Genomic DNA, 57,671 nt, shown 5'->3' on the forward strand with positions numbered 1-57,671 from the left:
CTAAAAACATAGTATCCATCATCAATTAATACACTCTTATAACCAGATTTTAATAATTAATTAATTCGAAAAGACCGCACAGTGACATCTCTGTCTACCTCGACTAGAAATTCACTCAATCCTAAATAATCAACTATTAATAGTTGATGAAAATTTTACTTAACATTTCTATAAAAATCTCATATGAGATTTTTATAGAAATTTAATAAACTAAGACTTCTCCTTTGATAGTTTTAATGATATCACAGACTAAACGATCTAAATTTTTTTTTGAAGATTCTTTTTAATCTATACATTGGAGCTGTCAAAAGTTTCACCTTTATTATCAGTCCTCTTTATTTATCTTCCAAATAACCGAATCTTTAATTAAATCTCTAAAAAATTAAAAAATTTAATAGATTACTTAAATAAACCCAACCTACTAATTTCTTAGTTTCTCTTAGCATCTTTTTTAAGAAAATACTTAGTTTGAATTAACTTGTCTAATTATAGCATATCATATTTTTATTAAGTGAGAGTAAAGCGTTTTAAGATCCACATTACTTTTATTTAATTCCAGTAAACAATGTTAAGATACATGTATCACCTGATCTGTTTTGAATTATAAGAAAAGATTTTAATCTTCCCATTGATTATAAAAATCTATTGATTAAAGACATTATCTCAGGCATATTGATCGTTTCATTTAGCTTAGAAGAATGAAATATTATGCCAAAAGAAGAATCTATTGAGATGAAAGGGGTAGTAATTGATTCACTTCCTAACACAACTTTCCGAGTTAGACTTGAAAATAATCATATCGTTATAGCTCATATTTCAGGACGTATGCGCAAACATTATATCCGTATTTTAACAGGTGATGAGGTGATTGTAGAATTGACTCCTTACGATTTAAGTCGAGGTCGGATTGTCTATCGTGAAGCAGGAAAGAAATCTACCCCTCTAGAAGAATAATATCCTTTTCAACTAGTTATATATAAGTGTTGAGTAACTTCGTTGTGTCTAATGCGATTTCGTGTTCTTCATCGAGTTCTTAAAGTAAGAGTAGGGTCATAACAGAAATACTCAATTTTATCTAAATCATCTAAAAAACAGCATATTGCAATCCTTTATCTCCCTTCACTTTAATAAGTGTATGATAGTCGTATGGCTTCTTCGCTAAATATAAACCAAATTAAAGACTCTTTCATACCAATTTTTGAAAACAGCTCAATAAAGATATAATTTCTTGAAAAGAAATTATCAAATTCTCAATAAATAGAAGATAGATAACACTTTAAGCAATATGTATTTATACTGTCTTCTAACTTAAGAACTAAACTGTATAAGCTTTTTAATTTCTGTCACTATCTCTTAGTTAAGACAATATAACATTAGATATTATAAAATGATGTTCGAGGATAATAATTCATGAAGCTTATCTCATAACCTTGGAAAAGCGTGATTTAGAATACAGATAAGCATATTCAATTCTATGTCAAAAGCTTTGACTATCCGTGGTAATTAATCTATTTTGTCACGAATCTATAATTCCTTGTTCTCATTTCTTAATTAAGTAATCCTATTTTAACTCATTCTTTAAGTTTTTCTTTCTAGAAAATTTGGTGAAAAAGCTCCATACTACTTACATACTATTACATACAATTAATAATGGATTTTCCAAATTTTGAGGTACTTACCTCTTTAGCATCATCCATGAAACGGGCAAAATCATAGGTCACTGTTTTGCTTTCAATAGCTCCTTTAATTCCTTTAATGACTAAATCTGCTGCTTCTTTCCAACCAAAGTAACGTAACATCATTTCAGCTGACAAAATTAAAGAACCAGGATTAACTTTGTCTTGTCCTGCATATTTAGGAGCCGTTCCATGAGTCGCCTCAAACAAACCAATTCTATCGCTTAAGTTTGCGCCTGGGGCGATACCAATTCCACCCACTTCTGCTGCTAAGGCATCTGAAATATAATCACCGTTTAAATTCAATGTAGCAATAACACTATATTCGCCTGGTCGCAGAAGAGTCTGATGTAAAAAAGCATCAGAAATTACATCCTTCACGATTACAGTTTGACTCGATTTTGGGTTTTTGAATGAATACCAGGGGCTACCGTCTAACGGTTTTGCACCAAATTCTTTAATAGCCACCTCATAGCCCCAATCTTTAAAAGCCCCTTCTGTAAACTTCATAATATTTCCTTTATGAACAAGCGTTATAGAATCTCGATCATTATCGATGGCATATTGAATCGCCCGACGAACGAGCCGGCTCGTTCCTTCTTGAGAAACAGGCTTAATGCCAATACCTGAAGTTTTTGGAAAACGGATTTTCTTTACGCCCATTTCTTTTTGTAAGAAATCGATAAGTTTAATAGCTTCTGGACTTTTTGCTTTCCATTCGATGCCTGTATAAATATCTTCTGAGTTTTCTCTAAAAATAACCATATCTACTTTTTCAGGCTCCTTGACCGGACTTGGAACACCTTTGAAATAACGAATAGGACGAAGACAAACATAGAGATCCAAATTTTGACGGAGTGCTACATTTATTGAGCGAATCCCGCCACTGACAGGCGTAGTAAGAGGACCTTTAATAGCTACTTGATACGTTTTAATCGCTTCAAAAGTTTCATCGGGCAACCAAATTTCTTTTCCATATATTTTTCTAGCTTTATCACCCGCATAAATTTCCATCCATGCTAACTTGCGCTCTCCTTTATAAGCTTTCTTTATCGCTGCATCGATAACCTTTTTCATGACCGGAGTAATATCTACACCAATACCGTCTCCTTCTATATAGGGAACAATTGGTTGGTTTGGTATATGCAAGCTACCTTTATTATTAAAGGTAATCTTTTCACCTTGATCAGGAACTTGAATATGTTGATACGTCATGAAATGATCTCCTGTCAATTATTACGGCCCATACTATTAAGCTTAGCTATGAGCTTCTATAAAATCAACATCACATTCCTGTAACTAAATTGATATTGTCTTTTAACTTATTCTCTTATTGAATTAACCAACGATATTTCTTAAACCTCCAACTTACGTTCAGTCCTCTAAGCTTATCTTTAAAAAGAAGACTATACGAGGCGAGAATATCCTTGGAGGTTTAAGAAATTTGTCTGTGTACACAATATACCTTCACAAACTGTGGACCTATATCTATTCTTTTGAAGAATAAAGAATTCTGTATACAAGCGAGAGCTAAAAAAATAGGTATTCAAAAACGTATAGATATAAAAACCTCAATTATAATAGAGTTATATTATAAAATTAAATTATAAAAAGACTAATACTACAATTATTTTATGAAAATCTTTTTCATAAAATAGGTTACTTGTTTAAACATAATCACAATTTTGACAAAATAATCGATATGGTTACTCTTAATGCTCAATTCTTAAAGCTCTGGAAGATTCCGCTAAATGCAGATCGCTAATTTTTGTAACTAATTACCATAATCATTGGATAATTCGAAGTATTATACCGTCAATGTGAAACTTTATACTATTTGTCTTGGACTTAGAATAGTGATTATTCTACTTATCGATTGATTACTTATTTAACGATATTTATACTTTAGCAATAATTAAGATCATTTTAATGATATCTAGCTTATGTTAGAAGAGAATTATTTTACACGCTTTAATCACGATAAAAATCCTTATGTATACAAAGAAAATGAGCACTTTTTTAAGTTTTCACTTATTAAGCTAATAAAAACTGTTATTAATTGATTTTATTAATTCTAAAATTATAACAAAATAATTAGGTTACCTTTTTTCTCTTAGCTAATCATAGCAAGGTTGTTCATCAATTAGTTTTATTAATTAAATCGTAATTTCTCTTATCCCGATCTCTTATACATGAACACATCTAACTATTGGCAGTTAAAAATTAAATAGTTTTTATAGTTAGTAAACGATGCTTTTTTGAAGTTAAAAGATCCATATAAAATCGGTAGATTATAGGAACCCAAATACTCGTTAATCTTTACTCAGAATTAATTTAGTTGGAAATAAAGCGGATCAGCTGTAGCAACCTTTATCTATAATTTTATTGGCGGCCCACACGGGGCCCCTGAACCCTCTTCCATTCGGGAGTTCTACAGAGTTAAACCCTCTTATCATTAGTCCATTCCCTGGTTTAACTATTGGATTACTATCATGAGAAACTCAACGCTAAATTAAGTGATTTTTGAGAACAATGAAAAATCTATATCGGAGAGAGCGGGATTCGAACCCGCGTAGGCCAGTAAAGGCCTCAGCCGATTTCGAGTCGGTGCCGGTATGACCACTTCGGTACCTCTCCAAAAATAGTCATTTTATAAAAATAGAAACTAATCAGCAATCCAGACTTTGCTGTGAGATCTCTCAAAAATCCCACATCATCAGAAACAAAGATTAGTCAGGGACCAGTGATCGACAATCCACTTATTCTTAAGAATTTAGCATTTAATTTAAGTTCTTACGGAATCGAAGAGTTCTTTGATTTTTGCATCCTAAATATAGTGAGCATGACTAATTGTATCAAATTTACAGCATGATTCTCACTAAATTAATTATATAAGGCACCATTCTTCAAAAGAATTTATACAGGGGTTGAGTTTAACAGCAGCTATTTTCAATATCCAAACAGCAAGATAAACTGCCGGTGACAATACTCTGCATGATATATTCCAGAAATTATTTTAAAATGGCGAATCAAAGATTCATTAGATGAAAAGAATTTCAAAATGAATAGGATTTGCATCTTTATTTAATAATGCTTATATAACATGAGTACATTTTATTATTCATTTTCCCATTTTCAGCTAATTTTTCCATTTTTTTCTATCAAATAACACCGCCGTATTACCCTGAAATTCTGAAATCAAGAATTTTGAGTTATCTACAATAAATTCTTTATACCTATTTGATGCATCACCTTCCGCATTTTTTTATGGTATTTTTCACTAAGAGAGGTTAATGGCAAACGAATACCATTTGGAATCATCCCCATTTGAGTTAATGCCCATTTAATTGGGATAGGATTTGCTTCAATGGAAAGTAATCTATGTAAGGATAATAGCTCATCATTATATTTTTTTGCAGCCTCAACCTTACCAGAAATGGCTGCCATGCACAAAGTATGCCATTGCTTCGGCAAAATATTCGCAATCACAGAAATCACACCCTTACCACCTGATAATATAAAATCCATTGCCGTATTATCATTTCCACTGAATAAATCTAATTGATTAGTCTCTTGTAATAATTGTTTAACTCGTCCAATATCTCCTGTCGCTTCCTTAATGCCAACTATATTGTGGCAATATTTGGCTAATCGCTGTATTGTTTTAGGCAATAAATCACAAGCGGTTCGAGAAGGCACATTATAAAGTATTTGAGGAACAGGTACAGCCTCCGATATTGTTCTAAAATGTTGGAAAAGCCCCTCTTGAGTAGGTTTATTATAATAAGGAGTAACTATTAATGCTGCGTCAGCGCCGGATTTCATTGCATGTTGAGTAAGCTTGATAGTATGAGAGGTCGAATTAGAGCCAGTACCCACAAGAACTGGTATTTCCTTATTAACCTGATTAACTACTTGCTGGATGATTTTTGTTCGTTCTGTAAAAGTGATTGTCGGAGCTTCACCCGTTGAACCTAGAATAACCAATCCATCAGTATTGCTTGCCAGATGCCAATCAACTAACCGCTTCAAACTCTTGTAATCAATTTCTCCGCTTGATTTCATAGGAGTAACAATAGCAACCAAACTCCCACTGAACATTAATTACTTACTTCTCACTGATTCTATAGCTAATTTGCCGTTCAATTATAAACGGCAAACAGCAAGGCTTTGAAAAAGCCTATTGCCTTTATAATTTGGATTTATTAGGGCTATTATATCAGAAATAGGCTACAGGGAACAGTTCAATTTCGAACTGCAGGCTGTCCCGACATTTTTCAATAGGATTGATTCAAAATTAGTACTCACGTATAGAATCCTTTTATAGAGAGAAGATATTTCTTACCCGTATTAAAAACTTACTTTTACAATTCACTTTCCAGCACAAAACCTCTAAGGTATCTGTTTTGACCACGCTTTACTAGCATGCTCAACCCACATTTGTACTGAAGTCTTTTAGAATATTTTTATAACCCTATTAGCCTCGGAATAAAGGCTCATACTCCATACCGGGCATACAATCTTCTAAAATTTGGATATTATATCAAAGATGAATTTGCAGTCAATGTTGTTTATTGGAACCTCTACTATCATTCTGATAGGAATGGGAATTTTGATTTATCAGGCAATAAGACAACAATCTCATCTTCATCAAGAAATCGATCAAAAATTAATCATTATTCAAGATCGTTTAAAGCAAGTGGATGAACAGAGAAATTTTATCCAATTTCTTATTAACCAGCAGCAAAAAGAACAAAACGGACAACGACAGCAATTTGATGAATATCAAATAAAGAGTCTAAAACTGATTCAAGATAGTTTAATGCAAAATATGCAAAGTGTTCGTGAACAAGTAGATGCCACCCTTACCATGCACGTAGAAAATTTAGGAAACCGTGTGGATAAACTTACTTACGAAACTCAAGAGCGTCTGAAAGAAATTAGCGGACAGGTAGATCGTAAATTAGCAGAGGGATTTGAAAAAACTACTGAAACGTTCACAGATGTTATCAAACGACTTACAATTATTGATGAAGCTCAGAAAAAAATTACCGAACTATCAAGTAATGTTGTAAGTTTGCAGGAAATATTATCCGATAAACGTTCTCGTGGTGCTTTTGGGGAAGTACAACTCACTCATCTAATTCACAATATGCTTCCTAAGTCTAATTATGAATTACAATACACTTTAACGAATGGTAAACGTTGTGATTGCATTTTATTTTTACCAGAACCAACAGGAACTATTGTAATTGATGCAAAATTTCCTCTTGAAAACTATCAACAAATTCACAACACTCAATTAACTGAAAGTGATCATATTAATGCTGAAAAACGATTTCGTGCCGATATAAAAAAACACATTCGAGATATCGCTGATAAATATATCATTCCTGAAGAAACAGCTGATGGGGCTGTTATGTTTATTCCTGCAGAGGCAGTGTTTTCCGAAATACACTCTAACTACCCTGATTTAGTGGAAACTGCTTATAAATTCCGAGTATGGATAGTATCACCGACAACCATGATGGCCATATTAACCACGGCTCGTGCTGTTCTCAAAGATGCAGCTACTCGTAAACAAGTTCATATTATTCAGGAGCACTTAATTGCTCTTAGTAAAGATTTTGATCGTTTCCAAAAACGGATGGATAATGTATCACGATATATCGATATGGCTTATGAAGGTGTTACAGAAGTACATAAATCTTCTAAAAAAATTACTGGCCGATTTCATAAAATTGAAAAAGTGGAAATACCAACCGACCTAGAGACCATTGCTTTTAAAGACGAAAGAGAATCAATTACATAAAAAGCCACAACAATCTACTTTTCAATAAAAAAACTTAAAAGATTTATACTCACTTTTAGCTCCCACTCTCACCCTATTTTAAAGACAAAGGCGAGAGGGGATATTGGGTTACTGTTTGTGATTGCAATGAATACAATGATGATGAATAGGATTTAATTTCGTGTTTGGACCTGTTTGATAAGCAGAATGGGTCATCGGAACGGGCTCATGTGAAGTACAACCGTTCAAAAGAACGACCGCAGCAATAGCTGAAGCAATAAAAATACTTTTTTTACTCATAATTTTGATCCTTTCAAGTTGATGAATTAACGCCACTTAAAAATCTTAGGGGTATTTTTATAGAAATGCAAGGATTGAATCACTATTTAAGGTTATTTATTACTACCATTTTTGTGTCTTTCACGCAACGATGTTAGGAGTAAATTCTTGTATAAAATGTAATACATCTTAAAATTCAACGTTTTTTAAATTAGCTAGACTATTTTCACTTACCTGGCGATTTTATTTGTCGGGAGTTTTTCAGCCAACACGACGGTTCCAGCTAAGCATACTGTCATCATGGTTTCGAGTTTTTTGTTAAAAGAGGAGCAATAAAGTAACTAATTTTTAACCAGTAACGACAATATTTTCAAGCTGTTGTAAAGTGAATTGAGATTTAAAGAATACTAAATTTCTTAACATTTGCATTATCTCCAGTATATGTCCAGTGTAATCGAACCTGATTACCAAGCTCTATCCATAGACAACTTATATTTTTAGAAGGTTTCAATAAAGTAATTAATATAAAACGTGATCAAAACTGTATAACTGACTAACATTAGGTTTTCAATTCTCACACTTTAATGAGGTAGAGAGATATGAGGTAGAGAGATATGAGGTAGAGAGATATGATGCGCGCGCGATATCCAGGATAAAACAGAAAAAACATTACACCATAAAAAAGATGGATTTTATGATTCCATAAACAAAAACCGGCTTCCAATAACCAGCTTCTAAACAATACATCTTTACTCCGTTAATTATAAGTCTAGTGTATAAAGTATCCTTATGATTCTTTTGTTGCGCTTGCTGCTAAATCAAACAGCTCACGAATAGCTACGAAGAGTATAGCAAAGTCTTTTTTATCTGTATTACGCATGGCTGCTAAAATTGCTTGCCAACGCCGGATTATGGTTTCATGTCGGGTAAACCATTCTTTAACTTTTCCTGGTATACTGCGCGCCTTTGTATCCAGTAAGACTCGGACAGTTAGTTCTCTCTGAATCCAATCTAAATCACCTTTATATCCAGCTCTCGCTAAAACTGACCATCGATCATCGACAGGATAAGCATTCATTCTTTTACGGAGCCATAATAAATCTAATCGGTCCACCAGCATAAAATAAATTTTTGCTACACGAAAGACTTCTTCGTGATGAGTAGTTGCTGCCTCCACAATATTTAACGCGTGAAAAAGCGGAGCTGTACCTGCTATACGCAATGCTAATTCTAATGGAACATTTTGACTTACCAGAGCTCTTTTTTGTTCATCCATTGCCATTTTGTCAGCTCCTAACAATAACTTAGGTAAACGAATATATATCGCTGTAACGTGATCTCGAAAATGTGTGATAGTAGAAGCAATATCAAGATCGCTTATTCGACGATTACGCAATAGCCAACGTGTTGCTCGACGGATTAGACGAATAGCGTCTACATTAATTTGATATTGGACGGTAGGATTCACCCTATAATCCAAAATATCAATTTCTTTCAGTAAATCTTCCATTCTAAATATTTTTAAAGCTGCTACAAAGGCACGTGTAATTAAAGAAACTGAAACACCCATTTCATCTTGCATTTGATAAATGAAAGTAATACCCATCATTGAAACAAGTTGATTACTAAGCTGTGTAGCGATAATTTCTTTAGCAAGATAATGATTCTTCATTTGATTAGCAAATCGCTGTTGTAGTGGTTTAGGAAATGCATAGCTTACATATTGAGACAAATATGGGTCTTTTGCTAATGCAGATTTTTTAATTTTCGCTTTTAAAATATTTTTACTATAGGCAAAAAGAATACTTAATTCAGGTCGAGTCAATCCTACTCCAGCTGCTCGACGCTCAAGCAACTCATTATCATCCGGCAGAAACTCCAAGGCTCTATTAATTTTTCCCTCTTGTTCAAGGGCGTTAAGAAATCGTATATTCAAATTTAAATCCTGTACTGTCAAATAGGACGCTAGGCTGATAGCTTTATTTTGGAAGTAATTATTTTGTAAAACTAATCGAGCTACCTCATCTGTCATGCTAGCCAATAGCTGATTACGTTGATTTTCTGTCATATTTCCGCTATCTACTATCTGATTCAATAAAATTTTAATATTTACTTCGTGATCGGAACAGTCTACGCCCGCGGAATTATCGATGAAATCAGTGTTAATTTTCCCTCCTTTTAATTCAAACTCAATTCGACCTAATTGAGTAACTCCTAAATTCCCTCCTTCACATATAACTCGTGCGCGAACATTCTTTGCATCTACACGCAAATTATCGTTACTGCGATCACCAACATCATTATTTTTTTCATAGCTTGATTTAATATAAGTACCAATCCCACCATTCCAGATCATATCCACTGGTGCCTTTAAAATAGCGCGAATTAATTCATTAGGTACTATTATTTCTTTTTCAATATTCAAGAGGATTCTTACTTCTGATGATAACTGAATCGCTTTAGCTGCCCGAGAATAAACTCCTCCGCCTTTGAATAATAAGGCCCGATTATAATCATCCCAACTGGAACGCGGTAAATTAAATAATCGTAACCTTTCTTGATAACTGAGCTCCGGTTGAGGATCCGGATCTAAAAAAATATGTCGATGATCAAAAGCTGCTACTAATTTAATACGTTTTGACAATAACATTCCATTGCCAAACACATCTCCACTCATATCTCCAATTCCAACTATAGTTATTTCTGATTCATCTAAATTAATTTCTAAATCTTGGAGATGGCGCTTTGCTGCAACCCACACACCACTTGCCGTAATGCCCATTTTTTTATGATCGTAACCAGTTGATCCTCCTGAAGCAAAAGCATCCCCCATCCAATAACCCTTTTCAATTGCTACACTGTTAGCAGTATCGGAAAATGTCGCTGTACCTTTGTCAGCGGCAACTACGAGATAAGGATCTGGTCCATCGTAAGAAACTGTATTATAGGGTGGAATAATTGCATTGTCTTTTAAGTTATCCGTCAAATCTAAGAGGCCACGAATAAAATTCTGATAGCAGAAAATTGCTTCTTGCATAATTTCTTCGCGAATTCCTTCTAAGGGCAAACATTTTGGATAAAACCCCCCTTTCGCCCCTGCCGGCACAATAATAGAGTTTTTAACTTGCTGGGCTTTCATTAAACCCAGTATTTCTGTTCGATAATCCTCTCGCCGATCCGACCAACGAATTCCTCCCCGCGCCACTTTAGCAGCGCGTAAATGCACACCTTCAAACCGAGGTGAATAAACAAATATTTCATATTTAGGAAGAGGTAAAGGCATATCCGGAATCTTTGCAGAGTCCAGTTTAAAAGCAAGATAAGATTTTAAATTTCCTTCTTCATTCAGTTGGAAATAATTTGTACGTAAGGTGGCATGAATTAAATCAAGATAACGTCTTAAAATTCGATCTTCATCGAGGACAGCTACGGCGTCCAATTCTTTTTGAATATTTTGTTCGATGTTTTCTATCTGTTCTTTAGGTTCGGATATTTTTTTAGGGTCAAAATAACATTTGAATAATTCAATGAGGAGCCGTGCAACTTGAGGATTATCAACCAACGCATCTGCTATATACCCTTCACTGAAAGTAAAAGCCACTTGCCGAAAATATTTCATATAAGCACGAAAAACTGAAATCTCTCGCCAAGTCAATTGAGCTTCTAAGACTAATCGATTTAAACTGTCGTTTTCAGCCACTCCAAACCAAATTTTTTCATAAGCCTCTTGAAAAATTGTTTTAACAGTTTCAATTTCAAACTTGGGTTCTTTAGCATAAGTCATAAGAAAATCATTAATCCAAACTTTATGCCCATCTGGAAATGTTAATTCGTACGGTTGTTCTCCTACAACACGTAAACCCATGTTTTCTAGCATGGGTAATGCATCTGATAAAGGCACAGTAAAATCGGGGCGAAACAGTTTAAAGCGAATAACATCCTTAGCTACTCCTCCTGGTCGGTAGGTACTCATTTCTAATTGATGAGTTTTTGATAATTTTTCAATGTGGGCTACATCAAATACTGATTGTTGAGCTTTAAATTGTTCTCGATAACTGAACGGAAAAGCACGACGATATCGAGAAAAAATATCATTCCCCTTCTCTTCGTCAAAAAACTCCAGTGCATATTTATAAAATTCATCTTCCCAAGAAACACCGATAGCAACCAATTTTTCTTCCAGTTCCTTCACGTCATATTTGAGCAAACGTCTCGGATTAATACGAATGACAAAATGAATACGAGCTAATATTGATTCAGAAAAATAAGTGGTAAATGTAACATCTAGACCTTGAAACGCTGTAATTAAAATGTCTCGCATGTGCATCACTAAATCTGTGGTAAAATTATCACGCGGTACGTAAACTAAACAAGACATAAAACGATCGTAAGTATCTTTTCGCATAAATAAACGGATTCGACGGCGTTCTTGTAAATGCAGGATCCCCATTGCCCATTCAAATAATTCATCGGTGGTCGCATGAAACAAGTCATCCCTTGGTAGTGTGACCAATATATGCAACAAATCCTTTCCACCATGACTTCTAACGGGTAATCGCGAGCGTTTCAAAACGGATTCTACCTTGAGACGAATAATAGGTATTGCTCGGGGATCTGATCGATAAACATCCGATGTATAAAGACCAATAAAACAACGTTCACCGATTAATTCTCCTTTTTCATTAAAGCGTTTAACTCCAATATAATCTGTATAGGTAGGTCGATGGACAGTCGACATAGTATTTGTTTTTGACATAATTAATATATGATCAGTCGCTAATACTATTTTTTGTGTAGTTTTTGGTAAATCAGAATATTGTCGTAGCATTTTACTGCGCTCGCGATAACGTAGAACACCTAAGCCTGAACCAAGAATTAACCGCAAAGCTTGTGCTTTTTCTTCGTCAACCATTTCATAGTCACAAAAACCTAAAAAGGTAAAATGATTGTCAAGCAACCAATGTAAAAATTCTTTAGTTTCCTTAATTTCTTTCGGATGTTGAACCATTTTTTTTGGATCTAAATCTTCAATGGCTTCTTGAATCCGTTGTTGCATTAGTCCCCAATCTTTGACAGCTACACGTACATTTCTTAGAACTCGACAAATATTATGTTGAATGTCTGCTAATACCTTAGGATCTGTTTGTCGATCTATTTCCATATAAATCGGTGCTTCTAAGAAACTCTCTTGATGATGTTCCACATGGTAAGCAAGTACATCATTAATTTGATGCTTTTTGTTTCGGAAAACTTTAATACCCCCTATATGGATCATCAAATGAGTGGTAAGACTTAATCGATTGATTTCCATACGAATAGAATCGACTAAAAAAGGCATATCATCAGTTATAACCTGAATAATCGTATGAGTAGATTGCCAACCATCATACTTATAATTAGGATTAAATAAATGAATTTTTGTTTCTTTAAGTCGGCGACGAAACATTAACTCCCATTGGGAGTTAACCATCCCATACAAATCCGCAATAGAACGCTGCTGAATATCTTCCATTGAAACATTGATATAAAAAAGTCGAATAAATTTAACAAGTAAGCTAATTTCGTTTCTCGGTGAATGCTCATTAGCGTAACCAATTATTTTTTCAATTATTTCTTTAGTAGAGGGCATATAATAATGTACCACAATGAGAACCCCTATTTTTCAGCAGAAAATAATTCTGGATTAAGAAAAGTGATTGCATGTAAAGCAAAACAAAAATATCATACACCTGATTTAAAGTGTTTTTAATTAATCTTAATTTTATCATTTAAGACCATGAACGTAATTAGTTAATTCGCGTTTTTACGCATAACTCACTGAATTAATTTATTAAAATTAATTCTCTAAAACTGTCAAGGATGTTCATGATAGTAAAGTGAAATACATGAGGATCACTTTGGTTTTATTTTTTGATGTACTAAATATTTTGGAACAATCTCATATCAAGCAATTTGAGAAAGTTTGGCAGATTTTTTATTATCCATGAATCTGTTAGTAATTTAACAGCTTTTTAATAAACTTCAATGAAAATTGACCCAATGTATCGTGAGTTATTACCTAATTGAATAAAGATGTTATTGTGTTAATTGCCAATTGCCGTTTAAGCTATCACTTGCAAGAGCAATATACTCACATCAAATTAAGGCTAGGATAAAAACCTGATTAAGACAAGACCAACGGTTTTACCTTTAAATACTCAGATTTCTCATTTCTAGCGGCATTGTGAGCTTACTCAAGGTTTTTTGCTTAGCGATTTCCAAGAAAAAGTTCTTTGACAAAAAATCCTAAGAATTTCTCGTCAGATAGCTAATCTTAAAAAGAAAACATGGTAATTAATAAAGCTTAGAATTTATCTTCAAAGGATTTTAAGCCGAAGTAAATAGTGAATTCTGGCGTTTTATTCAATGGGCCTTCCAATTTGAAGCTGAACTCAAAAAACAAAAATTAATTAGTACAGTTGAACTACCCAAACAGTTAGAAGCACTAGTTTCCAATTTAAATTTACCTCAAAAAATTATTCTCATAGGATTTAATGAACTTGTGCCAAGATATAACAGTTTTTGATGCACTTGCAAAGAAAACTACTGTTTTATATTATTTAAATCGCCAACGACAATAAAACTATATTAAACGATTTAGTTTCAAAGAACGCGAAGCAGAAATTGAAGCAATGGCCTAATGTGCCTACGAAGAACGGCAAATAAATCTTTCAAAAAAGATTGGTTGCATTATACCTATCCTGACCGAATACCATTTAAAAATCTACCGCATTTTCCAAAATATATTTGGATCAGATAAATATTTTAATATCTCTGCTAGTGAATCATTGACTCACTTTCCTGTGGTTAAAACGATGCTTAAAAATCCTCACACTAAACCCATTTCATATCAATGTCACAGAATTAAGTACACTTTTTTTCTCACCACATATTAACAGCGTGGGTGATGATGCCTATCTTGCTGCCATGCTGGATGTAAAATTGCGAGAAATAAAACAATGGCAACTGAACGACGTTTATTTTATATCATTTGGATAAGCTGTAAAAAAAGTTTCCCACTTCTACATTTAAAATTCGTTATCAACAATGGATGTCTCTCGAACGACCTATCAGGACCCTCCCTCTAAAAGATCGGACAAAACATTTTATAAAAGAACTTTCTACATTAAGGTGGCCTGACAACTTTTAATGAACAATAAAGAATACCAACAGTTAGAATGTTGGAACGAAATGTTACAAGAGTTTGCTAAACTCGATTTTGTCATTTCTCCTCAAGTGTGAAAATATGCTTTGCAATTATTATGGAAACTAGGCAGAAAAACTATTTTCCAAATCAAATACCTCATTCTTCTTTCAAACATGAAACGAATTTTGCCCTAAAAATTTAAAACGTTTAATAAATAGTGCCTCAAATATTACTTTAAGCGCGTCTTGTAAGATCGAGACGTCCAATCATCTCCAAGCTATCTCATTCTTAATTTTCCACAGAAGACTGTTAAGAAATTATATCTGCCTTTTTTAGAAAAATTGAATAAATAATTATCTAAAGGCAAACACATTGAAAAAATATAGGATAATCAATTACCTTCTCTCTAAGAAGGAGAGTTTATAAAAGGTGGAAGTAGAATATTACAAAGCCAATCCAATTCAAGATTTTACCAAAATACGGTTATAAAGTAAAACCATTGGAACAATCTCGAATTGGTTTAAATAGCACAGTTAGATAAAACTGTATAAATTATCTATTTTTTCCGAATCGGATTCATTCTTCTTCTATGTGGAGAAAAAAACGAATTAAATATTTAATCAACCATGGCTCTACTGCTTGAAAAAAATCGTCCTTCTTTCAATGTAAGTCAACACGAAATGACCCGATTTAAAAACCGGGTCATTTAATTTTCATATACGGATTGATCGGATTGATACACTCAACAGTAGAGCCCCCTTTGGTCGCAAAATCGTTCTCTTTTGAACCCCGCGGGGATCAATTTCAGATAATGGTGGCACAGCTATGCATCAACTTATGGAAAAAATTTCGATTGAAGGGATTGATTCTAGAGTGAAAAACGAATTTTAAGAAGCAAAACCTTTATCAAACGTCGACTACTTCAGGTAGAAATTTCGTCTCCTTTAATTAAATGCCTCAGTAACCTTAATTGAAAAAGTTATTCGTTTGACCTTATCTGATCCAAAAGGGCGATGGGTTTTACCACCTCATTCCAATCTTTTCAATTGATAGAAGGTCAACCTGTTAAATTAGGCCTCTATTTTCCTCTTTATCAGAGCTGGGGTGGGAACTGAATCTATGCGATAATATCCTATAAAGAGGTTCTAAATTCCGAATATCTTTCTAAATAAACTTGTTTTTGCAATTTCATCTTTGTTCAATCTCAATGAGAGTAATATAATAAAAAAACATGTTTTTTATATGTCCATTATCAAATCAAACATAAAACGGTATTATAGCATTAAATCTTAGTTTTCTTTTAGTTTAAAGGTTCTTAACTCTTAATTAGCATAATAGCCAAAGATTATAAAGCCATTTTCCTTCGGATTAATGCCTCCCACATAGGTTGAGGCTGTGTTTTAAATAGAATCACCAATGAACACTTTTAAGAACTTAAGAAAAGATCCAAGGCGAAGGTAGTCAAATGATAAGTATTTTGCTATACTGCAAATCAAAACGCTTGAAGAGACTAAATTCACTCCCATGACTTTCCATGAAGATAATCTTATTTGGCTCGACCTAGAAATGACAGGCCTGCATCCAGAAAAGGATCGCATTCTCGAAATTGCAACGATAATAACCACTAGCGATCTCGACATCACTATGGAAGGACCCGTTTTTGCCATTTATCAACCCGTTGAATTATTAAATATGATGGATAATTGGAATACCTATCATCATACTAATTCTGGTTTAATTGATCGAGTGAAAAGAAGCAGTATCACTGAGAATCAAGCTGAAATAGAAACATTAGATTTTCTTAAAAATTATGTGCCGCCTAAAAAATCACCCTTATGTGGTAATTCTATTTGCCAAGATCGACGATTTTTAAATCGTTATATGCCTAATCTGGATCAATTTTTCCATTATCGCCATTTGGATGTAACGACCTTAAAAATTCTCGTGCAGCGTTGGGCTCCTAGGATAATGAAAGGTTCTCTTAAAGAGTCCCAGCATGTAGCTTTACAAGATATACGAGATTCCATCGAAGAATTACGCCATTACCGAGAGCATTTCTTATTAAAAATCTAAAAGAAATGCTTTTTTGCTAACACTCTACTAACACCTAGAAGTGTTTGGCGGACATTCTAACAACAATCGATATAATAATTTCACTTTTTAAGTGACGGATTAAAAATATGGTATTTTTTATCAGTATCATGTTAGCCTATCTCATTGGTTCATTTTCATTTGCAATTATCGTTGCAAAACTCATGCGTTTTCCTGATCCACGAACAATTGGATCAGGAAATCCTGGCACTACCAATATGCTACGTGTAGCAGGAAAACAAGCAGCGCTCTACGTATTGTTAGGTGATGCCCTAAAAGGATTAACTGCTGTTTTTATTGCTCGTTTTTTAGGTGTATATGGAGTAAATTTGGCCTTTGTAGCTTTAGTGGTAATTATTGGGCATATCTTTCCACTATATTTTAAATTTAAAGGTGGCAAAGGTATCGCTACAATATTGGGTGCTTTTTTAGGTTTGTCTTTTTGGATCGATTTATTTCTTATTGCAACTTGGCTTATTATTGCCTATCTCTTTCGCTACTCCTCTGTGGCCGCGTTAGTCTCTGTTACTGCAGCACCCATATATATGATAATTGGTGCTCATACTGATTATTTTCTCCCTGCTTCATTGATTGCGATTCTTGTGATATGGAAACATTGGGAAAATATCCAACGTTTACGTAAAGGCAACGAAAGAAAAATTCGATTTTAGGAAAGAGAAATTTCGGTTAATTCGCTCATTGGCCAGCGAGGCCTAGTTTGGATACTCCTATCATCCTCATGCTTGCCTGTACTGAGTCTTAACCATCCGGTATAAGCCACCATAGCACCATTATCGGTACAAAATTCCTGACGAGGATAATAAACTTTTCCCCCTTGTTTACCTATAACTCCATTTAAACGTTGGCGCAATTTTTTATTTGCTGCTACGCCTCCTGCCAAGACCAAAGTATTAATACATGTTTTTTTAATGGCACGTAGACATTTACACACCAAAACATCAACAACTACCTCCTCAAAAGCACAAGCAATATCAGCCCGCGTTTGCTTTTCATTTCCATATTGTTTAAAGCAATTAACCGCATGAGTTTTTAAACCACTAAAACTAAAATTAAGATGAGGTTGTTTTATCATCGGTCTCGGAAAATAAAACCGATTTGGGTTACCTTCTTTAGCTAATTGAGATAGAGCGGCGCCCCCAGGGTAAGGTAATCCTATCAACTTTGCCGTTTTATCAAAGGCTTCTCCTACCGCATCATCGACACTTTCACCTAAAACTTCATACCGACCTGGTCGTTCTACTAAAACCAGCATCGTATGTCCTCCTGAAACCAACAACGCAATTAAGGGATAATCAGGCGTGTTCTTCTCTAACTGTACTACCATTAAATGAGCTTCCATATGGTGTACTCCTATGACAGGTAAGCACAGAGCATAAGCTAGACTTTTCGCGATAGAAGCTCCTACCATTAACGCACCAATCAAACCGGGACCCTTTGTGTAAGCGATACCATTAAGATCCCCTTTTACTAGCTTGGCATCCTCGAGTGTTTTTTCAACTAAAGGTAGGATTTTTCGAATATGATCTCTTGAAGCAAGCTCAGGAACTACGCCTCCATACTGCTTATGCAAAGAAGCTTGACTGTAGAGACGATGTGCTAACAATCCTTGTTTCCCATCAAAGATTGCTACTGCTGATTCATCACATGATGTTTCAATGCCAAGAACATATCTCATAATCATTAGTATCTCTAATTCTACCTTTTCAGAAATTATTAAAAAGATGAAAGTAACGATTACTTTAAATTAACTAAGTGAAGATAACTAGTAAATTCCTAAAGAAATATCCAAGGTATGTCTGTTTATTACCAATATCTTTTACTTTTGAAAATAAACTCACTTCAGATTAGCGAAAACGATAAATTGATTACACTCGAAAACTTTACGTACCTTTCTCTAAATTATTGCGTTATTTGTCATAAAGTTAATTGCTTATTACAAAATTTGTAACCCATAAAATTTTAGGTCCTTTTATTGGTTAACAAAGAAAAGCAAATTCAATGCTGATATCAAGCTAATACCAAAAAATTACCAGTTAGAAACAATAAGCCAAAATCTAAGACCTAGCCATGTTATAAACAATAAAGAAGGAAGTATCCTATGCTCTGCTTTTGTTAAAACGCTGTCTAAACTTTAATACCTTAGTACTTCTAATTCGATATTATATCTTATTATTCTAAGAGATTTACCATTAGCTATCGAAAACATCATAATTAATCAAGATTGAATGCGATTCCCTTCCTATAGTTATTCTCAGTACATCGGATATAGTGGCTGGGAGTAAAGTTCCTTTTCAATATTGCTAATCACGGGATATGACCTTCCATATCCTTTCTATATTCAGCTATTTGTTACTACCAAAATCAATAACAGCAAAAAATACTGTCATCAGATTAAATATTTTCACAAAAATTTTCTAAAACATAACTATAAAAAAAGCAAGCCACAATAAGAAACCTTAAGTCCGAGTGTCTCCAAGTGATCTCTGCAGCTATTAGGATGTTTTTAAAAACAAATAGCTAAACAAGGCCTAATTCTTTTACAGAATTATACTCTTCGCGCAGCTCATTCAAGGTTGCTTGCAATTTTTTCTGACCAAATTCATTATGTTTAATACCTTCAATAACTTTAACAACTCCATTTTCTGTTCGGCAAGGAAATGAGAAAATCAATCCTTCATCGACTTCGTATTGGCCTTGGGAACACAAAGCCATGGAATAGCTTTCATTAAAAGGGGTAATATTGACTAAGCTCTGTATACTATCAATCACAGCATTAGCCGCTGAAGCGGCTGAGGAGGCACCTCGAGCTCTTATGATAGCAGTACCACGTTGTTGAATCAGAGGAGTGAATTCCTCAGTTAACCACTTTTTATCACAAATTATGTCTAGAGCAGGTTTGTCATTAATCATGACATGATAAAAATCTGGGAACTGAGTAGAAGAGTGATTACCCCAAATAATCATATTTTTTACAGCTACTACTTTAACTCTAGCTTTAAGAGCTAATTGACTAATAGCCCGATTTTGATCAAGTCTTGTCATGGCATAAAAACGATCGTTAGGAATGTCAGGAGCATGATTCATAGCGATGAAGCAATTGGTATTACAGGGATTACCTACAACGAAAACACGAACGTCGTTTGCTGCATTCTCATTAAGTATTTTCCCATGTGTAGCAAAAATTTTACCGTTCTTTTCCAATAAATCTTTACGCTCTATACCTGCTTTTCGAGGTGCTGAACCTACTAAGAGTGCCCAGTTGACATTGCTAAAAGCAACCTTAGGATCTGAAGTTACTACAATATTGCGTAATAAAGGAAAAGCACAATCTTCCAACTCCATAACGATACCTTTTAACGTCGGAAGAGCGGACTCAATCTCAAGTAAATGTAAATCGAGCATAGTATCCAAACCAAATGCTTGTCCCGAAGCTAAACGAAACAATAAAGCATAACCAATTTGTCCAGAAGCACCGGTTACTACTATGACTTTGACATGCTTTGTCACTTTCATCTCCTCTTTATGCTAAAAATACAGTAATTTCCAATTTCTGTTAATGATATCGTCCCACTAGGACAAAGTGGGGATTAATAAACAACAATTTAACATTATATTGCAAGGCGTTATACTACTTAATTCAAGTATCATCATGCTACCCTCCGCTTCCAAGATACATTGTGTGACTTCGGGTGCTATCCATTCGAGTCACCAAAACGAAGATAGGAAGTAATATTCTCAAAGATTTGAAAAAACTTTGAAGGAAATAGCTGTAAATGAAAAAGGTAACCAAGGAGAGTACAAAACTGACCTGACTTTATTTATTTTAGCGTATGAATCTTGTTAAGGAATATTGTCATTTTTAAGACAGTCACACATTCCGCATTGACAATAGTCTGATAAACTTCAATAAGTCGATAATCAATTCGATTACCACTGACAGTAAGTTTCATAAGAAGAAACACCTCTTAGCAAGAGGGTATTTTAGCATTAACAACTGTAATTCTTGATAAAAAATTCTATTAGCATAAAGATTTGATCTTACCATAATAAGATATTGCGCTTTCGTTGAACCTGCATCTTATTTTAGATAATTGAATGTATTTAAAAATCTCTAATCTAACATGTTTGGTTGATTAAATAAGTAAATTTACATGACACTATCAATTATCGGATATACTTGGATAATGCTCCAATAAAAATAAAGCAGCTACACTACGTGCTTCATGAAATTCAGGATGAATAAGTAATTCATTTCTTCGTGACAATTTCCAAGGAATAACTTCCAGTGGCTCAGGTTCATCACCACAGATAGCTTCTGGATAAAGATCTGTCGCTAGCACGATATGCATCATAGAATCTAAATAGCCAGGAGAAGTACTAAAACAAAAGATAATTGACATATTACGTGAACCATATCCCGCTTCTTCTTTTAACTCACGCTCAGCTGTAAGTAAAAGTTCTTCTCCTTTTTCAACACTGCCTTTCGGAAAACCTAACACATAATCATTTAGTCCCGTACTATACTCCCGAACTAGCAATATCGTTTCGCTGTCTAGCAAAGGAAGAATCATTACGGAATTACACCCGCGTCCACAAATACGCTCAAAACGACGTTCCTCTCCATTAGAGAAACGTAGATGCAACTCTTCGATTTTAAACAATCGACTTTGGGCAATGACGGTTTTATCAATAATTATTGGTTTTTTACTCATAATTCAAAATTTTATTTTCATATTGGTAAGTAAAAAATAATAAACTTTATGAAATCGGTTACACTGTTCATTTTATATGAGTACACTCTATGGTGTCTTTAAAAATTTTCTTATTATAATTTTAATTTGCACGCTTTACCTCACATTTCTGACTCAATTCCTAAAGAAAATTACGCTTAGGCGCTGTTTAGAGATTTTAAACAACAATTACTTTTTATCGCCAATACACAATTTATATCATTTTTATAATGGATGGCACTCAGTGTATTCTCTGTGTCAGCTGACAAAAAATTATTTTGTAAGGTAGAAAAGTTTTAGATTTAAAAAAGAGAATCGAAATCATATATATAAACCACTGATATTTAAATATTTAGCTATTAAATTTAAACTGTCATTGATTCTCTATATTTTTAATGCTATTTGTGATGACTCTAGACGATTTTGTTTAAAACATCATGAGATATCTTACTTTAGTATATTCTATTGCTCCTTTTCGGGAATCTCTAGCTTGAGTAGATTTCAATTAGGTTATTACTACTTTTAACAAATGTAAAAAAGAAAAAATGAATAGCTATTATTATTTCAATTTATTTTTTAATCATCCACTCGTATTTCCATACAGAGTATTTTTAATTGGTATTTTAAATGGATTTTTCTGAGAATGGTTTTATACATGCACCATAGTACTTTAGTAGATTTAACAGTTTCCAATGTTATTATTATATAATAATAGATGATTTGATACAGAAAATTTTGAAATACTAAAATATATTGGCATTATTCTTATTTCTTAAGATAGCTCCTTCTTTACCAAAACAAAATAAAAAACAATCTTTAATTTTTAAGATATTCTTACAATACTATTTTGTTTAAATTTATTTAAAAATAAGTATTAAAAATTTAAAATCGTCGTCAAATTTTATAAATAACTTCTGTTGAATGAGTTTCTGAAGAGTTTAAGCTACAAAACTGATCTTTTAAACAGTGCTTCTTAATAATATATTTAGGAAAATGATGAGTTATCGAAGAAGATATCCATCTTAAATTAGATCATAAAAAACTTTTATCTGATATCAAAGTTATCAAAGAAAATCTATAATTAATAGAGTTGGAAAATATTATTGCCATGAAAATCCACATGATAACATTTAAGCTAAGAAAATATATTTATTTGAAAAGTTTTAGAAACTTACCAGAAAATTATATTTACAATCATAATTATTCACCGACTTATTATTTATAGAGAAACTTTGAAAACGCTAACTATAGAAATCTCGTTAATTTTCTTTATTTATTCAATTTAATTTGCTTTTAGTATTAATTAACTGGACTAATTCTTTTCTTTTTCTAATCTAAGAATATGAAAAATAAAAAAGCAATTGTCGACTGTTCCTCCTTTCACTCTATGGTATCAAAATAAGTTATCATAAATAAATTGATTAATTTTAACAGTGCAAGAGACCACAGCAAGAATTTTTGTTGACGAAATAGATTTCTATTAATTAAACTTAATCAATTAACATCGCTCTTATTCACAATCTCTCTAAATTCTTTATATTGAATTAAACTATTATAGAAATATTTAAGCTGACATGTAGTAAAACTTAACGAACCCTTTATTGAAACAAAAAAGCGTATAGGACTGAAAAAATTCAAACTAAGTCCCTATTTCAGGGACGTCCTATTGTTTAGCCTGTATTTAAAAATGAAGTTATATACCTCTTATTTCAAAGATAAAAAATGGAAGAAAATAAGATATTATTGGCTACTCCTGAAATTATTAAAAAATATGAAAGTTGTATCTTTAAATCCCACTAACCATACGAAACCTAATCATATGAAATGATATTATCTTTTTCTAAAGATCATTCGTTATCTAAGCTAAAGAAAATTAATATTTATAGGCACAGTACTTATGTTGCGAATTACTACTTTTTTATTGTCAAATAAAGAAAAATCCGTTTCATTTAGAAGAGAAAGCTAATAAAAAAAGATTATAAAGATCTTACTAACCACTGGGCGGCTCTTACTGCTGTTCTGATTATTGCTTTACTTTCATTACTTGATAAAAGTCTATACCGTTAAATATTGAATATTTTTTCATGCTTACTAACAATATTGTTTGTAGCATTTGTTTCATGTAGCCATTTGGTTCGCTATGTTCAATCCAAAAAATTAGGAGAATTGAAAGAGTTCAAACAAAAGTTTCTTTTTATTGCACTCTAAATAAATACACTGTTAGCCTTCTTAATTTTTATTAGCATGAATAATTCATACTTGATAATAATAGGTGTCTGAATGATCACTCTTAAAGAAGTTTACACTACAGGTACTTCATAGTTTCATGCCAGAAGAATTTAATTAATTCAATTGTTAATCCTTAAAATTGGCTTTACAAGATAAGTGAAAGCATTTTTTGGTCTCTACTAAGAGGCCGTATTGCTTTTCTTGAAATTATTTTAATTTTTGTTCTTTTAGGAGAATGGATAATTTATGTTACAACGATTCAAAGAGACTAAATTAAATAATTAATTCTTAATCTCACTGCGGAAATAAACTGCTTTAGTTAGACCAAACAGACTGATTAAAAGCCAAGAAATTTCTATGATACCAGAAGCTAAATTCCAAGAAAAATATAAAGAAACCAAAATGAACCCTGAACCCATAAAATTTAAAAAGGAATAAGCAATACTCCTTTGATTGAGCTTATCCATGTGTAATAAACAATAAGCTAATAAAACTAGAATAACTCCACTGATCCCGATAATATTAAACTCTGTAGATAAAAATTGAATTAAATATCTCATTTATAAGACCATACATTCGACATTATAACCACCGTATTTCCGTATATTAATAACTCCTGTGTCTAAAATAAGATATTGCCCTTTTATCCCTAAAAGGGAGCCCTTGATAATAGGCGCTTTCTCAAATGAAAGGACTTTTGTTTTATCCGGATATTTCAACACAGGGTAACTTAATCGAGTAACCGGCACCGTTTTAAGTTTACAAATATCTTTCTCTTTAAATTGGTTTATTAATTTAAAGATAAAAGAGTTGGCCTCTTTTAACAGGGCATCTCTTGCAGAAATTAAATCTATTTCTTCAATATTATTTTTTAACATCAATCGCCAATCGGTACGATCGGCTATGAAGGATTTTAAGATAACCTCTACCATACCTGCTTGATACCGATTTTTCGTCCGAAAAATCGGTATCGCCTGAATAGCACCTTGATCAATCCAACGGGTAGGCACCTGTGTTTCCCGAGTAATTCCTACTTTTAGACCTGAAGAATTGGCTAAATAAACTATATGACTTTGATGACAATGAGCATGTGCCCAATCATCAATAAGACATCCTCCTTTTTCTACCAGACAGCGTTCCGGGCGGATAATACAAAGATTACATTCTTTTAAACGCCTAAAACATGGAAAACAAAATCCTTGCTGAAAACTCTTATTAATTTTACGCCTGCATTGAATGCAACAAATTAACCCTGAATGTTCGAATGAAATAGATTTACCTAACCAAGCATTTAATAAAATTTCACCGCTCTTGTAGGTTAAATAATATTCAATTGGGGTCTTAAAAACGCTTTTTAATTTTTTTAAAAAAATATTAACTTTCATTCCTCTAATTAAAATAAAAGACCAGAATTAAGCGCACCAAATTTATTGTGTTGACGATCGGTACAGGTGAAGCAATATCAACCACCACCGTATACTATCGTACTGAACTCTTGTCAGTAAACTTACGAGCAATTCACTCCATTCGATAAATTTCTCTCGCATCCTTTTAATTTAATCCACTTAATTATATAATTCCCACATCTTAACTCTATATTCTTTGTATAGCACCCGCGATGCTTAATCCAATTGCAACATGAAAAAATGTGATAGCAGACTTTCTAACTTTAGAACGTTAAGCTTGCATTATAATTTTTTCATTCCCGTCCCAATAACGGACAACCAGCACGCATTACACCTCTTGCTACTAAAACATTTTGCTAGAATAGTGGAGAGTCAGCATGAAAATTTATCTCTTTCGATTTTCGGTAATGATAACTAAAATCCAGCATTCTCCGAAGCGGCACTTTAGCTTTAGCTATAATTTCGGCATCGAGTACGATTTCATTGTTGCCGGTGAGTAAAGACTGCTCTAAATCTAATAACGTGTTCATAGCCATCCAAGGACAGTGTCCGCAACTGCGACAAGTTGCTCCTTGTCCGGCAGTAGGTGCTGCAATAAAAGTTTTATGGGGTGACTGCTGCTGCATTTTATAAAAAATGCCATGGTCAGTTACCACAATAAAAGTGGAATTAGGTAACTCTCGTGATGCTTTCAATAACCGTGAGGTAGAACCAACTATATCTGCTTGTTCAATAACGGAAGCAGGTGATTCAGGATGTGCTAAAACTGCTGCTCTCGGGTATTCTTTTCGTAAAGCCAATAAAGCTTCCCCTTTGAATTCCTCGTGTACAACGCAAGCTCCATTCCATAAAATTAAGTCAGCATCCGTTTTCTTTTGAATGTAACTTCCAAGATAACGATCAGGAGCCCATAAAATCTTTTTACCCTCTTGATCAAGAGCACTAATAATGGCCAATGCATTTGAAGAAGTTACTATCCAGTCTGCTCGTGCTTTCACTGCTGCTGAGGTATTACAATAGACTACTACCACTCGATCAGAATAATTATCACAAAATCGAGAAAATTCATCGATGGGGCATGAAAGATCAAGCGAACAGGTAGCTTCTTGAGTAAGCATTAAAATTCGTTTTTCCGGGCTCAATATTTTTGCGCTTTCACCCATAAAACGTACACCGGCAACAACCAACGTAGAAGCAGAATGGACCATCCCAAATTGAGCCATGGCCAAGGAATCACCAACAAAACCTCCTGTGCTATCCGCTAAAAGTTGCGTTTCAGGAGGTGTGTAATAATGTGCAACTAAAACAGCATTTGCCTCTGTAAGTAAAGCAGAAATGCGCGTAATACTCTGATTAAGTTCGGGAGTTAATAATAATGAAGACACTATTTATCCGAATCTAACTTAGGATTAGTATATCTTTAATTTGCTCTGCTTCCATATAAAATTCTCCTATATATTCGTTAGTTCTCTATCCACGTAGCTTTATCGTGATAAGAATGAATTATAGTGAGTTTTTCATACCCGTTCAATTTTTTCTGTCGCAAACAGATAGTCTAACCATAAATCAGATAAAATTTCTTGAGTTCGATTCTGAGATAAACGCTCTTCAATATTTTTAATATCTATCAATTCCATAGGTTGATGTTGCCAAGAACAAGCATAAACAGCTTTTGTCCTCTGTCCAGTATCGGGGTTGATTTGCCATTGCAGACATTGAGCACACACTCCTTTCATCATACATTGCATCGGACCATAGGCCGAAGCAATAAATTCTGCCTCCGGTTTAAAATATTGCTGCAATATACCCTCTCGTCCCTTTTGAACTCGTCGTAAAAGATGAGTCGAACCAATAACATAAACATAATCAATCGCTTGTAACGGAATGGGGGGCATCTGTTTTGCATAGCGATGTAAAACAGAAATAAGCTCTCCTTGAGCAGCTCTATCTTGTGAACGTTGAGACCTGATTATCTCACCCCCTTTAGTTAACCATAAAATAACATCGCTTACTGCTTCTAATTCTTTACGACAGTAAAGCTCATTGACTTTTTCGATTAAGGCCACATAGAGTACACGATGTCCTGCTTTTCGCAATATAGGCCCTAAAGAGCGCAAATGTAAAGCAGCCAGAAATCCACCAATGATCATTATATTTTTCTGACCTTCTTGAGGGATTTTGCTATAACAACCTGTCGGCCCCATAATGGAAATCGGCTGCCCGGGTTTTAAGGTAGCTACCAACCTGGAGCTAGCACCACGTTCCAAAACCATAAAGCTCACTACATCCGGATCAGAATCTCGATTCACGCTCATCATCGCTAGGGCTTCGGTTTGCAAACGTGTGTCCCCAATGAGCGGTGATAACCATTCGAAATTTTGTAATCGATAAAATTGACCCACTCGGAAATTACGGGCTGCTATTGGTGCTCTAATTTGGCATTCCACAATTTCAGATGAATGTCGTCGAACTGCTATCACCCTCATTTCAAAAAGGGCAGATATTTTGGCACGGAATTTCTCATATGTAATTCCATCCCCATCACACTGACGCTTATGTTCGAGTGCTTTGACAATTTTAGGATAGGCTCGCTTAGCAGAAGCAATAGCTTTTACAACACTTCCGTGGAAAATAGGATGTGTATCGCCTAAGAAACTTACAAGATGACCATCTGCTTCGTAACTCGTGAAAGGTCCAAAATATTCAATCTTACAGTGACCTTCTTTATTAATTTCTTTTAATTTGTTATTTTTTAACTCAAACCTTTGATAATTAGATCCTTCGCAAGAAAAAGTATTTTTATGTTCATAAGTGTATGCTATATTGGGTCTGGCTCCAGTCGCCACGAAAATAGAACGAGCTGGTAAAGTATGATCTTTGTCCGTCAACATCCAAACCCCATTTTCATCCATAACACGCCACCGACATACCAAAGCTGTTACCCAACCGTTGGCATCTACTTTTACGGTTTTTAATTCTAAACATTCGATATAATAAATGCCTTCCTCTAAAGCCTTTATTATTTCCTCATGGTTACGTTTGTAGGCGGGAGATTCTCGCATAGTCCGGTGATAGACTATAGTTACCCCACCCCATTCATGAATAAGTCTTATGAAATCAACTGGCCGATTTTCTTCTTTTGCTTTTCGACGTTCCTCACTCACTGCTCTTCCATGATTGAGGAATTCATCTAAAATTTCTAAAGAAATTTTGTCAAAGCGAGATCTTAATGATGTTTCACCAAAATATTCACTAAGCTTTTTATATCGTTGGATTATTTTTTCTACTTGAGTAATGTAATACGCTTGAACCTCAGTTGCCGTGTCAATAGCTGTTAATCCACCTCCAATCACTACTGCAGGCAAACGCACTTGTAAATTGGCCAAACTTGAGGATTTAGCAGCACCTGTTAATTGAAGCGCCATTAGAAAATCATTGGCTTGACGCATACCAGGAGCTAAGCTGTGTGGAATTTGTAATGCGCGAGATAGCCCGGCACCTACGGCTATTGATAAATGATCTAAACCCAAACGCCACACGTCTTCAACTAGTAGGGTACCACCAAAACGAATGCTACCAAATACTTGAAAATAAGGACGTCTTAATAAGCTGATATAAATTAGCTTTAAGAAATTCTTATCCCAACGTACAGTAATTCCGTATTCAGCGACTCCTCCAAAACCAGACATTACCCGATTATCTAATCGTTCTTGTAAATCCGCATAGTTTCGAATAGGTTCGGTAATAAGTTCGTGAGGTAATGGTTCAATTTTCAAACCGTCGGTTCCTACAACGGCAAAACCTTCCATCAAAAGAAAATGTGCCAATGTAAATCCAGCAGGACCCATCCCCATAATTAAGATCTTTTTCCCATTATAAGCCTTAGGTAGGTATTGTTCTCGTCGCAGAGGGTTCCAACGTGTGAGCAAATCGTAAATCTCCGCTCCCCATGGTAATTCCAGTACATCTGTCAAAATTCGTGTTTCAGTCTGAGGAATGTTGACCGGATCTTGTTTTTGGTAAATGCAAGCTTTCATGCAATCATTGCAAATACGATGTCCTGTCGCAGGACACATCGGATTATCGATCATAACAGTAGCTAGAGCAGCAATTGCATAACCTTTATTTTTTAAAATATGCATTTCAGAAATTTTTTCATCTAAAGGACATCCTGTTAATATTTCACCTAAAGGATTAATTTTTAGTGTTTGATTAGGATCACCTTTTTTTACAGGAAACCCCTTAGAACAAAAATCACTATCATTTCTATGACAATAAACACAATAATGAACATGGTCCATCGCTTCGCGTCGTTTCATACGAGGATCAGTTAAAGTAAAACCATCTCGATAATAGCGACGTGATTCGGAAGGGCCTTCTAAACGCCTTACTGGATCTCCAGGAACAGCGACCGTTTTCACTAAATTTTCGTAATTTAAATGTTTTGGCAAATGAAAGCTTACCCATCCTTTTACCGCTTTTTGTCCTTCCGATTGAGTCATAGCGGCAACGCACCATAAGCTAAGCTTTTTAATAAATTCTGAATTGACTTCTGGCGCTTCTAATAGGCGCTGTCCCCAGCAAGCAATGGCTAATTCTCGATCAATTCTATTTAATCTGCTTATTTTCAATTGATTGGTTAGCCATTGATCTAATAGCGAAAAATTTTCTATTAAATCTACCTTTTTAAGCACTAGACGACGTGCTTGACGCAAAACATAAAATTTTTTGAAATCGAAAATGGCGTTTTCTTGTAAGGTTATGAAACGTAAATGGTTGGCTGGCTTCTCAATCGAAAAGAGGTCGGCAATAAAGGTTTCCAAAACAGTTCCACAGGCAATGATTAATTCACTAATCGCTTTTGGTTGCAAAGGCTCTTTTTCTCGATATCTAAGAAACTGTGCGTACAAAACTTTATCTTTTTTTTTCAAAAAAGTTAGAAAAGCAGAATCTAGCTTTTTAAGCCCGTTTATTGTAAACAATTCTGGAAAATTGAATCCTTTCAGAATTAGTGATAAACTGTTCATAAAGATTTTATTTATTCATCTTAGATGATGCGACTACTACTATCTTAATCAAGCATCATATTCTAGCAGAGCTTATGTTTAGAAAAAAAAATAATTATCAAAAGGTTGCTGGAACTTATATTAGCGAAATTGATAAGCACTTGTCTGATTTTGATCAGAGCCATACAAGATCAGACACACAACAGGAAGAACTCACTAAATACAAAAGAATTTTCTACCTGAGAAACAACCCATCCTTCATCATAAAGGGAAAAGATTTATGGGATTTTGAATGACAGCTACAAATCTTCTAGCAATTTTTTTAACTCTCCGCTCTCGAATAGCTCGCTAACAATGTCGCTTCCACCAATAAAGTTACCCTTAATATAGAGTTGGGGAATTGTAGGCCAGTTGGAAAAGTCTTTAATTCCTTGACGAAGCTCAGTCAACTCTAAAACGTTAAAGCTCGTAAAGTTGACCTCACCGCATTGACGTAAAATATGAACTACATGTCCTGAGAATCCGCACTGAGGAAAATCAGGGGTTCCTTTCATATACAAAACAATAGGATTATTTTTTATTTGTTTCCGAATTTTTTCTTGAATACTCATTAGTAACCTCTTTAGTAACCTCTTTTATATTGGATGTTCTCTATTAATAGAGAATACGTCTAAACTTAGCGATTTTTCTAATCCCATCTAATTGCTTTATTCCTGATTCCCTTACTGCACTACCAAAATCACTAAGTTCAAAAGTTTACAGAGCAACGTTCTATTTGTTATAAAAATTCATCAAGTTCATCAAGCGGAATGCCTCTTCTCTTTAAGCAAGCCTACGGATATCCAATCTCACACGATTCCCAAAAGCACTAAAAACCATAGCTAGCAACAAGAGATATGATGTCATGCCTCAAATTCGGGACACAAAACCACTGCTGCTCATCTTTTTTCTCAAGAAAAAATGGATTCCAGAGAAATCCATTTCAATCCAACTTTCGATATCCTACACCTTTACTATAATGGTCACTTAGTTATTTTTGTTACGCACTTTCATTACACCTTTCGTTGCATTATAATTAAAATAGGGTTTTTGTAAATGACATTTGTAGTAATCGATAATTGTATACGTTGTAAATACACAGACTGCGTAGAAGTCTGTCCAGTAGATTGTTTTCGCGAAGGGCCGAATATGTTGGTCATCGATCCTGATGAATGCATTGATTGCAATCTTTGCGTTCCAGAATGTCCCGTCGATGCTATTTTTTCTGAAGACGACTTACCTAAAGAAAAGCAATTTTTTATAAAACTCAATTCAGAGCTTGCAAAACGATGGCCTATTATTGCAGTCAAAAAAGAAGCTCCAGGAGATGCCGATGATTGGGCAGATATCCAAGATAAACTTCAATATTTGAAGCGTGAATAATGAGAATAAAAAACGAGTGAGTTTTCATCACTGCGAAGAGGAGCTGATCAACAAGATAATCTTGAAACAAAAACCATTTATTTTAGCCATTCTCTTAATTAAAAATAGTATTTAACTAGATCCAGTAATGAAGAGGTGTTAAGAGTAATTGAGAAGACCGTGTTATTTATTTCCTAAGCCATAAAACATTAATTACCATTGTGGTTATCAGCCCATCATTGATGATCACATTTATTATGCTTTTTTGATCGTGTTTAAGTTATCTTAACCCATTTAGTTTTAATATGAATAAGTTTAAAAAACAGATCGTCGGGTCAACTTACTAAGAATCGTCGACAGACTTCGTTTCGGATGATATCAAAATTTTCATGATTTTAAAAGGATCATGAGAGCTTACTGTTTTAGTACAAAGGCAAAGACATTTTTATGCTATCAAAAACTACCGAAAGAATGTTTTCCTACTTTCTGTATGTTGTTTTTCTGCAATTACTAAAAAACAACTATCCTCAAAATTTATTGAAAATCTTGGTTGCTAATTAAAGTTAATAGAGGAATTTTTAGCGAGTTAGTTAGAAAAAGATGGTCAGATTCCCAGTATAATTTTTGATATTGAATTCAATCTCATCTAAATAATTAAAGAGATCTATGGTACGATGAGGAACTGGTAATGCGCTCCCTATTATTTAAAATCGTATTTAAAGAGTTGAATAATAGCTCGATGCTTGGGTAATTTTATAAAAAATACTGACATCTATACTCTGGAAAGTAACAATTGGGCATTATTCTCAGCTATTCAATATTGATATAATTAAAGTCACTTCTGAACCATTTCCAGACAAAAATCGCTGACTATAGAACTGGATTGGTGTAGAGGAACTTCTAATTTATCCGATACTAATTAAGTTTACTAAATTAAGATCAAAGTTTTTTCTTGGTTTTTTTAAATTCTAAAATTTTTTAATACCCAGTGTTGGCAGTAAATCCGTTTTCCTTCTGAGTAATATAAATAACCGCCTTTTATTTTTCATTCTACAAAATAATAAAGAAAATGATGTAACTCCTTCATTGATATTGTATTGCTCTTTACTTAAGCTGTTCCGCATCTTTTTTCTAGCACCAAATTTATTAAATATATTGACAAAGCATTACTTTCTCACACTCTTAATTATAAACTAATATAACTAGCTGAAAAGCTGCATTAATTTCGCAATAATTAATGTCACTGAGCATCAATTAATTACCATTAATTATCTATCAAAGTTTAAGATCAAGAAAGAAGTTGCCATAAAACCAGATTAAGCTTCATTTACTTCTTTTGTGGTGTGTCCCCATTATAAATTCATAAGATGACACTTCGCAAATAAATAATTATCTATTTTCTCTATTTATCTAAATTAAACTGATGGATAAAAACTTTCGCAGTTTGCCCAATCACTAGTTCACACATCGAATCAATGAGATTGCATAAAAAGATTATGAGTTCAAAATATTTGAGCACAGTGGCTACCTTTATCTTTACTATAAACCACTTTAGTCTTGACTAACTATCTACATTTCATAAATTAATTTCAGATTTTGCTGCAATCTATATTCTCACTTGGAAGAGAAAATCTTTAATACGAAAATATCTTAAAAATGTTTAAATCTGCAAAGGTTTGAAATCCTTGTCTTTGGTATTAAAAATGAACGCAACAACTATGTTATTCTATCGTTATTAAAGAAAAGGACATTTCGTTTAGTATTTTTAAGTTAGATGTCCCTCAGATATTGAAAGAGCAATAAGCAGCAATTTTTGACTTTTCCTTTCATTCTTTACTTCCCCTGCGAGTTTAATCACTTAACTTACACCTATTTGATGATTTTTCACTTACTTATTTGTATATTATGCTGAAACAAGAACGATTGAACCAATGAGGGAAAGCAGTTATAATCCAAGGATTTGTGCGCTACAAGATTAGCGGGATAATGTCTCCTCTAATTTCTGGCCATGATAGAAGATGTTATGAATAATATTCATGCTTATAAACGACGCATTGGTCCGATTGGTTTAATGATGTCCGCTGTGAGCGCTATGATCGGTTCCGGATGGCTTTTTAGTTCTTTGTACGTTGGTCGCTTAGCAGGCCCTGCTTCGGTTCTTGCTTGGATTTTTGGAGGAGTATTAGTAGTCATTGTAGCACTTACCTATGCAGAAATCGCGACCATGCTTCCTATCACTGGCGGCAGTACCCGATTTCCCCAATTAACCCATGGTACTTTCATCAGCTTATTTTTTGGTTGGATTACGTGGTTCAATTTAATGACAGCCCCGGCTACTGAAGTTCAGGCAATGATCCAATATGCTGCCAATTACTGGCCTGATTTAGTTCAGCAACACGGTGCTGGCGTACATGGGTTGAGTCTGGAAGGATATGTTATTGCTACACTTATGATGGTGGGATTTAGTTTAATTAATATTTACTCAATTCGATTCATTACCCGACTTAATAATATTTTCTCATTTTGGAAGTTAATTATACCTATTTTAACCGCTATTGTGCTTATGGCAGTTGCTTTTCATCCTCATAATTTCACTAATTTTCAATATGGGGGGTTCATGCCTAACGGTTGGAAAGGCGTTTTTGCTGCATTAGCAACGGGGGGTATTTTATTTGCTTTTAATGGTTTCAAGCAAGCGGTGGAACTTGCAGGGGAAGCAGAAAATCCAAGCCGTACTGTGATGACTGCTATTTTGGGCAGCTTAGTCATTGTGCTGGTCATTTATTTAATACTGCAAATCGGTTTCATTGGTGCTCTAAGCCCTGATAGCTTATCAAAAGGTTGGCTCTACGTACATTTTATAGGAGATGCAGGACCATTAGCTGGCCTTTTGATGACATTAGGCATTACTTGGATGGCTATTTTGCTTTATGTCGATGCTTTAGTGGCTACCAGTGCTGCAGGCCTAGTCTATAGCACTAGCGCGGCCAGAACTTTATATGGATTAAGTGCTAACCGTCAATTACCTAAATTTTTACAAGAAGTGAATGAAAGGGGAATTCCTGCTAAAGCTGTGTTTATTAATTTTATCGTAGGTATGACATTCTTCTTACCTTTTCAAGGCTGGTATGCGATGGCTGAATTTATGTCATCAATTATTGCTCTTTCCTACATTACAGGGCCGATTTGTTGCTTATCATTACGTTATCAATTGCCAGACCATAAACGAGTTTTTCGTCTACCTTTAGCAACAATATGGAGTTTCATTGGATTTTATATTTGTACTCTTATTGTTTATTGGGCAGGTTGGAGTGTAGTTTCCAAACTAGAAATTAGTTTGATCTTTTCCTTTATGCTTTTCATTGTTTATCGATTATTTTCTGAACGCCCCAGAGGTATCCATATGAATTGGCGTGCTTCTCTTTGGATGTGGCCTTATTTAATCGGATTGAGCATCATTTCTTATTTAGGCTCTTACGGTGGAGGGCGTGGTAATATCCCATTTGGATGGGATTTTTTATACCTTGGTATTTTATCTCTCATTTCTCTCCATCTGGCTGTTTTTTTTCGAGCTAGTGATAAGCACGTGAGAGACACTCTTGCTCGTTTTGAAGAAGAAGTAACGACTGGTATTCCATCTACTCTACCTGACGAAAAAGTAAAAACTTATCGAATAAAACAGAAAAAAAAATATTCCTGTTGAACGATACTTAATCTCATTAAATATACTCTAATAAAAGAAATAAGATGTTGATTAATAAATTGATTATCCTGTAAAATTTCACTTCTTATGAAGACACTCTATGTAAAAACACACGGCTGCCAGATGAATAAGTATGATTCTACTAAAATGGCAGACGTTCTTCGTATTTCTCATGGTTTAGAACTTACGTTTAGCCCAGAAAACGCAGATGTTTTATTACTTAATACATGTTCCATTCGAAAAAAATCGCAAGAAAAAGTATTTTCTGAATTAGGCCGATGGAGACCCTTAAAAGAAAGAAAACCTCATATAATCATTGGTGTTGGAGGTTGTGTAGCAAGTCAAGAAGGAGATAATATTTTAAAACGTGCTCCCTTCGTAGACGTTATTTTCGGACCCCAAACTTTACATCGATTACCAGAACTGATAAATACAGTAGTTCAATCTAAAAAATCGGTTGTTGATGTCACCTTTCCAGAAGTTGAAAAATTTGATCGATTGCCTGAGTCTCGTTCGGATGGACCTTCAGCTTTCGTTTCCATTATGGAGGGATGCAGTAAATATTGCACCTTTTGTGTGGTTCCTTATACACGGGGTGAGGAAATCAGCCGGCTATTTGATGATATCATTGCTGAAGTTGTTGGTTTAACACAACAAGGCGTCCGGGAGATTACCTTACTTGGGCAAAATGTTAATAATTATCAAGGTCTTATGTATGATGGTCAGATAGCCGACTTAGCTTTACTCATTCGTCATTTAGCTGCTATTGAAGAAGTAAAAAGAATTCGATTTACTACTTCTCATCCTTCTGCTTTTTCAGAAAATTTGATTGATGTTTATGCTACAGAGTCCAAACTTGCTAATCATCTTCATTTACCGATTCAAAGTGGTTCTGACCAAATTTTAGCAGCGATGAAACGTAACTATACTGCTCTAGAATTTAAATCTAAAATTCATAAACTACGTAAAATTCGACCTGATATCAGTATTTCCTCGGATTTTATCATTGGTTTTCCAGGAGAAACCGAAGAAGATTTTCAAGCTACTATAAATCTCATTCATGAGATTGGTTTCGATTTTTCTTTCAGTTTTATTTATAGTCCCCGCCCAGGTACTCCTGCTACTCAACTATCTGATGATGTCCCTATGGCAATTAAGAAAAAACGTTTAGCGATTTTACAAAATTGTATACAAATGAAAACAATGGAAATTAGTCGATTGATGGTAGGAACTCAACAACGCATCTTAATCGTAGGGCCTTCGAAAAAGCACCCTGATCAACTTAGTGGTCGAACTGAAAACAATCGAGTTGTGAATTTTATAGGAGAGTCAACATTAATTGGAAAAATGGTGAAGATTAGAATTAAAGAAGCCCACCAGAATTCCTTATGGGGTGAGATGTGTTAATGATAATAACTCGGAATCTTCTGCATTAGCTCGAAGAATTAAATTAGCGTCGGATGGTAACAAACATCTTCACTGAGTGTAAGTCAATTTGATGAAAATTTTCACTTCATTGAACGTCATCTCAAATGTGGAAATTAATAGTCAAGATAATGCTTTTGAAGTTATTAACATTCCTCAATCTTATAGATAAAGTAACAAAAATGCTAAAAATTCTTCATTAAAGAAGTTTTATTGTATATTGGAGAACTAATTATCGAACTCCTGAAAGCTTGAGCAAATAAAAAACTAAGTACAAACTAAATTTCGCTAATTACGAGTAATTGCATTTAATATGAATTTATGCAGAATCTGGAAAAATAGGTTATTTATTTTTGCATTAACCAAAAGATCTTTATTTACGGTCGTTTTACGACAGCTTTTTTGAAAATTTAAGTACATTATATTGAAGTAAATTTAATTTTATTAATAAAATTAATAAAGGGAACTGTTAAAGTTGTAATATTAACGCTTATATGCGCGATCGAACATTAAATGACTCTTTTACGGTTTTAAGATGAAACAAAAATAATGCTTAAAGAATAAATGGGAATGTTCTTAGTTCATGTGGATTTCCCTTCTAAGGTTGAAATCACGGGAAATATTACTTAAACCGATTTACCTAACTATAAGCAATATATTAAATTTTAGTTTACGAAACTTTATTCAGCTGTTACAGAACATCAACAAAATTCAATTGCTTTTTTTGGATCAAATGATATGGTTTCCTATGATTTAGTTGGATGGTTGAAGTATACGAAGAAGAAAATGAAACTTCATATTGAAATCCAAAGCGCTACTCAATTTTCTTCTCTTCCTGATTTCTCACAATTACAGGAGTGGATTTATACTACTCTTCAAATTATCCCAATGAATTTAGGAAAAAATTTATCTGAGTTAACGATTCGCTTTATTGATCGAGAAGAAAGTACTACTCTAAATGAAAGTTATAGGAACAAAAAAGGTCCTACGAATGTTTTGTCTTTTTCAAATGATCCTATTCCTGGCTTACCTTTTGATTTATCCGGGGATTTAGCTATTTGCGCTCCTGTAGTTGCTGAAGAAGCCAATGCACAAAATAAACCCTTAAAAGCGCATTTTGCGCACCTTATTATTCATGGAATACTACATTTATTAGGATACGATCATATCAAAATGCGAGAAGCTGCAGAAATGGAGAGGCTAGAAATCAAAGTATTATCTCAGCTTGGCTATAAAGATCCTTATAAAGATGGATAATATTTATCATAATAACTGTTTTTATACCCATAAGGAATAAGAACGACGACCGTATACTTCTACTAATCCTGTAATTTAGATTTTTCACGACGCAAAAAGAACGTATACTAATTGATGATTTAAAATGTTTAAAAATTTTCGAAATAAAAGTCTGCAATTTTACTGAAATAATAGTAATTGATCGTAATGTGTGTATCTAATTGGTGTGTTCTTCTCACCATTGACTCACAACTTATTCATACTTCTTAGAAATTGGTGAAAATCGCGATGGAGTGATGAGCATTTTACTTGATAAGGCTTAATTAAGAATTTAATTTGATATACTATCTCAGTAAATTGTAGGTAAAAATTTAAGTTAAAAACTTCACGTATGTCCTTATTGCTTTCACTCTTGAGGGCTAACGAATCAAGAAGAACTTCTTATTGAAAAAATCTCGACTAAAACGTTACCATATGACCGTTATAGTGGATGATTATGTTGAAGTTTCTGGTCCAATGATTATATAAAGTTGTTTGAAGCAATTTGTTGATAGAAAACATCAAGGATAAAACCAATATTGTAAAAGAAGCACTTAGTATTACCTCTAACTGAATAAAAATGAATTTATCGTTTAAAATCTGAATCCCATTGAAATTCCAACAATCACTTTAACGTTATAATTAGTAATGAAACTACTGATTTTAATTCAGCAGATTGCCGAAGATGAATAAACTTTTTTTCAATCTCTTATCAATAATTACTGGTGCTTTATTACCTTTAGCTTTCGCACCTGTTAATTGGTTTCCAGTCGCTTTTATTTCGCCAGTAATTTTATTAGTTATTGGAGTACATTCCACTCCTATGCAGAGTTTATGGAGAGGATGGTTATTTGGTTCAGGATTTTTTGGAATTGGCGCTTCCTGGATTTATGTAAGCATCCATCAATTTGGTAATGCTAATATTTCATTAGCTGTTTTAATCACTATTCTTTTTATTTTTATCTTAGCAACATTCATCGCGATCCAAAGCTTTTCCTTTTCTTTACTTTTTCGCAATAAATCTATAGTGGTAACTTCACTGTTTAGTTTTTCTGCTTGGTGGGTAATCTGGGAATGGCTTCGAAGCGAATTATTCACTGGTTTCCCCTGGCTTTTTTTGGGATATAGCGAAATTCATTTCCTCTTAAAAGGTTTTGCTCCTATTATAGGGATTTATGGTGTATCTTTAATCATAGCCTTTATAAGTGGATGCTTGTATCTTTTGTTCTTTCACAAAGAAGTGAAGATAAAAACATTAAGTATCATTCTTATTTTTGTTCTACTACTTATTGGGGGGAGTCTGTCAAACAGACAATGGACACATCATCAGAAAAGAATTCTCAAAGTAAGTTTAGTTCAGGGCAATATTCAACAAGCTATAAAGTGGAATATTAATCGTTTATTTTCAATTCTTCACACCTATTATGCGGAAACAATCAAACATTGGAAAAGTGATATTGTTGTATGGCCAGAAGCCGCTATCCCTATTTATCCTCAACGCATTCTTTCTTTTCTCGATTCTTTAAACAGGAAAGCAAAGAAGCATCAAACAGCTCTCATTACTGGGATTCCAATTTATCAAAAAAGAACGCAAAAAGCCTTTAATGGACTTGCTGTTCTGGGTAATGGCCATGGACTTTATTTTAAACGTCATTTAGTACCTTTCGGTGAATACACTCCTCTTCCTCAACTGTTGTTTTCTATCATAATAAAATACTTTGACATTCCTATGTCAGATTTCAGTCCTGGATTGTGGAATCAGCCGGCTCTTTATGCTAAAAATATTTCTTTTGCTCCTTTTATTTGTTATGAAATCGCTTATCCATTTGAAGTACTAAATAGCATAAAAGGAAAATCATTTATCGTGGTGATTAGCGATGACAGTTGGTTTAACAATACTATTGCTTCTGCTCAACAACTTCAAATTGCTCAAATGCGAGCTTTAGAAACCAACCGTTATTTAATTTATAGCACTAACACAGGTATAACTGCAATCATAGACCCTCTTGGCAAAATACATCAATCAATTCCACAGAATAAACTCATTGTTTTAACCGGTCAAATAACGCCAATGCTCGGAAATACTCCTTTAATGAAATGGAATTATTATCCTACGCTAGGGATAGTGATTGTTTTTCTTTTACTGGGATTGACTTAGACTCATTTTATTTTGGATTTAACAAAAGAATTCTACACTATAATGAAGTTTATTTAAGTAGAATCAAAGGGCTTGCAAAACTCATGGCAAATTTATTTTTTGTAAGATTACGATTTTCTGCAAGAGTCGTTTAGATCGATAACAGCTACTACTTAATTTTACAAGTCTAAATAAGGTAAAAAATTTTTAGTAGACTATAAAAAGATTATTTATAGATGTATTTAAATATAGTAATAACCTACAGTGTCTAACTATTTTTATTTTAGTTGCTTGATGTAACGTCTGCTAATATTTTAAAGCACTATTATAAACGCTGTTTACGAGAGATTTGTGAAGATTACATAGAGAAATAGCAGAAAAGTTATTAAATAATTACTTCTCGTATGTTTAAACGATTATTGAATGGTATGAGAAGAGAATCTATCTACTTTCTCCTCTCTTACTCGTTGAAGACCCGAACTAATAGGAAAAATAAGTCCATCATTAGAATAATAATAAAAATCTGTTAAAGTAAAAGCTGATGAGCTAAAGCAAGAGTGATAGAATAGAAGTTTGATAGGAAAGCTCTTTCATCAGCTTAACTACTAGGGGCTATTCTAGCTAACTATGAACACATCTTATAATCCAATAGATATTGAGAAAGCTGTACAAACTTACTGGAACGAAAATGCATGCTTTGAAGTCAAAGAAGATTTAAGTAAGGAAAAATTTTATTGTTTGGTAATGCTTCCCTACCCAAGCGGAGAACTCCATATGGGACATGTCCGTAACTATACCATTGGAGATTTAATTGCTCGTTATCAACTTCATAAAGGTCGAAACGTCTTACAACCCATGGGATGGGATGCTTTTGGTTTACCCGCAGAAAATGCGGCTATTCAGCGTAAATTACCTCCAGCGGAATGGACCCGTAAAAACATCAAAAAAATGCGAAAACAACTTAAACAATTGGGATTTGCTTACGATTGGTCACGAGAAATTTCTACTTGTGATCCTCCTTATTACCGTTGGGAACAATGGTTCTTTCTCCAGCTATACAAAAAAGGTCTTGCTTATAAAAAAAATTCTGTTGTTAACTGGGATCCTGTTGATCAGACGGTGCTAGCTAATGAGCAAGTGATTAATGGACGGGGATGGCGTTCAGGTGTTGCTGTGGAACGGCGAGAAATTTCGCAATGGTTTTTAAAAATTACCGATTATAGCGAAGAACTTCTTAAAGGCCTCAATGAATTAAAAAGTTGGCCAGAACAAGTTATTACAATGCAACGAAATTGGATTGGCCAATCTCACGGAGCTACGGTAACTTTTGCTTTAGAAAAAAGTGCAAATAAATTACAGATTTTTACTACACGTCCTGATACTCTCATGGGAGTTTCCTACATTGCGATAGCTCCTGAGCATCCTCTTGCAAAAGTATGTGCTAAAAAAATAAAAAAAGTAGCTGCATTTTTAAAAAAATGCAGCCAGATACGCGTAGCGGAAGCTGATATTGCTACTCAAGAAAAAGAAGGTATCGTGACAAACCTTTTCGCTATCCACCCGATCACACAAGAAAAATTACCTATCTGGATTACGAATTTTGTTTTAATGGAATACGCTTCCGGCGAAGTCATGGCAGTACCGGCTCATAACGCGCAGGATCATGCATTTGCTCTAAAATACAATTTACCCATTAGGCCAGTTATCAAACCTGCTGATAATAGTGGATGGAATTACGAAAAGGCTGCTTATATTAGTTCTGGAAAACTTTTTAACTCAGGACTATTTGATGGTATTGATTCGGAAAAAGCATTCGATGTCATTGTAGATTACTTAAAAACCCACCAACACGGTAGTAATCGCCAGATAAATTATCGTTTACGCGATTGGGGTATTTCTCGTCAACGTTACTGGGGGACACCCATTCCTATTGTTTATTGTAAAAGCTGTGGTATTGTTCCAGTTCCTGAAAACCAACTGCCTGTGCTTTTACCAGAAAGTATTATTCCTACTGGTCATGGATCTCCGTTAAAAGAGAATACTGAATTTTATAAGACAAAATGTCCGACCTGCGATAAGATCGCTATACGCGAAACAGATACAATGGATACTTTTGTTGAATCCTCATGGTATTACACTCGTTATACTTGCCATGATCAAGATAATGCCATGCTAGATGATCGCGCTAAATATTGGACTCCCGTTGATCAATATGTTGGAGGTATTGAGCATGCTGTCATGCATCTACTTTACACGCGCTTCTTTCATAAGGTGCTTCGAGATCTAGGTTTATTAAATTCTAACGAACCTTTTTTTCGGTTACTTACTCAGGGAGTAGTTTTAAAAGATGGTGTTAAAATGTCAAAATCTAAAGGAAACATAGTTACGCCGCAATCGTTAGTTAAAAAATACGGATCGGATACTGTTAGACTTTTTATAATTTTCGCAGCTCCACCAGAACAGGACTTAGAGTGGTCAGACAGCGGTGTTGAAGGAGCGTATCTTTTTTTAAAAAAATTGTGGAGTTTCTCTAATCGGGTCAAAGATGCTCTGTTGGCTATTAATCAGCAAAAAGAGCGAAATTATTGTCAATGGGAAGCCTATGAGTATAGGCATACACGACAGATGATACACGAAAATTTACTTCAAGCCAATGACGATATGGAACGTTATCAATTTAACACAGTTGTTTCTGCAGCAATGAAAATCTTAAATCTGCTTGTAAAATTGACTACGAAGAATGAGGCAGAATCACATTTAATTCATGAAGGCTTAGGAATATTATTACGTCTTTTGTCACCCATTACTCCCCATATTGCCCACTTTCTTTGGAAATCGTTGGGATTTGGTGAAAATATTTTATATTCTTCCTGGCCTAAAACAGACTCTAAAGCCTTAAAAAACTCTCAAATTGAAATGGTTGTGCAAATTAATGGGAAATTGCGGGCTCGAATTCAAATTTCTTCGGATGCTTCGGACAAACTAATTGAAAACACCGCATTCAATCAAGATAACGTCCAACGTTATGTTTCTGAAAAAAAAGTCAAAAAAGTCATTATTATACCAAAAAAATTAATTAATATCGTGGTATAAAACACATGATAAGTAAAACCAGAACACTTCTTATACTTTTAATTGGTATCTTTATTTGCAGCATATTAGGATGCGGATTTAAACTACGATCGTCTAAGGATATCCCTTTTTACCTTCGTACTCTTTATATTGATTCTCCTAACCCATATGATTCATTTACTGTTCAATTAAAGCGGACTTTCAAAGCATTAAACATCCATTTAACCAGAACAGGAGGGGAAAATGCTCCCATTGTTTTTCGGATTATTAATGTCAATTGGAATCCTCTTATCCCAGCTGTTTTGTATAGCAGCGCAACAACATCTTATACTTATTTATTGAGTGTTAACTTTGATTTAGAAACACGCAGCGGACACATACTAATGGGTCCTAAAAATTTAACCTTACGACGCCGATTAATACAAAATACTAATCAAATATATACCCCTAATGCTACTCGACTAATGAAACAAGAGATGATCAAAACGATGGTATCTCTAATTTATAGAGAGTTAGTTGCATACGATATGAAAATATAATGGAAAATACAAGTGATTTTTAATCAAGGCAATGACCATTAGATGAAGATATCATACAAACAACTTGACACTCATCTTAAAAAACCAATATTGCCTGTTTATCTTATATGTTCAGACATCCCACTTCTGGTTCAAGAAGTCAGGGATAGTATTCGGAAAGCTGCCCAACAGCAAGGCTTCGAGCAAGGAAAATTATTCTTTATTGAAATAGGATTTAATTGGCAAGCACTGGACACTGCTATTAATAATCTTGATCTCTTCAGTAAAAAAACGTTTATTGAAATTAGGAACTCTCAAGCAAAATTCGATGAAAGAGGAATACAAATATTATTACGTTATTTTAAGAATCCCTCACCTAACAAACGATTGTTAATTATCACTAAAAAATTAACAGAAATTCAAAAGAAAACAAAGTGGTATAAAGCAGTTGCTGCATTGGGCGCTGTTATCCCGCTTTGGCCTATATCCTATCAAGAATTACCAACATGGATTACACAACGTCTAAAAAAATTTAATATCATTGCTAATGTGGAAAGTATAAATCTCCTTGCTAAATTGACTGAGGGAAATTTATTAGCAACCCAGCAAGCAATAGAAAAATTATATTTGCTTTATCAAAATAAACTTATTTGCCCAGAAGCTGTCAGAGTTGTGATTAATGATAATGCATGCTTTACAGTTTTTGATTTAACAGAAGCGGCACTGTTAGGTGAAACATCACGAGTGACTCGAATTTTATTAGCTCTGAAATTAGTCAACAAGGAATCCACTCCTTTAATACTGTGGGCATTGACTCAGGAATTACGTAATATTTATATATTTTTCCAAGAACTTAAAAACGGAAAATCTCTCACACAATTATTAGCATCGCAACGGCAGCAGACCCGAACACAAGCTCTAAAAGTAGCACTCTCACGTCTTAATCCACAAATTATTATCAAACTATTGCAACATTCAAAAAAAGTTGATTGGATTATAAAGGGAGTGATTCCAGGAAATGCTTGGCAGGAATTAGAAACATTAAGCTTATCTCTTTCAGGCAAAGAATTACGATGAGTTTCCCATTGTTAGGATTATTTGGAGGAAGATTCGACCCAATTCATAATGGGCACTTAGCTATTCTTAGTCAATTAGTAGAAACACTCCCTTTCAAAATTATTCAATTAATCCCTTGTAGTAATCAACCACCCCACCGCCCAAAGCCTGTAGCGAGTGCACTAGCCCGCTTAGAAATGATAAAAATTGCCATCTCTAATCGTCCAATTTTTTCTGTTAACGATATCGAAATCGTAAGAGAAAATATCTCTTATACTATTTATACACTCCAATCTTTACGAAATTCATTTCCTAATTATTCACTTTGTTTTATTCTTTCTACCGATACTTTTTCTGATTTTAATCTCTGGCACCATTACGCACAATTTTTAACTTATTGTCATTTAATCATTATTAATCGGTTAAATTACTATTTACCCCTAGCGAAATGGTTAAAGACCTTGCTTCAACATCAAACTAAAGACCCTAATGATCTTGAGCAAGATCTCTCAGGAAAAATATTTTTTCAACAACTTTCTTCCTGTCCAATTAGCGCTACTGAGATTAGAAACTATTTAGTTGGAGGTAATTATTCAGCTGTAAAATCCATGTTACCTAAACCTGTACTTGAATACATAAAAAAGCACAATCTTTATAGATAATATGTGGGATTTAAAAAATAACACTATTATCTAATATCAATAAATTATATTTAATGGTACACCATATAGTTAAAGATATGCTAAAGTTTTATTTAGGAAAAGAAAAATTCTTTAAATCAATAAATTCTCTAAATTCTCTATGCTACCGGCCAACATTCATCTCTATGGGTTATAATTTATATATAATACAAAGTCTTCTATTATAATCCCTATATGAAGAATGCTTTTGTTGCATTTACTCCCCACATTGTAGAAAAGTACATACCTGTATATTGTAGTATTTACCATCATCCCACTTCTTGCTAAAACTCCTACATTATCGACTGCTTTTAGGTACATCAAAAGTATAGGAATAATAGATATTCTAGATTATTTTGGCAAGCAAGACATGCCGTTAGCGACTTTAGCCGCGCCTGATTAAAAAGTATTATTGTGCCTTGAATCTAAAAGCGTATAAAAAACTCCTAATATATTTCCAATCTGAACTTTTTCAATGCCACTTCGACACTTTTCTCAACTCAACTTGTTTAGAATATTGAATCCAGCTATGATTAAGAATCTTTATCATGCAGGGTAATTCATATTCAATGAAAAGTGATGAACTTGTCAAGATAGTTGTTGATACCTTAAATAAACACAAAGGGCTGCAAATCAGCGATCTTGATGTTACAGCCCTAACCGATCTAGTTGATCATGTTATTATTTGTAGTGCTATATCAAAACGCCATGCCAGTGCATTAGCTGATAAGGCTATTCGACGAGCGAAAGAAAGTGGAGTACGGCCTCTAGGAGTGGAGGGCGATACTGAGGCAGAATGGATTCTTATCGATCTATATGATGTAATTGTCCACATCATGCTTCCTGAAGTTCGCAATTTTTATAGCCTTGAAAAGTTGTGGGATGTGGCCAAAAGCGCCTGTCGACATAACAAAGATTAATCTTATCGTCATTGGGCTAATAAAGATACTTATCCTTCCACCCCACATTTTATGTTAAACCTTATTGAAATTCCTGTATTAAGATAAGATGGGCTAATAAAATTCTGATCTAAAAAGCCAGTGCTTTGAGACAGTTAAACTTCTTCTTGAATTGAATTTATTTTTTTCTTAAAGATAGTTATATTATCGTCCTTAATAGAAGAATTTATTAGCGGAAGTCGAAGAATGTGAACCCATGTATTTTGAAAAGCCAATTGAATTTGGTCCATAATGACAACATCAATTCCATGAGAAAATTACGACTGGCCATTAAAAATATTCAATTTGAAACAGAATTATTCAAAATTCGTAATTTGTATCGTGTTCCTCTTTATTCCTTTGTTTATCTTTGCGCTTATAGGAAAGTTAATTTATTTGCAAATTAAAAATCGTCGCTTTTATTCTGCGTTATCTCAACAAAATTTATTAAATGTTATTCCCATACAACCTAATCGAGGTTTAATCTTTGATCGAAATGGAGTGCTTTTGGCAAAAGACATCCCAACTTATACATTAGCCATTATCTATGATAATGGCTAAAGACTTAAGTGAAACAATAAAACAATAACATCATATTTTGTATCAATACCGTCCTTATCAACTGGTCTCCATAAAATATAAATTAACTAACGAAGAAGTTGCTCGATTTTATGTCAATAGTTATCATCTTCCTAATGTGCTCTTGAAATACAAACGATGCATTATTATCCAATCGCTGATATTACTAGCAGTTTTTTGGGTTACGTGGGACGAATCAGTCACCGTGAATTACAGAAAGTGGATTCGGGTAATTATACTGCTAGTGATGTGATCGGGAAAACTGGTATTGAAAAATACTATATGGGAAAATGGGCGCTGAAGAAGCTGAAATTAATGATAATAGGCAGAGGCGTGCGTATTCTAAAGGAAATTCCTCCTATACCCAGCAATAATATTTATTTAACTATTAACAGTAAACTGCAATCTGAAGCAAAAAGGATTTTGGGTGATGAAAGCGGGTGCTATCGTTATTATACAATCTAATACAGGGCAGATTTAGCCCTCGTCACGAATCCAAGTTTTAATTCCAATCCTTTTTTGTATCGGGACTAAACCAGAAAGAATATCAAAAACTGCTAAATTTACTACCCAATTATCCACTTTACAATCGAGCAACCCGCGGACAATTTGCCTCTGGCTCTATCATGAAATCTTTTTTAGTGTTAATTGGTTTAGATGAAGGATCATAACCTTACAATATCAAATTTATTGATCCCGGTTGGTTTCAATTACCAAACACGCATCATATTTATCACGATTGGCGCGTAGGTGGGCACGGATGGGTTAATATAAAAAGGTCATTGCGCGGTTCCTGTGTGTTTACTTTATAATCTAGCAGTAACTTTAGGTATTAATCGTATAGACGCTATATTGCATCGACTTGGTTTTGGTTACTTAACACAGGTATCGATTTACCCGAAGAGGCTACTGGACTTGTACTCTCTCCCCAAGTTGGAAAATGAGAACAAAAAGACATCCAATGGTATACAGGAGATACTATAGAAACTGCTATCGGACTTTGCAATTAGCTCAATCCGTTGGTATTCTGGACTATTAAAAACTATCTTGGTAATGAAGACAAAATTCGAACCATGCCTAAACGATTATGTAATAACCATCTTTTTATCGATTTTACTCCTATAAAACACTCGAAAATTGCTATCGCGGTAGTTGTCGAGCATAGTGCCTCAGCTGATAAAATGACAAGTAAAATTATGGATTATTATTTCAAATATTCGATAACGAATGATAAAAAACTCTTTTCTATTTAGTAAATCAAACTATAAAATGTGGTTTAAACGACGAATTACTCATCTGTGTTGGCAGCCATTACATATTGACCCTTAGGCTGTGGGTTTGGGTTTTTATTCTTGCTGTGTTTGGTTTTTTTATTTTGTTCAGTGCTAGCAACCAAAATTTAAGCGTTATGATTAAACAATTATTATGGCTATTGATCGGTTTTATGGTAATGTTCATTTTTGCTCATATTCCTCAAAAATCTTATTACCAATGGACACCTTAGATATTCAGTTTTGGATTATTTTTATTAATTACCGTATTAATTTTTGGAAATATTGGTAAAGGGGTACGACGTTGGTTTGATTTTAGATTTTTTCATTTACAGCCTTCTGAAATTATGAAACTTGCCACACTCATGATGCTTGCTTATTATTTTAGTAATAAAGAATTACCTCCCCAAATAAAATCATTATTTTTTTCTCTGATTCTTTTAATATTCCCTGCCATTTTAACTGCGAAACAACCCGATTTAGGAACTGCTATAATCATAGGAATTTCAGGCTTATACGTTTTATTATTATCAGGAATAAGTTGGAAATTAGTTTTAGCTTCTTTTCCTTAAGTGCATTGAGTACTCCTATTCTCTGGCATTGTATGCATGCTTACCAAAAAGAGCGGATATTAACCTTTTCAATTCAGAAAAAGATCCTCTTGGGTTGGTTATCATATTATTCAGTCAAAAATTACTCTTGGTTCCGGAGGTTTATTTGGAAAAGGATGGTTACATGGAACTCAATCACATCTTCAATTTTTGCCAGTCCATGTAACCGATTTTATTTTTGCAGTGAGTGGTGAAGAGTTCGGCTTTATTGGTTGCCTTATTTTACTCATCATTTTTTAGTTATTTTGTCCGATGTTTATATATAAGTAATAAAGCTCAGAATACCTATAGTCGCTTATTAGCGGAAGTTTAAGTTTAACATTTATTTTATCAGCATTAGTTAATATAGGAATGGCGTGGGTATTGTACCTGTTGTTGGTGTGCCTTTACCACTTATTAGTTACGGAGGTAGCTCTATTATTACGATCATGGCTGGACTTGGTATTATTATGTCAAATGTACACGCACAGAAAATTATGGTCTAGTTAATCTAAGAAAATCTACATTTTATCAAGAGATTTCAGGCAAGTATATATGTGTATACCTTAATATTAATTGACAGCACGACAATCATTTCTAGATTCACTACTAAGACCTCATAACTGTCATAAAAAACTCATATGTTCATTAATTGTATGGTAAAACATCACCAATTTAAACATAAAAAATTTGTTAATATCTTTTCTTACACTAAATATAACCAAGAAGTTATTTATTAAGATTACTCATCCATACGAAGTGAAAATTTGGAGCGTTTATTGTAATTATTTTCTAACAAAAAGTGGCAAGATGGTGTCGATTATTAAAAAGCCTATTAAAAAGCTTTAGAATATGCTTATCGTATATATTGTTAATGTCGCTAATTTTGCATATCAATGAAGACAGAAGGGGTCAGCCCGTTTATGCACTTTTACTCATCAAAAGCTATTATCCCTCTCGCTAATCCGCAAGAAAATAAAGAAAATGAAAACTATTAAGTATTTAAAGAATAATGGAATTGTTTCTGCAATCCCTGTTTCCTGCTCTCAAAAAGAATTACTTTTACAGCTTTAAAAGAGGATAATAATTCTAAATATTATTGACTCGTTTTTCCAAATTTATAATCCATACGTAACTAATGAGTCAAGAAATTTACGAACGATATAATCAACAAGCTTATTGAGTACTTTATAAAAATATCAATGGGGAAGGCACCTTACAAAGAAATGGGAGAAGAATTTGAAAATTATGAAAGAAGTTTTTTCAGAAAGATTCTAATTATAAAAAGCAGATCCTATCCTATGTAATTTTTAATGACTATCTATAATAATTCTTGAATAATGATTAATCACTTAGGGAGGATTATCTTGGTTACCTTTTACATTTATACCCAATAGCTGCTAAGCGTTTCGTAAGCGAAGGGTGAGTGGAAAAAAGATCGCTTAATAAATTTCCGAGTTCGATACCCGATTTGACTGGATCATAAATATAAGCCGCTTGGCGAACACTCTCGTGAGAAGTGCTCATATATTGGGCTTTATATTCTTCCCTATTTTGCACATGATCATCTTGAATTTTTAATAACGCTCGTACCAAAGGTTCATTATTACACATTAATTCTACAGAACCTGCATCAGCCATATATTCTCGAGTTCGACTTAAATAAAGCATTAAAAGTACTGTAACTAAAGGTAATAAATAGCGCAATATTAATATAAAAATAAATAACTGATTTCGAGCTCCACGTTCTCGGGAATGCCCGCCAAAAATAGAGCTAAAAAAGAGAATATCAAAAAAAATCAAAAGAATATTGGCGAGTACAGAAGTTATCAAAGTCAGGCGTATATCTATATGGCGAATATGACTGATTTCATGCGCCATAACAGCTTTTAATTCACTGTAATTCAATTTCATTAAAATACCATTAGTAACAGCAACCATTGCTGATTTTTCACTAAAACCACTAGTAAATGCATTCATATAATCAGCATCTATTATATAAACTTTGGGCATGAACTTAAGCGCCGCAGCAACCTTTAATTCTTCTACAATATTATAAAGCATTTTTTCTCGAAAAGTTTTAGCGGTTCTGGAAGTAATTTCCCAATAATCGGTACCAAGAAGCATCAATCTATGATGAAAAACGAATGTCACGTACAAAGAAAATATCACGATTAATCCTGTAATAAATGTAGCAGTTGGGAATATCTTTAATGTAACTAACGCCATAAAGAGTTGGAAAACTGTAGTTCTAGGATAACGACCTGTGTAAATGTAAAAGTCAATAAGAAGACCTATCACTAAATAAATCAATACAAAAGTGATAATAACTAAAGCAGTTTTCCGACGATTGTGTCGTAAGGACTCTTGACAATCGATGATAGTTGATTCAAAACTGTTAATAAAACCCATACAGAGACTTTAAATAATTGCACTTTATAATGCTCGTGATAACTTCCCTGTCTTTGAGCTTTTCAGGTAACAATTTAGTTATCTGATAAGAAAAACTAAAAACCCAATTTATTAAAAATGCCGTAAAAGAATACGGAAACATGATACTCCTGTAAAAATTTTTTATAGGAATGCTATTCATAAAAGCATTTTTTATCTATATGAAATCAAAAAGGTATTTGATTCTTTTATTTTGGCTCTCTAACTAATTCTGATTTTATATATTAAAACTATTTACATAATTTAACAATAAAAAACAAAATTAGGATTTTATTATTTATAACAATATTTAGTTTAAAAAGTCATCGAAAATATGACTTTCTCTATTTTTCCTTTCTCCCTTCTAAAGTAGGGGACGATAATAATTTTTGGTAATTATCTTTTCAGTAATTCTAAAAAAGCCTTTTCATCAATGATAGGAATGTCTAATTTTTTTGCCTTTTCGTATTTACTACCAGGATTTTCCCCAGTTACCAAATAATCAGTATTTTTTGATATATTACTGCTGATCTTACCTGGGAGATGTTCAATTTTTTCTTTTATTTCACCCTTCGTTAAAGTTTTAAAGCTGCCAGTTAATACAAAATTTTTGCCTTTGCCAGCGATTCCTGATTTCAAAGTTATTTTTTCTTTTGGCCAGTGAATGCCGAGTCGGATTAATTTATCAATTAATCCGACATTATACTTTTGTTTGAAGAAGCCTCTAATATTTTCAACCGCAAATGGGCCAATATCTTTAATATTCAGTAATTGTTCACTAGAGGCTTTCATTAAAACTTTAAGTTCATGAAAATTCCGAGATAAAGTTCGTGCTGTTACTTCACCAACCCCTCGAATTCCTAGCGCATATAAAAATCGCGGAAAAGTAGTCTTTTTACTTTTTTCAATAGCTGTTAATAAATTTTCGGCTGATTTCTTACCCATTCTAGGTAAAGCTAATAGAGAACCTTTATCAAGCTCATAAATGCCTGCTATATCTTTAATTAATTTCTTCTTAATAAACTGGACTATCCATTTATCACCTAACCCCTCAATATCCATTGCTTGACGTGAAACGAAATGTTTAATTGTTTCTCGTAATTGAGCATGACAGTACAAACCACCCATACACCGAGCTACAGCTGCATCTTCTGATTTCATTACTTTTGCTTGACATATGGGGCAGTAAGTTGGTATAGATACTACTTTAGCATTTTTTGTCCGTTTTGCTAACAGAGGCGAAACGATCTCCGGAATCACATCACCTGCACGACGTATGATAACCATATCACCTATACGGATATCTTTTCTGTAAAGCTCGTCAAAATTATGTAAAGTAGCCTTGCTAATTGTGACTCCTCCAACGGAAACGGGTTTTAATTGTGCTACAGGCGTCAAAATACCTGTTCGCCCTACGTAAAATTCAATGTTTTTTACAACTGTCGTTTTTTCCTGAGCTGGGAACTTATAGGCAATTGCCCATCGGGGCGCGCGTGCAAAAAAACCTAATCTTTCCTGTAAAGAAAGAGAATTGATTTTCACAACCACACCATCAATATCGGAAGACATTATTTCCCGAATTTTTTGTAAATATCCATAATAACTAACGCAACTTTCGATATTTTTTACCACAATCGTTTCAGAAATAATTGGGATCCCCCATTTTTTAAATTGTATAAGGATATCACTATGTTTCTGAGGAAAATCACCACCTCGGACTAGTCCTGAGAGATAACCATAAAATACTAAAGGTCGTTTCGCGGTAATTCGTGGATCTAATTGGCGCAAGCTCCCAGAAGCAGCATTGCGCGGATTCGCAAATACTTTTTCTCCTCGTTTTTTCGCCTCGCGATTAAATTTTTCAAACCCTTTGCGCGACATTAACACTTCTCCTCGTACCTCAATAAGTTGAGGAAAATCTTGACCTCGTAATCGCAAAGGAATTGTTGAAATAGTTCGAGCATTTTGAGTAACATCTTCTCCTGAAAAGCCATCACCTCGTGTAGCAGCACGAATCAATTCGCCATTTTCGTAAAGCAAACTCAGCGCTACACCGTCCATTTTAGGCTCGCAAGCATATTCAATGGGTCCATTCAATTTTAATCGCTTTCGAATCTTCTTATCAAATGCCAATAGCCCAACTTCATCAAATACGTTATCCAGAGATAACATAGGAATGTCATGGAAAACAGTTTTAAATGTTTTCAATGGTTCAGCACCTACTCGTTGAGTAGGAGAAGTTGGTACAATTAACTCAAAATATTTTCCTTCTAATTGTTTTAATTTGTAAAAAAGCTTATCATAAACAGTATCGGAAATGACAGGATCCGATAAAACGTAGTACCGATAATTGTGCTCGTTAATCTCTTCACGCAATTTTTTAACCTGCTTGTGAATTTTTTCAGGGATTACCACTTTTCTTACCTAAACGTTTTCCGGTGTTTTCTCTTTAAAAAATTATATTCAAATGATGAATCTGAGTCTAAATGTAGACACTCTTTGTCCATATTTAAAGTCTTTCCTGCCTTCTTCTTCATCCCATATTTACTTTACCTTCCCAAATATTCATTTAACTTACTGTGTTGCTTCTAGCGTAACATCAAAATCCACTATATGCAGTTCGACAGTACACATTTTAATAGAAGAAATGCAATCAAACTAGGATAAGAAAGTCTGCTTATTTTAGACAATCTAAATTTCTCTGCTTTGTTTAGGCACCATCACATAAAAAATCATAATACCGAAAAAATCATTGAACCTAGTCCAATTTTTCTAAGATTTTATTCAATGTTTTTCAGAAAAAAAGACTAAAAACATAATTTTGTATTAATTTTGGCTCGCTGATTTGAAAGTCTCTAGAAACTCCTAGTTCTTTTTTTAAGAATAACCACAACGGCAAGTCAGCATTAATACTCTTTAAATCCACAGTGCCTAAAATTTTCCTTATCAAAGAAGAGAAATACTGCAATTAAAATTCAATCATACAAAATACACCTCCCTTATGACAGCAGAGTGAATCTATCGAGATATCCTTCTAGAAAGATTATCCTTAAATTTCAGGAGCCGCGCAATTTAATACCTGTCAAAAATCGCCATCTCTATGGTTACTTTGTTATATCTAATTATTAAAAATTGAATCTCTTCTAACATTTCCTTAACAATCAATTAAAAAAAGTATCCAACATCAACACTATCATAATAGTGCATCTACCTCATCTGCAATGCAAAAGAATGCTGGTTTTCGAACTAAATAAAATATCACTAAAGGCTGTTAAAGCTTTTTGACTCCTTTAATAAAATTATCGATCATTTCTAAAGTTGCGCCCAAGCTACCGAAAATGCGTGGAAACAATGATTGAAATTGTTAATTGAACTTGGTTATAAGTTTCTTGAAACTTAACAAACATTTCACAATCGATTTTACGAATGACGTTCTTTAAAAACGTTTAAAGCTTCTTTTAACTTCGCATGTTATTTATCCAGATAGCTTCTTCTCGTTAATATTTACATATCCTTTTATGCCTTTGTTTTAATTAAGATTGATTAATCTTTATTATTTGCTAAATGCAAGTTCAAATCTTTCAAATTCTTTACGTTTTTATAAGCCTCTTCTTAGCATTACAGTCAATGTTTTATGCTTGTTAAATGATTACATTTCTGCACGTTTCCTCACGTCAAGTAACTAATTGTTGTTTAAAATCATTTAATAGATGGATTTTAGTTTTGATAACTTCTGAATATAAACTCACGCGTTTAGAGTACTTGATGTGGTTTTTATTGTCATCGTTTTTGAATTTAATACTTGAAATAACTCACGATGCACTTTTTTGCTGAGTTAATTTTTGTTTGCCTTCCTATTGTTTTAATCGCTATTCCAAAATCAAAAATCTGTTTTGTGTGTCCTACATTTTAGCAATATGGATTCAATTCGATTCCAATATATCACTTGAATGATTATCATGGATTCATTATTTTATAATGAAAGGCCTTAACTATTTAAGCTTTCTTTAAAGAATTAGTAATATAGATCTTAATCAGCCAATTCTGAAAAGACCAAACACCGCTTATTTAACTGGAAAGTCTTGAAGCTTTATTTCATTCCTACTAAGAAACTTCCGAAGATATTGCACTTCGATTATGAAAATAAGATGATCAGAGAGTTTGAAAATAGGGTAAATAAAAATTTTCAATAAATCCAAAAAATAGTAAAAAAATATCTATCCAACACATTTTATGGTAATCCCCCCCCTAAGCATTTACTGTCAAATTTTGATCTAATCGTAGGTTTTCTTTTAAATTTTGACAAGAAATCCACTCATTGATATATTCATTAGTGCGCTCATAGGCTAATAATAAAAATCAGGCAAGAGAAAAAAGCGCAAAGGCCATAGGAATCATAACCTTTGCGAACAATCTTAATTTGGGTGTCTTGAGTATTCGCTAATTTTAGTAACTAATTCTGACAAAATTCATCAGTTATTTTTACTTTTTACCTATTTTTAATTGCTGTCGGTCATTTTCTGTTAGTTTTTTCAGAAGAGGAACTAAAGTAAACATAGCAAGCGAAATAACGATCGTGGTTAAACCAATTTTCATGAATAAGTGGTTATAAATAGGTAATGACAAAGAAGGATCTGAAGAAATATTAGTAGGAATACTAGCAATGCTAGCCACTTTACCTGCAATGATACTCGCAACCGAAGCGCAAAGGAACCAAAGTCCCATAGTAAACCCCATAAATCGTTGTGGAACGTAACGAGCAGCTAAAGACAAACCAAGAGCACTCACTAAAAGCTCTCCTGTACTTTGTATCCAATAAGAAAGAACTAACCACATACCTGAAATTACTCCATGATGATTAAAAAGAGAGCCCAATGGTAGAGATAAAAACGCTAGTCCTGCTAGTAGCGTTCCTAACGAAAATTTAGTTGGCAATGATAAATCCCGATTATGTTTATGCCATCGCTGATAAAAACAAGCCATTACCGGACTCATTATCATTACCCAAAGTGAATTAAGCATTTGAAATTGGGCCGGTTGAATAGGAATACCAATTATCGAATGATGAACATTACGCAAAGCAAACAACGATAACGATGTCGGCATTTGGAAATACAGTACGAAAAAAACAACGGCTTGAGCAAATAAAATTACAAACAAAAACATCCCCTTTCGTTCTTCTGGTGCTGCTTTAGAAATCAAAATTAAATAAATAAAGAGCAAAATAATAGTCCCACCAGAAAGAAGCCAAGAAACCACTTGATAATGATTTAATAAAAAATTACTACTGACAATTAATGTTATAGTTCCTAACAAAACATAACTAAAATAATCCCAACGGAGAGGCTCTCGATCTGGTTTAGACCCGATGTCAAATATGATCTTCCGCATAAGGAGAAAGTTTAAAATAGCAAGGATCATTCCGATACAACAAACAGAAAAAGCCACATGCCAGCCAAAAAATTTATTTAAAATAGGCGTAAGGTTCATTGAAATGGCTGCACCGATATTAATGGCCATATAATATAAGGTAAAGCCACTATCTAAATTATGAGGTGTCTCTTCGTAAACTTTTGAAAGCAAGCTCGAAGGATTAGCTTTGAATAACCCAACACCAACTGCAATGAAAGCCAAGGGGAGCGCGAGATGTTTGCTGGAAATTTCTGGTAAGGCTAATAATAAATAGCCTAATGCTAAAATTACTGCGCCTAATAGGATTGCTCGCTTGGTTCCCAACACTTTATCACCGATGTATCCACCTAAACAAGGAAGTAAAAAAACTAAGGCACTAAAAGCCGCAAATAGGAAATCAGCATGACTATCTTGATAACCTAGTCGTTGTACCATATATAAAACAAGCAGCGCCTGTACACCATAGAATCCAAATCGTTCCCAGATTTCGATAAAAAAGATAAGATAAAAAGGTTTTGGTTGAGCAGTTAAGGATCTAACTGACATGAATACTCCTCAATGATAGTGGGTCATAATTTTGCCACTATATACGGATTTTCCCAAAAATCCAATTTTCATAAAAATACATTATGAAAATGCACTATTGTTCACATAAAAGATTACTATGCAGCTGCAATTTTACGACTCTGCAAACAATCCTACCTATCAGTAAAAAAGAGAGTAGAATCCCGATCTTAAAATCTATATATAAAAGCGTTGGTTTCGCGTC

The 57,671-nt window shown here is 33.8% G+C and carries 36 protein-coding genes, 1 tRNA gene and 1 pseudogene; 21 read left to right on the forward strand and 17 right to left on the reverse strand.

Annotation, left to right across the window (positions count from 1 at the left end):
* The first annotated feature begins 708 nt into the window (after nt 1–708).
* Nucleotides 709–954 carry a translation initiation factor IF-1 gene (infA, locus tag ONG85_RS03185; RefSeq protein ID WP_264435485.1) on the forward strand — a complete coding sequence of 82 codons (246 nt, stop codon included), beginning with the start codon at nt 709–711 and terminating at the stop codon, nt 952–954.
* A 680-nt stretch (nt 955–1,634) separates the two neighbouring features.
* Here the strand turns inward: infA and icd are convergent.
* The 3 genes from icd to dapA form a co-directional block, all read right to left on the reverse strand.
* On the reverse strand, nt 1,635–2,891 hold the full coding sequence (icd, locus tag ONG85_RS03190) for an NADP-dependent isocitrate dehydrogenase (RefSeq protein ID WP_264435486.1): 1,257 nt from the start codon (nt 2,889–2,891) through the stop codon (nt 1,635–1,637).
* 1,332 nt (nt 2,892–4,223) lie between these two features.
* A tRNA-Ser gene (locus tag ONG85_RS03195) sits at nt 4,224–4,313 on the reverse strand.
* Nucleotides 4,314–4,892: 579 nt separating this feature from the next.
* Nucleotides 4,893–5,777 carry a 4-hydroxy-tetrahydrodipicolinate synthase gene (gene dapA / locus ONG85_RS03200; RefSeq protein WP_264435487.1) on the reverse strand — a complete coding sequence of 295 codons (885 nt, stop codon included), beginning with the start codon at nt 5,775–5,777 and terminating at the stop codon, nt 4,893–4,895.
* A gap of 448 nt (nt 5,778–6,225) precedes the next feature.
* On the opposite strand from dapA, the gene ONG85_RS03205 reads away from it, so the two are divergent.
* Entirely contained in the window at nt 6,226–7,488 is a 1,263-nt protein-coding gene (locus ONG85_RS03205) for a DNA recombination protein RmuC (protein WP_319640520.1), read from the forward strand.
* A gap of 108 nt (nt 7,489–7,596) precedes the next feature.
* Here ONG85_RS03205 and ONG85_RS03210 read toward each other — a convergent pair whose 3' ends face one another.
* Nucleotides 7,597–7,767 (reverse strand): hypothetical protein, encoded by a 171-nt coding sequence (locus ONG85_RS03210; RefSeq protein ID WP_264435488.1) that lies wholly within the window; start codon nt 7,765–7,767, stop codon nt 7,597–7,599.
* Between the two features lie 766 nt (nt 7,768–8,533).
* Nucleotides 8,534–13,375 carry an NAD-glutamate dehydrogenase gene (locus ONG85_RS03215; RefSeq protein WP_264435894.1) on the reverse strand — a complete coding sequence of 1,614 codons (4,842 nt, stop codon included), beginning with the start codon at nt 13,373–13,375 and terminating at the stop codon, nt 8,534–8,536.
* Between the two features lie 3,081 nt (nt 13,376–16,456).
* On the opposite strand from ONG85_RS03215, the gene orn reads away from it, so the two are divergent.
* A complete protein-coding gene (gene orn / locus ONG85_RS03220) occupies nt 16,457–17,005 on the forward strand; it encodes an oligoribonuclease (protein ID WP_264435489.1) in 549 nt (182 codons plus the stop codon).
* A 107-nt stretch (nt 17,006–17,112) separates the two neighbouring features.
* A complete protein-coding gene (gene plsY, locus ONG85_RS03225; protein ID WP_264435490.1) occupies nt 17,113–17,694 on the forward strand; it encodes a glycerol-3-phosphate 1-O-acyltransferase PlsY in 582 nt (193 codons plus the stop codon).
* Here plsY and tsaD read toward each other — a convergent pair.
* The 8 genes from tsaD to ONG85_RS03265 form a co-directional block, all read right to left on the reverse strand.
* The gene (gene tsaD, locus ONG85_RS03230) at nt 17,691–18,719 is read right to left on the reverse strand and encodes a tRNA (adenosine(37)-N6)-threonylcarbamoyltransferase complex transferase subunit TsaD (protein WP_264435491.1); all 1,029 of its coding nucleotides are present in this window, start codon (nt 18,717–18,719) and stop codon (nt 17,691–17,693) included. The genes plsY and tsaD overlap by 4 nt on opposite strands.
* Before the next feature lie 842 nt (nt 18,720–19,561).
* Nucleotides 19,562–20,551 carry a malate dehydrogenase gene (locus ONG85_RS03235; RefSeq protein WP_264435492.1) on the reverse strand — a complete coding sequence of 330 codons (990 nt, stop codon included), beginning with the start codon at nt 20,549–20,551 and terminating at the stop codon, nt 19,562–19,564.
* A 311-nt stretch (nt 20,552–20,862) separates the two neighbouring features.
* Nucleotides 20,863–20,994, reverse strand: coding sequence for a hypothetical protein (locus tag ONG85_RS03240; protein WP_264435493.1), 132 nt, complete (start codon nt 20,992–20,994; stop codon nt 20,863–20,865).
* A gap of 210 nt (nt 20,995–21,204) precedes the next feature.
* Nucleotides 21,205–21,756 (reverse strand): ADP compounds hydrolase NudE, encoded by a 552-nt coding sequence (nudE, locus tag ONG85_RS03245; protein ID WP_264435494.1) that lies wholly within the window; start codon nt 21,754–21,756, stop codon nt 21,205–21,207.
* A 2,528-nt stretch (nt 21,757–24,284) separates the two neighbouring features.
* On the reverse strand, nt 24,285–24,563 hold the full coding sequence (locus ONG85_RS03250) for a CBU_0592 family membrane protein (protein WP_264435495.1): 279 nt from the start codon (nt 24,561–24,563) through the stop codon (nt 24,285–24,287).
* On the reverse strand, nt 24,564–25,388 hold the full coding sequence (locus ONG85_RS03255) for a DUF2797 domain-containing protein (protein WP_264435496.1): 825 nt from the start codon (nt 25,386–25,388) through the stop codon (nt 24,564–24,566). It abuts the gene before it with no gap.
* Nucleotides 25,389–25,765: 377 nt separating this feature from the next.
* Nucleotides 25,766–26,794, reverse strand: coding sequence for a quinolinate synthase NadA (gene nadA, locus ONG85_RS03260; RefSeq protein ID WP_264435497.1), 1,029 nt, complete (start codon nt 26,792–26,794; stop codon nt 25,766–25,768).
* 132 nt (nt 26,795–26,926) lie between these two features.
* Complete coding sequence (locus tag ONG85_RS03265; RefSeq protein WP_264435498.1) at nt 26,927–30,319, reverse strand: pyridine nucleotide-disulfide oxidoreductase; 3,393 nt, start codon at nt 30,317–30,319, stop codon at nt 26,927–26,929.
* A 191-nt stretch (nt 30,320–30,510) separates the two neighbouring features.
* Between ONG85_RS03265 and ONG85_RS03505 the strand changes: the two genes are divergently transcribed.
* Nucleotides 30,511–30,711, forward strand: a complete 201-nt coding sequence (locus ONG85_RS03505) for a CBU_0585 family protein (RefSeq protein ID WP_319640521.1) — start codon at nt 30,511–30,513, stop codon at nt 30,709–30,711.
* 3 nt (nt 30,712–30,714) lie between these two features.
* Here the strand turns inward: ONG85_RS03505 and grxD are convergent, their stop codons facing one another.
* Complete coding sequence (grxD, locus tag ONG85_RS03270) at nt 30,715–31,026, reverse strand: Grx4 family monothiol glutaredoxin (RefSeq protein WP_264435500.1); 312 nt, start codon at nt 31,024–31,026, stop codon at nt 30,715–30,717.
* 484 nt (nt 31,027–31,510) lie between these two features.
* Here grxD and fdxA point away from each other — a divergent pair, with 484 nt between their 5' ends.
* The 16 genes and pseudogenes from fdxA to ONG85_RS03350 all read left to right on the forward strand — a co-directional run bounded on the left by fdxA (nt 31,511) and on the right by ONG85_RS03350 (nt 49,566).
* Nucleotides 31,511–31,837 (forward strand): ferredoxin FdxA, encoded by a 327-nt coding sequence (gene fdxA, locus ONG85_RS03275; protein ID WP_264435501.1) that lies wholly within the window; start codon nt 31,511–31,513, stop codon nt 31,835–31,837.
* Nucleotides 31,838–33,839: 2,002 nt separating this feature from the next.
* Nucleotides 33,840–35,519, forward strand: a complete 1,680-nt coding sequence (locus tag ONG85_RS03280; RefSeq protein WP_264435503.1) for an APC family permease — start codon at nt 33,840–33,842, stop codon at nt 35,517–35,519.
* Nucleotides 35,520–35,606: 87 nt separating this feature from the next.
* Nucleotides 35,607–36,926, forward strand: a complete 1,320-nt coding sequence (gene miaB, locus ONG85_RS03285) for a tRNA (N6-isopentenyl adenosine(37)-C2)-methylthiotransferase MiaB (RefSeq protein WP_264435504.1) — start codon at nt 35,607–35,609, stop codon at nt 36,924–36,926.
* Nucleotides 36,927–37,730: 804 nt separating this feature from the next.
* Entirely contained in the window at nt 37,731–38,201 is a 471-nt protein-coding gene (gene ybeY / locus ONG85_RS03290; RefSeq protein ID WP_264435505.1) for an rRNA maturation RNase YbeY, read from the forward strand.
* A 703-nt stretch (nt 38,202–38,904) separates the two neighbouring features.
* Entirely contained in the window at nt 38,905–40,377 is a 1,473-nt protein-coding gene (lnt, locus tag ONG85_RS03295) for an apolipoprotein N-acyltransferase (RefSeq protein WP_264435506.1), read from the forward strand.
* Nucleotides 40,378–40,983: 606 nt separating this feature from the next.
* Nucleotides 40,984–43,449, forward strand: a complete 2,466-nt coding sequence (gene leuS / locus ONG85_RS03300; protein ID WP_264435507.1) for a leucine--tRNA ligase — start codon at nt 40,984–40,986, stop codon at nt 43,447–43,449.
* A 5-nt stretch (nt 43,450–43,454) separates the two neighbouring features.
* Nucleotides 43,455–43,967 (forward strand): LPS-assembly lipoprotein LptE, encoded by a 513-nt coding sequence (locus tag ONG85_RS03305; protein ID WP_264435508.1) that lies wholly within the window; start codon nt 43,455–43,457, stop codon nt 43,965–43,967.
* A gap of 42 nt (nt 43,968–44,009) precedes the next feature.
* Nucleotides 44,010–45,023, forward strand: coding sequence for a DNA polymerase III subunit delta (holA, locus tag ONG85_RS03310; RefSeq protein WP_264435509.1), 1,014 nt, complete (start codon nt 44,010–44,012; stop codon nt 45,021–45,023).
* Nucleotides 45,020–45,664, forward strand: coding sequence for a nicotinate-nucleotide adenylyltransferase (nadD, locus tag ONG85_RS03315; protein ID WP_264435510.1), 645 nt, complete (start codon nt 45,020–45,022; stop codon nt 45,662–45,664). Before holA ends, nadD begins: the two co-directional genes overlap by 4 nt.
* A 587-nt stretch (nt 45,665–46,251) precedes the next feature.
* The gene (gene rsfS / locus ONG85_RS03320) at nt 46,252–46,602 is read left to right on the forward strand and encodes a ribosome silencing factor (protein WP_264435511.1); all 351 of its coding nucleotides are present in this window, start codon (nt 46,252–46,254) and stop codon (nt 46,600–46,602) included.
* Between the two features lie 360 nt (nt 46,603–46,962).
* Nucleotides 46,963–47,181 (forward strand): hypothetical protein, encoded by a 219-nt coding sequence (locus ONG85_RS03325; RefSeq protein ID WP_264435512.1) that lies wholly within the window; start codon nt 46,963–46,965, stop codon nt 47,179–47,181.
* Between the two features lie 156 nt (nt 47,182–47,337).
* Complete coding sequence (locus tag ONG85_RS03330; RefSeq protein ID WP_264435514.1) at nt 47,338–47,664, forward strand: hypothetical protein; 327 nt, start codon at nt 47,338–47,340, stop codon at nt 47,662–47,664.
* An 89-nt stretch (nt 47,665–47,753) separates the two neighbouring features.
* Nucleotides 47,754–47,870 (forward strand): penicillin-binding transpeptidase domain-containing protein, encoded by a 117-nt coding sequence (locus ONG85_RS03335; RefSeq protein WP_264435895.1) that lies wholly within the window; start codon nt 47,754–47,756, stop codon nt 47,868–47,870.
* 647 nt (nt 47,871–48,517) lie between these two features.
* A complete protein-coding gene (locus tag ONG85_RS03340; protein WP_264435515.1) occupies nt 48,518–48,703 on the forward strand; it encodes a hypothetical protein in 186 nt (61 codons plus the stop codon).
* Between the two features lie 51 nt (nt 48,704–48,754).
* Nucleotides 48,755–49,321: pseudogene (locus ONG85_RS03345) on the forward strand (FtsW/RodA/SpoVE family cell cycle protein).
* A 116-nt stretch (nt 49,322–49,437) separates the two neighbouring features.
* Entirely contained in the window at nt 49,438–49,566 is a 129-nt protein-coding gene (locus ONG85_RS03350; RefSeq protein WP_264435516.1) for an FtsW/RodA/SpoVE family cell cycle protein, read from the forward strand.
* Nucleotides 49,567–50,431: 865 nt separating this feature from the next.
* On the opposite strand, the gene htpX is transcribed toward ONG85_RS03350, so the two are convergent.
* The 3 genes from htpX to ONG85_RS03365 form a co-directional block, all read right to left on the reverse strand.
* Nucleotides 50,432–51,472: a zinc metalloprotease HtpX gene (gene htpX / locus ONG85_RS03355; protein ID WP_264435517.1), complete on the reverse strand. Its 1,041-nt coding sequence runs from the start codon at nt 51,470–51,472 to the stop codon at nt 50,432–50,434.
* A gap of 414 nt (nt 51,473–51,886) precedes the next feature.
* Entirely contained in the window at nt 51,887–53,905 is a 2,019-nt protein-coding gene (gene ligA, locus ONG85_RS03360; protein WP_264435519.1) for an NAD-dependent DNA ligase LigA, read from the reverse strand.
* A gap of 2,067 nt (nt 53,906–55,972) precedes the next feature.
* Nucleotides 55,973–57,448, reverse strand: a complete 1,476-nt coding sequence (locus ONG85_RS03365) for an oligopeptide:H+ symporter (RefSeq protein ID WP_264435521.1) — start codon at nt 57,446–57,448, stop codon at nt 55,973–55,975.
* Between the last annotated feature and the right edge of the window lie 223 nt (nt 57,449–57,671).

Origin of the sequence: Coxiella endosymbiont of Dermacentor marginatus (genome assembly GCF_907164955.1) — a bacterium.
In the GTDB taxonomy this organism is placed as follows: Bacteria; Pseudomonadota; Gammaproteobacteria; order Coxiellales; family Coxiellaceae; genus Coxiella.

What these genes read in the sequence shown, in the direction of transcription:
- ONG85_RS03240 (WP_264435493.1), bottom strand. Translation starts at nt 20,994, where the DNA reads ATGAAACTTACTGTCAGTGGTAATCGAATTGATTATCGACTTATTGAA.
- tsaD (WP_264435491.1), bottom strand. Translation starts at nt 18,719, where the DNA reads ATGAGATATGTTCTTGGCATTGAAACATCATGTGATGAATCAGCAGTA.
- plsY (WP_264435490.1), top strand. Translation starts at nt 17,113, where the DNA reads ATGGTATTTTTTATCAGTATCATGTTAGCCTATCTCATTGGTTCATTT.
- nadD (WP_264435510.1), top strand. Translation starts at nt 45,020, where the DNA reads ATGAGTTTCCCATTGTTAGGATTATTTGGAGGAAGATTCGACCCAATT.
- ONG85_RS03215 (WP_264435894.1), bottom strand. Translation starts at nt 13,375, where the DNA reads ATGCCCTCTACTAAAGAAATAATTGAAAAAATAATTGGTTACGCTAAT.
- nudE (WP_264435494.1), bottom strand. Translation starts at nt 21,756, where the DNA reads ATGAGTAAAAAACCAATAATTATTGATAAAACCGTCATTGCCCAAAGT.
- orn (WP_264435489.1), top strand. Translation starts at nt 16,457, where the DNA reads ATGACTTTCCATGAAGATAATCTTATTTGGCTCGACCTAGAAATGACA.
- leuS (WP_264435507.1), top strand. Translation starts at nt 40,984, where the DNA reads ATGAACACATCTTATAATCCAATAGATATTGAGAAAGCTGTACAAACT.
- icd (WP_264435486.1), bottom strand. Translation starts at nt 2,891, where the DNA reads ATGACGTATCAACATATTCAAGTTCCTGATCAAGGTGAAAAGATTACC.
- lnt (WP_264435506.1), top strand. Translation starts at nt 38,905, where the DNA reads ATGAATAAACTTTTTTTCAATCTCTTATCAATAATTACTGGTGCTTTA.
- ONG85_RS03330 (WP_264435514.1), top strand. Translation starts at nt 47,338, where the DNA reads ATGCATTATTATCCAATCGCTGATATTACTAGCAGTTTTTTGGGTTAC.
- fdxA (WP_264435501.1), top strand. Translation starts at nt 31,511, where the DNA reads ATGACATTTGTAGTAATCGATAATTGTATACGTTGTAAATACACAGAC.
- ONG85_RS03505 (WP_319640521.1), top strand. Translation starts at nt 30,511, where the DNA reads ATGTTTAGAAAAAAAAATAATTATCAAAAGGTTGCTGGAACTTATATT.
- ONG85_RS03210 (WP_264435488.1), bottom strand. Translation starts at nt 7,767, where the DNA reads ATGAGTAAAAAAAGTATTTTTATTGCTTCAGCTATTGCTGCGGTCGTT.
- ONG85_RS03280 (WP_264435503.1), top strand. Translation starts at nt 33,840, where the DNA reads ATGAATAATATTCATGCTTATAAACGACGCATTGGTCCGATTGGTTTA.
- miaB (WP_264435504.1), top strand. Translation starts at nt 35,607, where the DNA reads ATGAAGACACTCTATGTAAAAACACACGGCTGCCAGATGAATAAGTAT.
- dapA (WP_264435487.1), bottom strand. Translation starts at nt 5,777, where the DNA reads ATGTTCAGTGGGAGTTTGGTTGCTATTGTTACTCCTATGAAATCAAGC.
- htpX (WP_264435517.1), bottom strand. Translation starts at nt 51,472, where the DNA reads ATGGGTTTTATTAACAGTTTTGAATCAACTATCATCGATTGTCAAGAG.
- holA (WP_264435509.1), top strand. Translation starts at nt 44,010, where the DNA reads ATGAAGATATCATACAAACAACTTGACACTCATCTTAAAAAACCAATA.
- ONG85_RS03250 (WP_264435495.1), bottom strand. Translation starts at nt 24,563, where the DNA reads ATGAGATATTTAATTCAATTTTTATCTACAGAGTTTAATATTATCGGG.
- ONG85_RS03255 (WP_264435496.1), bottom strand. Translation starts at nt 25,388, where the DNA reads ATGAAAGTTAATATTTTTTTAAAAAAATTAAAAAGCGTTTTTAAGACC.
- rsfS (WP_264435511.1), top strand. Translation starts at nt 46,252, where the DNA reads ATGAAAAGTGATGAACTTGTCAAGATAGTTGTTGATACCTTAAATAAA.
- ONG85_RS03365 (WP_264435521.1), bottom strand. Translation starts at nt 57,448, where the DNA reads ATGTCAGTTAGATCCTTAACTGCTCAACCAAAACCTTTTTATCTTATC.
- ONG85_RS03205 (WP_319640520.1), top strand. Translation starts at nt 6,226, where the DNA reads ATGAATTTGCAGTCAATGTTGTTTATTGGAACCTCTACTATCATTCTG.
- infA (WP_264435485.1), top strand. Translation starts at nt 709, where the DNA reads ATGCCAAAAGAAGAATCTATTGAGATGAAAGGGGTAGTAATTGATTCA.
- ybeY (WP_264435505.1), top strand. Translation starts at nt 37,731, where the DNA reads ATGAAACTTCATATTGAAATCCAAAGCGCTACTCAATTTTCTTCTCTT.
- grxD (WP_264435500.1), bottom strand. Translation starts at nt 31,026, where the DNA reads ATGAGTATTCAAGAAAAAATTCGGAAACAAATAAAAAATAATCCTATT.
- ONG85_RS03305 (WP_264435508.1), top strand. Translation starts at nt 43,455, where the DNA reads ATGATAAGTAAAACCAGAACACTTCTTATACTTTTAATTGGTATCTTT.